Below are 56,109 nucleotides of genomic sequence, written 5' to 3' on the forward strand. Positions count from 1 at the left end.
GACGATGAGGGCGGCTACCTGAAGATGGGGGTCTACCGCAGGGCCTCGTCCGAAACCGTGGCCGTCAACTACGACAATATGCAGTTGGTAGAAGGCAAGACGGCTGCCATGCCCAGCCAGGGTTCTGTCAATGAGACCCTGGAGGCCGCGCTCGGCGGGAACGCCATCGATGTCAGCCAGTACGATGCCAACAAATATGCATCCAGAGATCAGGCCTTCGTGTTCATTGGCGATGAAGAGTTCACAAAAATTGGACAGCTGCGCTTCTATCACGACAGAGAAGACGAAGTGACCGTGATCGAAGGGAACACTGATGCGGATCTGAGGCCGGAGTTTCACCTCAAGTATCAGGGTCTGATTACCCCTCAGGGATCCGATTTCATTCTGTAAAGATCTGCAGTGGAGGTTCTGCCTCCACTGCTCACTTTTGTCCTGCGACTTGCTCGCCGTCGCTGGAGGAGCCAACGGACAACAGACTTCCTTTCGGCCTGCCATCCACACGGCAGTTCACAACCTTCAGTATCGAAGAGCTACCGGCATCTGCCCCCTTCAGGCTCCGCCTTGTTTCGCTGGGCTCGGACAAATCACGTCAGCTCGCACTGTAAACCTCTCGGCGTCGGTCCGCTCCGGGGCCGGGGCATCGTAGATGATCAGCAGAGCGCCATCGCCTGCCTCAGGCCAGAGCTCAAGCCCCTCTGGATGATCCACATGCAGCCGGTAGGGCAGTTCGGCCACCAGCTCTATGCGCTCTGATGGGATGACTCCCGGCTCATCATCATACGCTGCGTCCCGCCACCGCAAGACAAACGCCGGTCCTTCCAGGGACATCGTGGGACCCACCAGCAGAAGAAGATCATCTCCGGCAAATCGCATGTCGCGAATCCCCAGACCGCGCGTATCGAGCAGGTGCTTGCGATAGCGCCGCCTCCCATCGACCCGGCAGGCCTTGAGCCGATCTGGGGCTTTCTGCTTCAGCTCCAGATCGAGCACCACCGCATGGCCGCGCAGCACAGGGCCTCGCATCCCCAGCCAGACCCGGGTTCCCCGCACCGCCAACCCTTCAACATCGAAGCCGTTCTCCTTCGACGGAATGCTCAGAAATGGCCCAAGATGCGGATCGGCCGCAAGCCACCGCTCAAGAGCGCTCCGGTTCTTGCCCAGCTTCAGCCAGGAGGCCTGACGCTCACCTTCTGACCGAGCAGGGGCGAGGAGGCCCGACGCTTCTTCCACAAGAGGAATGCGCCCAAGAAAGTAGCGGTTCGGCTCGCGTTCGATCTCTTCCATGTTCTGAAGAGCCTCGCAGCCGCCGTTCGCCTCACGCTTGGGTTTTGAGCGCTTTCGAGAGTGAGAGCCGACAATCCAGAGATAGCCGTCGACCGCGCACAGACCCTCGATGTCCATCTCGCCGTCCGCGCCAGCAGGAAGGTCGACCAGAGCATCCAGGTCGTAGTGCTGGTGATCTCCGAAGCTGCCGTCGTTCAGGCGACGGAGGCGCTCAATGCTTGCGGTCTCGTCGCAGGCGAGAAAGAGACAATCCCCGGCCCGCGCGACGGCGGAGAGATCCTTGTGAAGCGGGTCCTCCACATGGCGGAGCGGACGCCAGTCGGAAAAGGTGAGGGGAACTTGGTTGATGGTTTCAGCAAGGCCGGTATCGGACACAAGAACTCCAGGTGAGGTGGCGCTGGATCGTCAACGCGCGAACTTCCATGGGAGCACCAGTTGAGACAGGACTTTGGTCGTTTTGCCAGGCGAAAGCGTACATCTCGCAGGAATCGGCTAAGGATCACCCCAACCTTGACAGGGTTTCTTTCATGGCAGCAGCTTCAGCACATTCCGTTGATTCATGTTCGTGCAAATTGCACAACCGTTTCGAGGCCCTTCTCAGGCTCCCGTGAGCTGCACCAGATCGGGCTCTGAAGGATCTGTTGATAGGGTAGTCAGGCTCATCAGAAAGCCCGCGAGAAGAGTCTCGAAATCGGTCCTTGTTGTAGAAGGCTGCTGCTCCAAGGCAGCAGCCAGCCTGTTCTGTATCGGATATTACAGATAGGCGGTCGAGAGCGCCGGGATCATGGCGATGAAGAGAAGTCCGACGAAGAGCGCTCCGATATAGGGCCAGATGGCCCCCATGGCTTCGTCCGGCGAGACGTTGCCGATTTTGCAGGCGATGTAGAAGCCGATGCCAATGGGCGGCGCCATCAGGCCCACGTTCATGGCCGTCACCACGACCATGGAATAGTGGATGTCGTTGATGCCCAGGGTCTTGGCGATGGGAAACATGATTGGCGCCATGAGGACGATGGCCGGCAGCCCTTCGAGCACGCAGCCGAGCACCATGAACACGGCAATCGTCACGAGCATATAGGAAATCCAGCCGCCGGGCAGATCGGTGACCATCGCGGCCATCTTGAAGGCGAAGCCGGTCTGGGTGAGCGTCCACGCCATGGCGGAGGCGGTTCCCAGGATGATCAGGATCGCGCCGCTCAGCGCCGCCGTCTCGACGAGCATTTGGTAGATCTTGCTCGGGCGGATGCCGCCATACAGGACCATGCCGATGATGAGGGCATAGAGCACCGCGATGGTGGAGACCTCCGTGGCTGTTGCCACGCCGCCGCCGACAGCGCTGCGGATCAGGAACGGCAGCACCAGGGCCGGAGCGGCCACGGCCAGGGTCTTGCCCACTACCCGAAGGGGAGCGCGGCGGATGCCGTCCATGACCTCGCCGCGGGCCTTCCAGCGTGCGAGGATGGCGAGCACGAGGAGCAGCACCATGGCGATGACGAAGCCGGAGGTGAACAGGCCGGCGATGGACACGCCGGCCACCGAGCCGAGCACGATCAGAACGATGGAGGGCGGCACCGTATCGGCCATGGCCGCGCCTGTGGCCAGCAGGGCGATCATCTCCTTGGGCTTGTGGCCGCGCCGCTTCATCTCGGGGAACAGGGCGGGGGCGACGGTGGCCATGTCCGACACCTTGGAGCCGGAGATGCCGGAGACCAGGAACAGGGAGCCGAGCAGCACATAGGACATGCCGGCCCGCACGTGCCCGAGCAGGGAGGCGAGGAACTCGACGATGGCCCGGCCCATGCCTGTGGCATCGAGGATGCAGCCGAGGAACACGAAGACCGGCACCGACAGCAGGATGAGGCTCGACATCCCCTCGTCCATCCGGCCAATCATCACCATCGTTGGCACAGAGCTGGTGAAGGTCAGGAAGGTGAGCGCGCCGATGCCGAAGCAGAATGCGATCGGCACGCCGATGGCGAGGAAGAAGGCAACGAAGCCCACGAGGAAGATGAGGATGTTGATATGGCCGAGTGGGGGCAGGGACGGGGAGGCAAGCCACAGCAACGCGCCTGTTGCCGCGATTGCAGCCGCTGCCATGGAGATCTCGGACACCTTGGCAGCACGCGCCGTTTCCCTGAGAGCCAGGAGCGCCATCAGGCCGATGCCGACCGGGAGAGCGGCCACGCGCCAGCTCATGGGAATGTTGAGGGCCGCCGAGGTGATGTACGATTCCTCGATTACGTACTCGATGGCAGGCCACAGCATGCCGATCAGAAAGACCGCAACGAGAAGCGGCCCCAGCGCGCCGAAGAAGCCGCGGATTCTTTCCGGGAACATATTGAGGAACAGCGTCAGGCGAAGATGCTCGTTGCGATCGATGGCGATAACTGCGCCGAGCATGGCTAGCCAGAGGAAGCAGAAGGCGGCGGCCTCGTCGACCCACACCACGGGGAGCGAGAGCACGTAGCGCGAGGTCACCCCCATCAGGAGCAGTCCGATGATCACCACCAGGAAGATGGAGGCGATGATCTCGATGGGCTTGAGGAGTGCCGACCCACTTCGCAGACCGGTCGGCATGTCTTCGATTTCGCCGACGCCGATGCTCTCTGTTGCCATTGTCATTGTCTCCTCCATAGTCCCTGATTGTCTCTGGTGCTTTTGTTCTTCGCTGTTGTGGATGCTCGGCGTCAGGGCAGATTTTCCCTGAAGACCACTTCGACACGCATGGGATCAGGCGGGCTGTTGAGCCTGTGCCCCTCCCGCAGGTCGCGGAACAGGGTTGCGCATTTGGCTATGGTGTCTTCGGCGCTTTGGGTGATTACTGCATCCATCGTGCCATCGAGCAGGAACTCGCGGGTGTCGCTGGTCAGCCCGTGGCCGACGAAGACCACCTCCTTCTGGCGCCGGGCATCCTTGAGCGCGCGTCCGATGCCAGAAGCGCCACCCCCGATATTGTAGATGCCATCAAGGTCTGGATGATGAGACAGCAACGTTCGCATCTGCCGATAATTGAGCGCCTCGTCGTCATGCCCTTCGCGCAGGCCGACCACGTCGATGTCCGGATACAGTTCCTGCAGAATGTCGAGGAAGCCCATCTCGCGCTCCCCATGCGCGCGGTAGCTGAGACTACCGGCGATCATGGCAACCTTGGCGGGACGCTTAGCAATAAAGCGGGCTAGAAGATAGCCTGCCATGCGCCCTGCAGCCCGGTTGTCGAGACCGAAATACGCTGTCCGCGTCGGACTGGCCAAATCGGAGATCAGCGTCACCACGGGCTTCCCAGCAGCAGTGATGCGGTTGACGGCTTCACGTACCACCGGATGCTCGATGGCCATGAAGGCAATACCATCCGCATGCTTGGCGTGGCGGTGCAGCGCCTTCGCGAGCAGGTCAGGATTGAAGCTGTCGATGTACTCGACCGTGGGCTTGATTGAGAAGCGCTCCAGCTGCGAGGTCATCTCACTGATCATGCGGCCGAGCATGGTAATGTAGCGGTTGGTCCCTTGTGGAAGTATGAACGAGATCTCCGCGAGAGGGCGCACGTCACGGATTCGCTCGTCGCTCTCGTCCACATAGCCAAGCTCCGCCGCGGCTTTCATGACCCGCTTGACCGTCGTCTCCTTCACACCCTGTCGTCCGTTCAGAACACGGTCGACCGTGGCGGTCGAGACATCGGCCAGTCGCGCGATATCCACGATAGTGGTGCGACGGCTGTAAGTAGAGATCCGGGTGAGAATGCTCATCATGTTACATCAAAAAACATCAAAATTTTGATTTGACCACATCATTAATATGACTGATTTTTTCATTCGGAAAGAGCAAAACAACTTTTCGGGAGAAAATACGCCATGACCATCAGCAGAAGGACGCTTCTCAGGGGCCTCGGAGTTGCTCCGGCCGCCGTCAGCCTCTTCTCGATCCCGCGTTACGCTCACGCTGCTGAGATTACGCTGCGCTACGGCAACAACCTGCCGCTCAGCCATCCCCTCAATATCCGCGCCAAAGAGGCGGCAGACCGGATTGCGAAGGAGACGAACGGGCGCGTCGAGATGCAAATCTTTCCCGCCAATCAGCTCGGCGGCGACACGGACATGCTTTCCCAGGTGCGCAACGGCGCTCTGACCTTTTTCACCCCGTCGGCACTGGTCATCGCAACTCTCGTTCCCGTCGCAGCGATCAACGCCGTGGGATTCGCATTCAAGGACTACAACCAGGTCTGGGCTGCCATGGACGGACCGGTCGGGGCCTTCGTGCGCAAAGCCATCGCCGATTCGCGGCTGCATGCGCTTGAAACCATGTGGGACAACGGATTCCGCCAGATGACCACGAGCGGGGCGCCCATCCAGAGTGCCGACTCGATGAAGGGGCTGAAGATCCGTGTTCCAGTCAGCCCGATCAGCATCTCGATGTTTTCTGGCCTCGGTGCTGCGCCGGCCAGCCTCCAGTTCAGCGAGGTCTATACCGCGCTCCAGACCAAGGTCGTCGATGCCCAGGAGAACCCGCTGCCGATCATCCAGGTGGCCAAGCTCTATGAGGTGCAATCCTCCTGTGCGCTCACGAACCACATTTGGGACGGCTACTGGTTCATCGCCAATGGTCGCCAGTGGGCAGGCATGCCGGCAGACGTGCAGGAGATCGTCTCCCGTGCCATCAACGAGGCGGGCCTGAAGCAGCGGCAGGACATCAAGGGCCTCAACGAGTCCGTACAGGCCGATCTTCAAAGCAAGGGGCTGTCGTTCAACCAGTGCGATACGGAAAGCTTCCGGGCGAAACTGCGAGAAGCCGGCTTCTACAAGGAATGGAAGCAGAAGTTCGGTCCAGAGGCATGGGGCCATCTCGAGAGCGTTGTCGGAACGCTCGCATAATGAATGCTGTCCGATTCGATGGCTTCCATTGGATCTTCCTCCTTCTCCTCGGTCGCGGCTCAAGAAGCCGCGTCCTCATCGAATCTGCAGGTAAGGTATGAGCCGATTTTTCGGAGAGATCAGGCAGGCTGGCTATGTTGTCGACGACATCGAGGCCGCCATGGATTACTGGTCGCGTGTTCTCGGCATCGGCCCGTTCTTCTACAAGGAACGCGTGCCGATTGAGAACTACACCTATCGTAATGAGAGCTACCATCCGCATAATTCCGTTGCTTTGGCCAATTCCGGCCCCCTCCAGATCGAGCTCATTCAGACCCGCAACGATGCACCTTCCATGTATCGGGATTTCAAGCAGGCCGGTCATCGGGGCCTGCAGCATGTCGCCTACTGGACGGAAAGCTATGATGCCGATCTTGAGCGTCTGATGAAGCAGGGTCTTTTTCCCGTAATGAGCGGCGAGGTCGGCGAGCGCGGCCGCTTCGTCTATTTCGACACTGAGTACCATCCGGGCACAGTGATCGAGCTGTCCGAGGTGGCTGGACCGAAAGGCAAGATGTTCCAGCTGATCAGGGAGGCTTCGGAGGGCTGGGATGGGCGTGATCCTGTCCGGCCGTTCCCTGATCTCTCTCGGCTCTGAGGCCCGTCATGCCGGACGCATATTACGAGGCGACATATCTCGTCGAAACACCTCTGCCGCTGGAGGCGGTGGCCGAGGTGATGGCCGGCGAGCAATCCTGCGGCACCTTCACGCGCGTCGAAGGTGAAACAGAGGAACTGCGCGAGCGAGCCCGGGCGAATGTTGTCTCTATCCGGGAAATGGGTGAGGTAGCGCAACCGGCTGTCCGCAGTTCCTGGCTCGATCGCAAGGGCATGGCAGCTCCCTCACGTCGCGGTGAGGTGGTGGTGCGGTTTCCGATCGCGAATGTCGGCGTGAATCTGTCCACGCTTGCCGCGACCGTAGCCGGCAATCTCTTTGATCTCGGCGAAGTGACAGGATTGCGGCTAGAATCTCTTAGACTGCCTAGTTCTTACAGGAGGCAATATGCGCTGCCCCGGCACGGCATTGCGGGAACGCGGCGCATGACCGGCGTGGCTCAGAGTGCGCTCGTCGGATCAATCATCAAGCCGAATGTCGGACTTCGTTCCGAGGAGATCGCATCACTGGTGGAGCGCCTTTGCGCGGCCGGGCTCGACTTCATCAAGGATGATGAGATCGCGGCCAATCCCGTCCACGCACCCCTGTCTACCCGCATTCCAGCCGTGATGGCTGCCGTGCGTCGGCATCAGGATCGAACCGGCAAGCACGTCATGATTGCCTTCAACATCACCGACGAGACGGACGCCATGCGACGCCATGCGGACCTGGTGGCAAGGGCGGGTGGAAGCTGCGTGATGGCCAGTTTGAACTGGTGCGGATTCTCGGCGATCGAGACCTTGAGACGTGACACCGACCTAGTGATCCATGGCCACCGCAACGGTTACGGCGCGTTCTCGCGCCATCCCGCACTCGGCATCGGTTTCATGGCCTATCAGACGCTCTGGCGCCTCGCTGGCGTCGACCACATGCATGTTCATGGTTTGGGTGGAAAGTTCGCGCAACCAGACGAGGAGGTGGTGGCGAGCGCCAGGGATTGCTTGACATCGCTCTGCGACGTTGATGACCGGGTTATGCCGGCGTTCTCGTCCGGTCAGTGGGCGGGAACCGTGGAGCAGACCTATCGCGCCGTGAACACGTCAGACCTGCTTTTCATGGCAGGCGGCGGGGTTATGGCCCACCCGGGCGGACCCACGGAAGGGGTCGCGAGCATTCGTGAGGCCTGGCGGGCAGTGGAGGCTGGCGAAAGCGTCGACAGCGCGCGTACGAAGCATCGCGCACTTGCGGAAGCCTTCGGCTTCTTCGCGAAGCACTAGAAGGACGGAAGCCGTGGTGAACCCGTCCTATGGCTGGTACGGAGACGATTTCACGGGAGCAACGGATACCCTCGCCACAGTCGCGCGACGCGGTCGCCGTGCCTTTCTCTTCCTGCGGGTGCCGGATCCGCAGAAGCTGGCTCAGGTCGGTCCTCTGGAGGCCGTAGGGATTGCAGGTGCCGCACGTGCGATGGAACCGAGCGAGATGCGGGCCGAACTCGCACCCGTCGGCGCGTTCTTCCGCGATCTCAGAGTTCGCATCCTGCATTACAAGTGCTGCTCAACCTTCGACAGCGCGTCCGCGCGCGGGAACATAGCAGCGGCAGCCGCAATCTTGCGTGAATACGTGGCGCACGGAACCGTTGCCATCGTCGGCGGCCAGCCCTCGCTTGGTCGATACTGCGCCTTCTCGAATCTGTTCGCGTCATTCGGCGTCGAAGGAGGTGTCTTCCGGCTCGATCGTCACCCGACCATGAGCAGGCATCCGGCAACCCCGATGACCGAAGCGGATCTGCGGAAGCATCTTGCCGCTCTCGGCATGGGGGATGTAGAGGCGATTCACTGGCCTTTGCTGGCCGGTGATCCAGAAGCCGTTGCCGGCGAATGGCAACGCCTGTCCACACTATCCTCCGCAGTGCTGCTTGATGCGCTCGACGAGCAGCATGTGGACGCCATCGGACGCTTGCTCCGAACGGAAAGCGGGCTGCACTCCTTGCTGGCCGTAGGACCTAGCAGCGTCGCCCAAGCCTTCTTCGAAGAGGAGGGAATGATGGTGAGCCATCCACCGACACAGATGGATGGGCCTGTGCTTGCTTTTGTCGGGAGCCTCTCTCCAACGACGAGAACCCAGGTGGCTGCCGCGCGATCCTACACACATATGGCCGTGGATCCCGGCAGCGTCTTATCGAGTACGGATTATCGCGAACGGATCATCGACAAAGCCGCGACTGCCTTGGCCCAGGGCAGGCATGTCATGCTCTCGACCGCCCCCGAGGCAGGGGATGCTCCTCATTCAGCGGATGCTGATCTGGCACCGATCAGCGCCTTCCTCGTCGATGAGGTTCTCAGGCGTCGTCCGGTTCGGCGGTTGGCTATAGCCGGCGGGGACACATCAAGCCGGATTGTCGGCGAACTCGGATATTGGGGTCTTGGCTATCACAGCCAGATCAGCAACGGAGTGGCCGTCAGCCTGGCGCGGAGTGATGACTCATCCCGTGATGGGATGCTCGTGATGCTCAAAGGCGGCCAGATGGGCCACGAGCAGTTGTTCGAGACATTTCTGGACAGTCGAGCTGTCGCGTGAGCAAGAACGCACAGTCGCTTGTCGCTGCAGACAGAAGAGGCAAGGTCCGCCATCGGCTCGCGCGTGACGCTGAAGGTTGATTACGCAAGCTAGTAGTCTAGGAACGAGCGATTCTGGTCATCCGTGTAAATGTCATGTGGGTCGTTCTCGACCCTGCGCGCAAGATAGAGCACACTCGCGACGTTGCCGGTTCGCGTCTCCGGGAGAACTTGACGGGTGACGAAGGGAAACACGCTGCGGATCGTTGCATCGATGCTGCGGCTGAACCGATCGGCGAAGTCGGGCGATGTGATGATGTTCATGACCACCTGACCGTCCGGTGCTACAGCCTGTCTCACCGCAGCAAACGCCTCGCGGGTGATCAGGTCCGGCGGCAGGCTGATCCGGTTGGTGAAGGCGTCGAGCACCACAACATCATAGGTTAGAGTGTTGCGGCGCAGGAAGGCGCGGGCGGATTCAGGCACGAAAGTCTTGTTCGGAGACAGACGCTGACGCAGAAAATGCTCTTCGCTCACTTCTCGCAGGGCAGGATCGATATCTACATAGGTATAGACATGGAAGCGATCCTCCAGGCCGATGGTGAACCCTCCGGCCCCGATGACGAGGATGCGGCGCGGCCGGTCGGTGTCGAGCCGCCTGAGAACCTCCTTGTCGATGAACTTAAGGTACGCAAAGCGGTGCTCCGGATGGTCAGCGATCTTTGAGGATGGGCTGTTGTTGATGACCAGGAGACGGCTGTTCTCGGCCGTATTGGGTACGATCCGCACCTCGCTGTAGAGATTGTTGCTGACGATGCCATAGGCCCTGACTGCCGCGGGACTGTTGATCGCGATGATGTAGAGGCCAAGGGCACCGGCCATGAGGACAAGCTTCCTGCGATCCTCAATCTGCCAGCCGATGACGGCTGCAAGAAGGACCAGAAGCCCAAGAGTGACAGCGACTGTGATGTGAACGCCGAAAAAGGTCATGAACACCAGGGTCGACACTACCGAGCCCAGGAATGACCCAAGGGTGGACAGGAAGAGCATCAGCCCCGTCGAGCGGGGCAGGCTGGCGCCGGTTGAGCAATAGGCGACCAGCGGGATGGACTGGCCCAGAAGGTAGACTGGATAGACCAGGAACAGGGAGGTGTGGACGGCAGTCTGGACCAGGCGATGGGTGAGACCAATGCTGTCGAGGATCTGGAAAAAGGCGGCCAGAAAGGGATGGGATAGCCCGAGGCTGAGAAGCAGGGCGGCAATCAGCAGGTTCCGGGTGAGCTGCCGGCGCACGCCCGCCTCATCGCCACTGGCAAAACTGGCCCGACCGCCAGCCTCGTAACCAAGTGCCAGGGGAAGCAGAACCGCCGCAATGACGATGGCAACGGTGTCGGTTGCGTTGCCCACATAGGGGGTGAGCTGACGGATTGCGAGGAGTTCCACCGCGAGGACAGCATAGCCCTCGATTGCAATGGCACTCAGGAGAAGTGGGGAGGGGAGCATCAGCGGTCACCAGCATTCGGTTGAGCAACGATATATGCGACGCACGCCGGACGCATTCTCACTTCGGTGTGACAAGCCCGATTGTCCAGGCTCCGGAACGATAAGCGTTGCTGTGGCATTGCCTCATACCTTCATCAACACGTACTGGGATGACAACAACCATGTTCGACAGTCTGCCGGCGGCATTGCTTGCACTCTTTCTGGCGGCATGCGTTCTCTGGCTGATCTGGCAGGCGTTCCGTCGTCTTCTGGCGCCTCGCAGGAGAAAGCTGGAGCCTTCCCTTGGCAATGAACCCGGCAATGGCCGGATGGAGCCGACCAGCCCTCGGATGGGCGCTGCGACATCGACCATTCCGGATGCCGCGGATGTTCTTGCTCTCAAGGCCGCTATCGACAACCTGGCGCGACAGGTAGCTGCTCTGGAGAAACGTCTCGCGGTCGGTCAGTTGAACCTCCCGCCCCAGCCATCCCCGGGCGATAAGCCTGTCGATCAGAGCCCCATAATTCCATCCGTCTCGCCAGACCACCGAATCTAACGCAGATTTGCCGGAAAACGACCGATCCCCTGACCCGTGAGCCGCACAGTACCTGCAGTCGGCTGCCTCCATCTGGGACCGCTGCCGACAGGTGTGGTGTGCGCATAGCAGGCTTGTTGCCTACGAGGAGACAGAGCACTGTCCCGGCCTTACATCCGATCCAGCTTGTGCAATATATGTCTCTCCCATCTGCCAAGCTGTCCAAGGGCACCTCCGGAAACGATCTTGAAGCTATGACCCTCCACACTGCCGCAGGGGCTCAGCCCACCCCGAAGCCTGGCTTTATTGCGCTGCTCATCGCCGTATCCGCCGTGAGCCCCCTCGGGATCAACATGTACCTGCCCTCCATGCCTGGCATGGCGCGGGCGCTGGGCGTCGATTTCACCACCATCCAGTTGACCCTGTCGCTCTATCTCGGCGCGATGGCCTTAGGCCAGTTGATCATCGGGCCACTCTCGGACAGGTTCGGGCGCCGGCCCGTGCTACTGATCGGACTTCTGACGTTCGTGGCGGGCTCAGCCATTTGCCTGTCGGCTCAGAGCATCGGGGTTCTTATTTCCGGTCGCATCGTGCAGGCAATCGGAGGTTGCGCCGGGATCACCCTGAGTCGCGCCATCGTACGTGACCTCTATGGGCGCAACCAAGTGGCCAGCATGATCGCCTATGTCACCATGGGCATGGCAGTCGCTCCCATGATCGCACCAACCATCGGCGGTGTGCTCGAGACGTTCTATGGATGGCGCGCATCGTTCGCATTTCTGATCGGGTTCGGTGGACTTGCGCTCTTGTTTGCCTATTGGCGGCTCAGCGAAACAAACCATAGTCGCGCTTCGGGGGAGACTGCCCGCGAACTCTTGCAGGGCTACGGGAGCCTTTTTCGCTCACGACAGTTCTGGGGCTACACACTGGTGACCAGCTTCGTGTCGGCCATGTTCTTCGCTTTTCTGGCTGGCGCCCCGTATGTGATGATTGAACTGCTGGGGCGCAGTCCAGCGGAGTATGGGTTCTATTTTGCCATGGTGCCGTGCGGCTATATCCTGGGCAACTTCGCAACAGGCCGCATTGCAGGGACAATGGGCCCCAATCGAATGATCCTGGCAGGCACGCTCCTGTCACTGGCCAGCATCGCGGCCATGGCCGCTCTGATTGCTTCAGGCTTCCTGTACCCGGTCGCCCTGTTCGGTCCGATGCTCTTCATCGGTGTGGCGAACGGGCTGGTCCTGCCGAGTGGCATCGCGGGTGCCGTGAGCGTGAGGCCGGATCTCGCAGGGGCGGCGGCGGGCTTGTCCGGAAGCTTCCAGATTGGATTCGGGGCGCTTGTCGCTCCCGTCGTTGGCGCTGCACTGAGCTCGACAGTCTGGCCGCTGATCGCCATCATGACGACCTGCTCGTTGCTGGCGATTGCTTCTCTTGCCCTTGTTTCGGGCCAGCGCCAGCCCTCCGGAGGCAGCTAGAGCCATCGATCGGGATAGCGCCTCGCTGGGAGAGTCCGGGTTCGGCATTGAGCCGGATCAGCGGTAGCGTCTGTTCAATAGCGGAAAACCGGACATCGCTGCGAGCAGGGATTCGTGGTGACCTGGAGGCTTAGGCCTCCGAACTGCCTGCCTGGCCCCTGACGCCGATCCGCGTGACAAAGCCTCGCCTGGGCGCATATCTCCACGATGGGGAACAAGCGTCCCGTGTCACTGCCCCAGAAGACCTGCGGCTGTAAATCCGCCATCGACACAGATCGTCTGTCCCGTCACGAACCCTGCTTTCTCGTCGTCCAGAAGGAAGATCGCCATGCTGGCGATCTCGGACGGCTCTCCATATCGCCGCTGAGGAACGCGTTCGATCCACTCGGCCCGGATCCGGTCGGTGTGAATCTCGCGCACGAGGGGCGTATCGATGGGACCCGGCGCAATGGCGTTGACGCGCACCCCCGAAGCTGCAAGCTCCACGGCCATGACCTGCGTCATTGTGATTACGCCTCCTTTCGAGGCGCCATAGGCGACCCTGCCGATGTTGCCGCGGATACCGGATACGGATGCGATATTGACGATTGCACCCCTGCCGCGCTCGCACATCCGCTTGGCGATCTCGCGGGAGGTCACAAAGCTGCCGACGACGTTGATGTCGAGGATCTTGCGGAACAGCTCGGCGCTGGTGTCGAGCGCGGCTACATCCTTCGCGACACCGGCGGCGTTGACCAGTCCGGTGATCGGGCCGATCTGCGCCTCGCATCGCTCCACCGCTTGCACCACTGCTGCTTCATCGGCGATATCCAACTGAAGGAATTGAACGGCTTGGCCGGATTGCGCCAGCGCTTTTCGGCTCTGATCGAGGTTCCTCTCGTCGCGATCCGCGATGATGGTGTGCCAGCCCTGAACGAGCGCCGCTTCGGCGATGGCAAAGCCGATCCCTGAAGCTCCGCCTGTGACGAATACTGTTTGCTGCACGGACATCGCGTTCTCCTGCTCTCTGGCTTCTCCTGCCAGGCCGCTCACCAGCATACGTCATTGAAGCGGGATCGCGGCGTTCATCGTTGCTGGGGAGGCACCTCAGCGCTATCGATGGGCTTGAGGCAGCCTTTTGTCTCCAGCTCCTCACGAATGGTCTTCTTGCTGATCTTGCCATAGGCCGATTTCGGCAGGGCATCCCAGAAAAATACGCGCTTCGGGAGCTTGTAGCGTGCGATCCTGCCGTCGAGCCAGGCGAGGAGTTCACCCTCGTTGAGCGTCTGATCCTGCCGCAGGGCGCAGACGGCGACGCCGGCTTCTCCCCAGGTCCTGTCAGGCACGCCCAGCACCGCGACTTCGGCAACAGCCGGGTGGGTGAGGATCTTCTCCTCGATCTCGCGCGGATAGATGTTCGAGCCGCCCGAGATGTACATGTCTGAGGCACGGCCGGTGATGTAGAGATAGCCGTCCTCATCCATGTGGCCGAGATCGCCGGTCCTGAACCAGCCGTCCCGGAAGGCTTTCGCATTGGCTTCCGGGTTGTTGTAGTAGCCGGCGAAGACAGCTGGCCCGCAGACGCAGATCTCGCCGGGCACGCCCGCCGGCACCTCAGTCCCCTGATCATCCTGGATCGAGACCTGCATGCCGGTGCGCTCATAGCCACAGGTTCCCACCTTCACATCAGGTCCGTCTTCCGAATCGTGGAGTGCGGGAGGCAGCACGGTGATGTTGCCGGTAACCTCGCCAAGTCCGAAATATTGCACCAGCACCTTTCCGAGCTTCTTCAGCGCGTGCTTCTGATCCTCCCGGTACATGGGAGCACCGGCATAGATCACATAGCGCAGGGAGGAGTGATCATGCGCATCGACCGAGGGGTGCTCCGTCAGGAGCTTCAGGATGGTAGGCACCGTGAACATGCTCGTGATGCGCCACTTCTCTACCAGGCTCCAGGCCTCGCCAACGTCGAAGCGTTCGCCTGACAGCAGCACCGTCTTGGCAGCGCGCGCGACCTGTACGAGCTGATGGACGCCGGCACCGTGGGATAGAGGTGCAACCACCAGAGATGCATCGGCGTTCGTGGTGCCCGGCATCAGGTCGCAGAGATGGTTGGTGATCACGAAGGCCATCTGGCCGTGAGTCAGGACGGCGGCCTTCGGACGACCTGTCGTCCCCGACGTGAAGAAGAACCAGCACGGATCGTCATGCTCCACGGCCTCTTCCGGCACCGGTTGCTCCAGGTGACGTTCGACGAGATCGTCGTAGTTTTCGCCGAAATCCGAATAGCCGATGGAGATGAGAAACCGAACGGCGGGCGCGGCTTCAGATATTTTCTGAGCATGGTCGGGAAAGTCGCCGTGACAGATCATGGCCGAAGCACCGCTCGCCTGTGCCAAATAGGCGACTTCGTCCGGTGTCTGTCGGAAGTTCGTCGGCACCCAGACGGCACCGAGCCGAAAGCAGGCGAACATCGACTCGAACATCTGGTTGCAGTTCTTGGACTGCACCAGCACGCGGTCGCCTTTCCTTATGCCTCTTGCGGCAAGCGCCGCCGCCATGGCGTCCACACGCCTGTCTAGTTCGGCCCAGCTCCACGTGCTCTCACCCCAGACGAAGCCGATTTCCCCGCCGTGCCGGCGTGCAGCCTGACGCAGGATGTAGGACAGATTCATGACCCGCTTGGTGGCAGGTGTGATCAGGGGAGGGCTGCTGTTCATGGGGCTCGTCTCGAATGGCGAGGGGGATGAATGGACATGATCAGGCGCTCGCAGGAAAGAACATCTTGTGGAGCTTGCTCTCGACGCGCTCGACCTCGGTTCTGAGATGCCGGACGAGTTCCGGCTGCCGTCCGGCGCTCATGCGGCTGTCGATGGCCGCGAGGCTCAGCGCACCGGCGATGCGTCCGTCCGGAAACCTGATCGCCAGTCCGATTCCCCAGGATCCGGCAACGATCCGGCCGGGATTGAGCGCATAACCCTGCCGCTGCGCTTGAGCGATATCATCACGGATCTGCTCCACCGGATAATAGGAGTAATGGGTTTCGAGAGTCTTCCTGTTCGCGGTGAGGATGGTCTCCACCTCATCGTCGTGGAGAGAGGCAAGCATGGCGAGCGAGCCGGCGCCAATGCCGAGAGGATGCTGGTTCCCTACCTGGAGAGCATGGGTGCGTACCGGATAAGTGCCTTCCTCCCGGTGCAGGCACACGGCGTAATTGCCGCGCCTCACGGACAGAAAGCTTGTATCCATCGTGACATCGGAGAGATTGCGCAGACTCTCGAGCGAAAGCTCGAGCAGACCGTGACGACGCGAGGCGAGGGTGCCGAGCACATAGGCTTCCTCGCCCAGATAATACCGGCGAGACCGCGCCTCCTGCTCCACGAGGCCGGCTCGCATGAGCGCGAGGAGCAGACGCCGAGCCGTCGGCTTGTTGAGGCCGCTCTCCTCGACGATGTCACTCAGCTGGGCACCGCGTTCCGCTTCACGCCCGACGAGGGCCAGCAGACGCAGGGCTCTGTCCACACTCTGGGACCCTGACAGATCACCGGTCGACAAGGAGGCATCATCCATTGTGCAGTTCCGTCGTCGGTCCACATGATGGACCGAAACTGCCGGTCCTCATCCTTCCGCACAGGCTAAATTGCTTCGACCCATGTTGCAATGGTTTGTAAGACGTGTATCTTTTTGCCACTCGCGGCGAAACAAAGATCCATAAAGTGGACCTAATGCGGAGATTTTATTGCGATCGCTACAAGGGCGGGAGGAAGGCAGATGAGTGTTGCGGGGACCGGCATGAAGCGCTCTCGACCTTGCCTGCACGCTGGTCCAATTCGCTTGAGCGGAGCGTGAGATGTCGCCCTGGGTTCGAGTCTGGCGCTTCCTGAGCGGCGGAACGCGCCATCTGTCGGAGCACTGTTCGTCGGCCTCGTTCTGATCGCCGCGATCCCAAGCATTTCCACCGCTTTCCTGTGACGCGGGAGCCAAAAGTCCAACGCCGCCTAAACAACAAGCATGAGGGAGAGAAACATGATCATTACACGACGTACCCTGCTGCAGGGCACTGCCTCCGCGGCATTCGCAGGTAGCTTCGGAGTTCGTGCCCAATCGGCCGAGTTCACCTATAAATATGCCAATAACCTGCCCGTCACCCACCCGATGAACCTGCGCGCGAAGGAAGCGGCCGACAGGATCAAGCAGGAGACTGGCGGGCGGGTCGAGATCCAGATCTTCCCCAACAACCAGCTCGGCTCTGACACGGATATGCTGAGCCAGGTCCGGTCAGGCGGCGTCGAGTTCTTCACCCTCTCGCCCCTGATCCTGTCCACGCTCGTGCCAAACGCCTCGATCAGCGGCATCGGCTTTGCCTTCCCGAACTACGACAGTGTCTGGAAGGCCATGGATGGTGAGCTCGGCGCCTATGTGCGTAGCCAGATCACCAAAGCTAACCTCGTTGTCATGGACAAGATCTGGGACAACGGCTTCCGGCAGATCACCAGCTCCAACAAGGCAATTCAAACCCCGGACGATCTGAAGGGCTTCAAGATCCGCGTGCCGGTGAGCCCGCTGTGGACCTCCATGTTCACGGCCTTCGGCTCGGCCCCGGCCAGCATCAACTTCGCGGAGGTCTATACGGCGCTGCAGACGAAGATTGTTGATGGGCAGGAGAACCCGCTCGCAATCATTTCCACTGCAAAGCTCTTCGAAGTTCAGAAATTCACCTCAATGACCAATCATATGTGGGATGGCTTCTGGTTCCTGGCCAATCGCCGCGCCTGGGATCGGCTGCCGGAGGATCTGCGCACCATCGTTGCCAAGCACCTCAATGCCGCCGCCGTCGAGGAGCGCGCCGATGTGGCGAAGCTGAACGCCGGTCTCAAGGACGAACTCGTCTCCAAAGGCATGCAGTTCAACGATCCGAATCCGGCCCTCTTCCGGGATGCGCTGCGGAAGGCCGGCTTCTATGCCGAATGGAAGAAGAAGTACGGCGACGAGGCCTGGGCCATCCTCGAGAAGGCGGTGGGCAGCAACCTGACCTGATCAACGGGCTGATCCCTATGTCCTCGCGCCCGGCGGTATCCGCCGGGCGCACGCTGTTTCCTGCTGAACGTGCATTGCGTTCTACAGCCACGCGCTGGAGAGCTTCATGGTCGACCGTCTGAAGGGAAAGACAGCCATCGTTTTCGGGGCTGGGTCCGCAGGGGATGGCTGGGGCAACGGCAAGGCCGCGGCCGTGGCCTATGCCCGCGAGGGAGCCCGCATTATCTGTGTCGATCTCGTCCTGGAGGCGGCGGAGGAAACGGCATCGATCATCGCGAAGGAAGGCGGCAAGGCGGTCGCGGTTGCGGCCGACGTTACAAATACGGAATCCGTCGTGATAGCGGTCGCTCAGGCAATCGAAGCCTTCGGGCGCATCGATATCCTGCACAACAACGTAGGGGTGACCCATATGGGAGGGCCCGTCGAGCTGACCGAGGAGCAGTTCGAGGCCGCGCTGAAGCTCAACATAGGACCCGTCTACCGCACGGCCAAGGCCGTGATCCCACACATGCTGAACCAGGGAGGAGGTGCCATCGTCAACATCTCGTCCCTCGCGGCGATCCGCTGGACGGGCTATCCCTATTTTGCCTACTACGCCACCAAGGCTGCGGTGAACCAGGCAACGGTGGCGCTCGCGATGCAATATGCCCGTCAGGGCATCCGCGCCAACTGCATCATGCCGGGCCTCATCGACACGCCGCTGATCTACCGCCAGATCTCCGGGCAATATGCCTCTGTCGAGGACATGGTAGCGGCGCGCAATGCGGCCGTTCCGATGGGTCGGATGGGGACGGCCTGGGATGTGGCCCATGCGGCGGTCTTTCTCGCCTCCGACGAGGCGCAGTTCATCACGGGGGTATGCCTCCCGGTGGATGGCGGGCAGAGCTGCGCTGTCGCCGAGTTTCGGTGAGGATAAGGTTCAATGGCATTCGCGACCACGAGCGACGGCATCCGGCTTTTCTATGAAGCCTCCGGAACCGGTACGCCTATCGTATTCGCCCACGAGTTCGGCGGTAACCATTGGAGCTGGGAGCCGCAGGTCGGCTATTTCTCCCGCAGGCACCAATGCGTCACCTTCTCGGCCCGCGGCTATCCGCCGTCGGACATTCCGGAAGATGTGGAGAAGTACTCTCAGGCCCGGGCAGCCGACGATATCATCGACGTCATGAATGCGGCCGGGATAGAGAGGGCTCATGTCGTCGGTCTCTCGATGGGGGCTTTTGCCTGTCTGCACGCTGCCTTGCGCCATCCAGATCGCATCCGGTCCGCAGTCGTTGCAGGAGCGGGATACGGCTCCGAAAAGGAGCAGCAGGAGTTCTTCCGCCGTAATTCAGAGCAGGTGGCGCAGGGCTTCGAGGAGCGCGGCGCGCGTGCGTTTGCACCGGTCTATGGGGAGAGCGCCTCGCGGGTCCAGTTTCAGGAGAAGGATCCTCGGGGCTGGCGACTGTTCGTGGATCGGATGGCGCAGCATTCCGACAAGGGTGCCGCCAACACCATGCGCGGCGTGCAGATGCGGCGGCCGTCCCTCTATGATCTGGAAGCCGAGTTGGCGGTCCTTGAGGTTCCGCTGCTCGTGGTGGTCGGCGACGAGGATGATCACTCGGTTCAACCAGGAGTCTTCCTGAAGCGGACGGCGCCTTGTTGCGGGCTCGCCATGCTGCCGAAATCCGGCCATACCCTGAACCTTGAGGAGCCGTCGCTGTTCAACCAACTCCTGACGGAGTTCCTCACCCGGGTGGAAGCAGGGCGCTGGGGAAGGCGTGATCCACGCGCTGATCCGAAGCAGATCATGCGGGCGGATTGAGGCAGCGGGAGAGGAGCTGATGATGAGACGCATCGATCATCCGGGTCCCGCTGCTGACGAACGCTATGTCGCGACGCCCGGCGCGGCGGTGCCGATCCGCTTCGTGCTGGAGCCCGGCCTGACCGTCGACGAAGCTGTTGCTGCGGGCATGAGGGAGGCCGGCTGCATCGGCGGCTTCGTGGAATTCCGCGGCGGGCGGTGCGAACCATTCCGATACGTAATGCCTGCCGCCTCATCAGATCCGCGCTATGTCGCCTGGTACAGTGAGACCTTCGAGCCGGCCGGGCCGGTGGATGTGAGGCGCGCCTGCGCCATCGTCGGCGTGCGAGACGGCAAGACCTTTCTTCATTGCCATGGCCGATGGGACACAGCCGAGGGACAGCGGATGGGCCACATGCTTGCTCCGTTGTCCACGATCGCAGAGCCCATCGAGGTGACAGGCATCGGCTTCAGGGATGCGACCTTCGAGGCCATGCCTGATCCGGAGACGAACTTCACCCTCTTCGAGCCCGTTCGACGTGCCGGAGCGGGCTCCTCGATGACAGGTGCTCGCGCACTGCTTGCAAAGGTCCGTCCCAATCAGGACATCAGCTTCGCCATCGAGGACATCTGTTCAAAGCGAGGCATAGCAAGAGCCAGTATCCATGGCATCGGCAGCTTGAACGGGGTGCGCTTCGTTGACGGTACGCGCGTGGATTCACATGCCACCGAGGTTCTCATCCTGGCTGGCTCCTATGGGAGCGACGGCAGGCAGGACCGGGCGCGGCTGAGTCTCGATGTTGTCGACATGGAGGGAATGATCACCTCCGGGGAGATTGCCCGTGGCGACAATCCTGTATGCGTCACGTTCGAGCTGGTGATTGAAGCTATCGGCATGGAAGCTGCGGAACCGGATCGTCTTTAGCTCATTCAGACCCAGACAAGTCGTTCGACGAAGACCCTGGAGACACGAGTGGGCAAGGCCGTCCGCCGACCACCGACGTGCTGAGGTTGCCTTCGCAGGTCGAGCTTCCCCATTCGGCTTTGCTTAGTGTTAGCGGCGTTCGTCGCTTATGAAGGCTGGATCCCTCAGCTTCTCTTCTCGAGTTCATAGGTGGCGATCTCCCGGACGACTTTGTCCGCATAGAGCTGAAGCTCGGCCTTGTCGCCTCTAGAGAAGGAGCGAGGCTTGGTGTCGATCAGGCAGAGGGCGCCGAGCCTAATGTTCTTCAGGAAGATCAAAGGGGCACCGGCGTAAAAGCGGATGAAGGGATTGCCGGTCACGAACGGGTTGTCCTTGAAGCGATCGTCCGCCAAGGCGTCGCTGACAACGAAAACCTCATCGTTCAGGATCGTATAGTTGCAGAAGGCCATATCGCGCGGCGTCTCGCCCGGCTCTATGCCCTGGGCCGCTTTGATCCGCTGCCGGGCCTTGTCCAGCAGGGTGACCGTGCAAATCGGGACCTCGAAGTGCAGCCGAGTCTCCTCGCAGATCTTATCGAGCGCCGGGTCTGCTTGGTCATCGAGGGCGCCGGTCTCGATGAGAGTCCGCAGGCGCTCCTCTTCATTGGGTGCAATAGGAAAGGACATTGCTCTGGGTTCTCGATGCTTCTTTCCCGAAACGTCTTCCGTTAAGATGCCTGCGCTGTACGGAAAGCCATGACGTTCAGGGGCAGACAATCCGTTTTAGTCCAAACTTAAGCCGCTGATCTCCCAATAACCCATTGATGTTAATCAGTCCCTATGGCGGAGCCTCACTTGGGCTCGGGGCCGATCTTCCGTTCATGCAGAAGGGCATCCTTGACGGCGTGCCAGGCTGGCTTCTTCCGGATAGCCCGATCAAAAGGGAGCGACCGCTGCATGGCGCCGTCCGGCCTAGGCCGGAAGCCGTTCAGCCACGTCCGGTCGTCCGACAGGCACCAGGTGCTCACGGCAAGAACCCTGGCCTCCTCGAGAACGAGATCGAGGTAAGCCCGGTATGTATCGGCCACGATCGCATCGCGCTGTCTGCGATCGCGTGGGCAAAGGTGGTCAGAAACATCCATTTCCGTGATCATGATGCTCAAGCCCATCGCCCGAACCTCCCGAAGGAAGGCGCGCAGTTCCGGATGCTTCCGGGGCTGTTCCAAGGCGGTCAGGTGGGACTGGATGCCCAGGCAGGCAATCGGGGTGCCTCTCGCCATTTCCCGGCCGAGCAGGGCGAGCAACTGCCGGCGCTTCCGTTCAGCCGCCGGTGAGGCGTATTCGAGCCCCATCTCGTTGAGAACCAGAACGGCTTTGGGATCGAGCAGTGATGCCTCGCGGAAGCCCAGCTCAATATAATCAGGTCCAAAAGCCGTCAGAAAGGGCGTTTCGCGAAGACCGTCTTCTCGCCCATGCGCGGGCTCCAGCGGCTCATTCACAACATCCCAGGAATGCATCTGCCCGGCATAGCGGGTCGTCATCGCTTTCAGGTGACTGAGTGCGGCTTTCCGAAACTCCTTTTCCGACCTGGGCTGGAGGGCTGGCGGGACGGACTCATGCCACCAAAGCGTGTGTCCGTGGAGGGCTAGTGTGTTCTCCGACCCGAAGGCAACGAGCCTATCGGCGGCTGAGTAGGCGGCTTGCTCCGGATGCCGGCAGATCGCATCCCATTTCATCTCGTATTCTGCTGTAACAATATTGCAATCACGCAGAATTGCCCGGGTGAGAGGTTGCGACAGGAGATCGGAGGTGCAAAGAGCGGTCCCGAAGAGCATACCGTTTTGAGCAGCGGCGCTCGACAAGCTGCCCTTTCTTGGCTCATGTTGCATTTATTCATTCCTTGAACCCCAATGATATCACAGGCAGATTTCTGCCCAATCCAGCGCTCCAGACCTCATCGATGAAGATTCGCCACACCCTGTTGATCCTGACGGCATTCCTCGGTGCTGCCCTGCTGATCGCCGTCGCGTTCCAAATCCGTGACGAACTGCTCGATTATCAGACAGCCCAAAGGATGGTGGCGTCGAACACCGTGCGGGAAAAGCTTCTGCTCGGGACGGATGCTCTCGCGAACGAGCGCAGCCAGACATATGTGCTGTTGATCGGGCTGAGGAACGAAGCCAACGGAGTCATGGAATTGCGTGACGTGCGACGGCAGGTGGATGACCTGTTGAACGCAGCAGAGCGCGAGATCACGGCTACCCAGGCATCCCTGAGCAATACCAGCGGCAGCCTGATGACTTTGTCGCGGATCCGTCGGGAAACCGTGGCCCTGCGGCAGCAGGCAGATCAGTTTATCGATCTCACCGACGTCGCCCGAGGCGAAGAGTTCGCCCCGCGCTGGTTTCAGGAGGCCACTCGCCTCGTAGAGGAACTGCAGTCTTCCCGGATGACCATTCTGCAGCGGGAGAGGCCGCTTGACCCGATCCTCCGAACCGAGGCCAATCTGAGAGCCTTTGGCGCCATTCTCAGCGAGAGCATTGCCCGAAACCAGGCGCTGCTGAGCCGAGCCCTTGGGAGTTCATCCCCAATCGGAGGGCTGGAGATCGATGCGATCAGTCAAAATGCGGGCCGGGCGGCCCTTGCCTGGGAGCTCATTGACGGTCAGATGGCGGTGCCGCTGAGCGAAAGCATCAAGGGGGCCGTGTCGAGGACCCATGAGAACTACAGCTCGACGTTCGCGCCGCTGCAAAGATCCCTGCTGGCCGCCCTCCTTGGCAGGGTGCCGACCTCCCTGGGTCCTGAGGAATGGTATGACCTGACGGGGAGGGCGCTGAGCAACATCGCGCTCATGCAGCGGGAACTCCTTCGAAGCTCGCGGGAGCGGCTCGAGGCGGGACTGAGCCATGCCCAATGGTCCTTGGTCCTGTGGTCGGTGCTTCTCCTGCTCGGGGCAACTGCCGTGATCGCCAGCATCCTGGTCGTGCGCCGAAGGGTGGTCAGGCCGTTGGAAAGTTTGAGCGAGACAATGCTCAGGCTGGCAGACAACGATCTGGACACTCCCCTGCCTCGCCTCTCCCGGGCTGACGAGATCGGCGAGATGAACGACGCGCTTCGGGTCTTCAAGGCCAATGCCATTCAGCGGCAGCGGACCCAGAACGAGAAACAGGTCCTCCATGCCCGTCTCCGCGATGCCTACAGCCAGCTCCAGACGGATCTCGAGGCCGCTGCCGTCATCCAGAGGACAATGCTGCCGCCATCCTCGAGGGTCGATGGGGTCGCGTATCACGGCCTTTTCCGCCCTTCGAGCTTGATTGCCGGGGACACCTATAACGTGGTGCGGCGCAACGATGGCGCGGTAGGGTTCTTCCAGATCGATGTCGCCGGGCACGGAGCGGCCGCTGCACTGGTGTCCGTCGCCTGCCACCATGCTCTCTCGCAGGCCATTCTCACGCGGACCCAGGGCACGCCGTTGGAGGAGATCGCGCTCCATATCAACGAGGAGTGGCCGGAGGATCTGCCGTACTTCACGATGGTTCTGGGTGAGATCGATTCCCGCACCCAGCGCGCCAGCATCATTCAGGCGGGGCATCCATCGCCGCTGGTGATCCGCTCAGATGGCGCCATTGAGGTGATCGGCGACGGAGGTTTCCCGGTCGGAATGCTTCCTGCCGCTTCTTACGAGAGGCTGGAGTTCGACTTCGGCCCAGGCGACAGGCTCTTCATCTACTCGGATGGGCTGGTCGAGGCCGAAGGCCAAGATGGCGAGCAGTTTTCCGAAGATCGATTGCGCGCGCTCGTGCGCGATACGGCTGCGCACTCGAGCCCCGACCTGCTTGACAGGCTCGATGACGCCTTGCGGAACTGGCGGGGCTCTGAGAGCTTGGACGATGACTTGAGCGTTCTCATGCTGGAGCGCTTAGCCGAAAGGATTCCTGCGCATGCTGTCCACTGATCTACGCGATAATATTCTCGTCGTCCGGGTTGAGGAGAAGCGGATCGATGCCAGCAAGGCTCCGACGTTCAAGGATGAGATGACACGGTGCATCGACGCCGGTCAGAACCAGATCATTCTTGACCTGAGCCACGTTGATTTCATCGACAGCTCCGGGCTCGGCGCGCTCGTCTCCTGCCTCAAGCGCCTCGGGCCCAGAGGGAGCTTGGCGGTTGCAGGTGCCACAGGAGCCGTGAGCCGTCTTTTCACCCTGACCCGCATGGACCGCGTCTTCGCCCTTCACCCGAATGTGGATTCCGCGGTCGAACAGCTTTCTGCTTGATCCATCACTGCCAGAGCGCAGAAAGAGCCCCGATGGTTTCCTCCATCAGCCTCTCGATAGACAGCGATCTCGACAAGGTGTCGCTCCTCGCCCGTGCCGTTCGGGCCTTGTGCGACGATCTGCTGAGTCCGGAGGATCGGGACGCGGTGGAACTCAGCCTTGTGGAGGCTATCAACAACGTCATCAAGCACGGCTATCATGGGGAGCTCGGGAAGGACGTTCAGGTGGCTGTCGGGCTTCAATCCGATCAGGTCGTGATCGAGATCATCGACCATGCTCCCCCGATGCCTCCTCAGGTGCTGGACAAGGCCTCGGAGAACACCTTTGCGTTCGACGAAACCGATCTGGCAGACATCCCGGAAGGGGGCATGGGTCTGGCGCTCATCCGCATGAACATGGACGAGGTCGAGTATCATTCAAGCGAATCCGAGAACCGCCTGCGCATGATCAAACGGATCGCTCCCCTGACGAAATGAGCTCCGGCCTACGGGGCCGACGCGAGGCCTGCGACTCTGTCCTGCAGCGAAGGGAAAGCGACCGCCACGGCTCCCAGGGCGGAGACGAGCACGGGAGTGATCTCGCCTTTCTGGCGTTCCATGTCGGCAATGAGCCTCTGGGTCCGAGCCAGACCGTCCTCCGACTTCAGAATGTTGAGCTGCACGGCGGAAGCGAGGGATGACAGCAAAGCCGCTCGCGAGGTCGCAGCAGTCGGCTCCGCTGAATAAATCTCTTCCGACTGTTGAAGATTGGCTCTCACCCTCGCATCGATCGCAGGCGAAATGCTCGGAGGAGCATTCCGCTGGCGTGAGAGTTCAGCTGCGACGCGGCCCTGAATCCGCTCCTCCGTATCGAGGGTCTCGAGATAGATGATGATACCGGTCGAGATCGCTAGCGCCGCAATGAAGGTGATCTGCCCTCGGGCCTTGAGGAGGCCTTCTCTGAAAGTCAACGTCGAGCCTCCGGTGAGCTTGGAACGCGGTACGACACGGAACTGCCGTGGGAAGAGGTCCGAAACCTAATCGCCCAGGGCCCGACAAGGCAAGAGAGATGCTGAGCGCCGGACGAGGACGTCCGAATATCCCTTCCATTATGAATCATAGTAACATTTGCGTCTGGTCACAATGCCATCATCGGCAGCTGCATCCTAGTGCGGTCCTCCTCAAATCGGGGTAATTCGTTAGGGTCGATTCGTTCGCTCGGCCGGGGTTGGCGCACTGAACTTGGCTGGACGGGGATTGATCGATTCGAGTGAAGTAGGCCTGTGGGTGTTCTCGTGTTTGGACCGTCGCTATTCATCCAGCCGCATTACGACGACGTTCCCTTGTCTTGTGGAGGGACTTTGGCCCTGCTGGCGGAGGGCGGGCATGAACAGCGCATGATCACGGTGTTTGCCGGCGAACTGGTCGATGAGATGGTCGGTGAGTTTGCCGCCTGGAAGCATGAAAGGTGGAAGGTCACCGATGCCGACCAGGTTCTGGCGGTTCGCCGTGCGGAGGATGCGCAAGCGGCCCACGCCCTCGGCGCCTCCGTCCGCTGGCTCGGGTTGCCGGATGCCATCTACCGTGGCGAACGCTACAGGTCCGATCCCGAACTCTTCTGGGTTTTGAAGGGCGAGGAACTGGAACTCGCCGTGCATCTCGCTGAGGAAGTTCGCCAACTGCCGGAATGGCGTGACGACATGCAGGTCTTCGTTCCCTTGGGCGTTGGCTCCCACGTGGACCACCAACTGGTGTTCGAGGCAGGCCGCCATCTGGCGACTGCGGGCTTCAAGGTCTACGCCTATGAGGATTGTCCCTATGCCATCCACACGCCCGCCGGTGTCGAGGCGCGCCTGGCGGTGCTCGGTGATACGGTGGGCGATCCTGTCGTCGTTCCCGTTGCGATGACGCTCCAGAAGCGCCTCGATTCGATCGCCTGCTACCAATCCCAGGTTCCCGTGATCTTCCGGTTCACGTCAGATTTCAGGGACACCGTCACGAAATTCGCGCTAGAGACCGGCGGCATTGTCGGGCCCGCCGAGCGGTTCTGGCCGGTTCATTCACACGGTGGTTAGAGGTCATGGTTGAAATCGAGCAAACGGAGCAGGGAATTGCCCTTGTCCGCCTGTCCGGGCGCTTGGACGCCGCTGCGGCACCTCAGTTCCTGGCGCGTCTGAAGGACGCGGTGGCTGAGGGAAGAAGTCGTCTTGCCGTCGATTTGTCCGAGGTCTCCTTCATCGACAGCACCGGTCTCGGCACCCTGGTGTCCGGTCTCAAGGCTGCCCGCAAGGTGGAGGGCGATCTGCGCCTGCTCGCACCGAGCCCGCAGGTGCAGCGACTGCTCCGCCTAACGACCCTCGACCGGGTGTTCGTCATCTCTGACACCCTCGAAACCGCATGGGCTTAAGGCGTCGGCGGCAGGCGTCGGCGGCAGGCGACGCCTACGAGGGCAGGGCACCTTCCACGATGGCGGCTTCGAATTCCGGGTCAGGCTGCCAATAGGCCGCCCGGATCACCGGGAGCATCGACAGGGCATTGCTGAAACCCCAGAGGGTATTGGCGATCATCGCCCCGAGCGTATAGCCCTCACGTCCCATGCCATAGGCAGCCCAGCCCCAGGCCAGACCCGCCATGGTGACGACGACCAGGGCTATCTGCCATCTGACGAGACGGCCGTAGGTTCCAACCTGACGGTCCTTGGGCGTGACGGGAAAGGAGATCTTTTTCCCGCGCACGACGGCCCAGAGCGCCTGCATATTCAGCGGGAACATGGCGAGGTACCAGGCGCGGCCCTTGGCGTTCGAGTTGCCCCACATGGCAACCAGCTGCGACAGCTCGTTGAGCAGCAGGAACGGCGCGATATGCACGAAGAAGTCGAGCGAGTAGCCCGAGACCGGCGCGATTCCTGAGAACAGGAAAACGATGGGCGAGATGAGGAAGACGATGTTCCAGATCGGCGACAGGTACGAGTAGAAGGTCGATCCGTACATGAGCTTCTGCGGCAGCGTCAGCCCGCGCCGGAACAGCGGATTGTCGTGGGCGAGGATGTCCAGGGTTCCGCCCGCATATTTGAAGCGCTGGATCGTCCAGCTGAGAAGGTCGTTGGGGGACAGCATTCGCGCCTGGACGACGGGGTGCAGAACAGACTTCCACCCGCGCTCCCGGTCGCTGTGCAGGACGATGGACGTGTAGATGTCCTCGGAGACGTGGAACTTGTAGGGCTGGAACTCCTCCTCCAGCGCACTCTGCCAGCGCATCACATCGCTGATCGAATCGGTAATGGCCTGCTCGCCGGTGAGCTGGCGGGCGGCCCTTTCATTGCGCCCGGCTGCCGCCGCGACCTGAGCGGACCATTGACGAAGAGCCGCCTCCATGACCGCCTCGCGACGGTGGATCGAACCGGCGCCGCAGCAGAAGCTCGCATTAGCCCAGTTGCGACGGCGCAGAATCACGTCGAAGAACAGCTGGGGATCGTTGGCGAATGGATCTTCCCCCACCTGAACAGGCCCGAAGAGGCGCTCGAACGCTCTACCCATACCCCGACCCAAGGCGCCTAGCCGGCGCCCGAGCACGGCCGGCAGGGGTATTCCCGGGGGGATGTCATAGAACCAGTGCGGCGTCTGGACCCACGCAACCTTTGGATCCCTGAAGTAGCCGAGGGTCTCCTCCAGGAACGTGGGGAACGGATGCATGTCTGCGTCGCAGATCAGGATGAAGTCCCCAGACGTGGACGCCATGGCATTTCTGAGGTTGCCTGCCTTGAAGCCTACATTGTCGGAGCGGGTGAGGTAATTCACCCCTTCTTCCCGTGCGACCGCTTCCATGGCCGGGCGCTTGCCATCGTCAAGGACGTGAACCTGCACATTGATTGGGTAGGGGTAGGTAAGCTTCTTGGCAGCCTTCAGACCGACCCGAACGAGTTCCGGATCCTCGCTGTATGTTGCGAAGAAAACATCGACGGAAACAGGCCTGTCGGGCGCGTCCGCGTCGTCTGTGCAATCACGGACTGTGACCGGAAGAGGAGCGCGCACCGGGGATCGTGCGGTCCACAGATTTGCCGTGAAGAGAACGAGGCCGATGAAGGACCCCGTCTCGGCGATCAGAAGGGGAATCGAGAACCAGAGCGCGTCGTAGTTGATCGAGGCAAGCCATCGCCAGCCGATATACCATGCCCCAAACACGAGACTCGCCGTGCAGAGAAGCTGCCACAGGGTCTCATGCCAGAGTGAGTACGGCAGCGGAGACCAAGGCGTCTGAGACTGGAAGCGGGAAGAGGGACGGGACAAGTAACGCGTCTCCGGAAAGAGGCTGGAGGCGGAAGGCCTCTGGTCTGGGGATAAGAATAGTCTATTTTCCAGGAAATAAAGTTGGGCAAGGCGAGGCTCTCGCCAGAGCTGATCTTTACCTGCCATAAGGGCAAAATCCAGATACTGCCCCTCCTGATTTTTGTGATTCGAGATTCTGAGACGATGCACCAGCGTAGGCTTGCCCTTCATATCCGGTTTGCAAGCCTCGTATTCCTCTGTGGGTTTGGGCTGGCTGCGTCACCGTCCTTGGCCCAGTCCACTCAGGAGCTGCTGGAGCAGGCCAGACAGGCAGCCTCCACCAACGACAATCGGGAGGCCGCTCGTCTCTTCGAGCAGGCCATCACGGCTGCTCCCGAACGCCGGAACGAACTCCTGCTCGAGTACGCGGATCAGGTGGCCTATTCCGGCCGCCCCGCGGATGCCGTACTGCTGTATCGTGAGCGTCTGAACGATCCTACCCTCGACCCTGCCAATCGTGATCGGGCGGAGCGTGGGCTGGCCTTCGCTCTCCTGTGGAGCAGCCGGTTCCAGGAGGCGGTCCCTGCCTGGGAGGCCCGCCTGAGGGCGGATCCCGGCAGCGATGAAGCCAGGAAGGCATTGTCCGACGCTCTGGTCGGAGCAGCCCGACAGGCTGGGGAGCGTTCCGAGAATGCAAACGCCAAGTCGCTTTTCGGCCGTGCCATCGAAACGGCCCCTCAGCGCCGCCAGGAGCTGCTGCCGGAATTTGCCGATCAGACGGCATATGCCGGCCAGCCCGATCAGGCCGTGCCGCTTTATCGCGAAGCCATGCGAGATGGCAGCCGCCCCGACGATCAGCAGCGCCGCCTGAGGCGGGGATTGGCCTTTGCCCTGTTGTGGAGCGGCCAGTTTCCGGCCGCCGTCGCGGCCCTCGAGGATGTGCTTCGGACAGCCCCAGACGACGCTCAGGTTCGGCAGGGGTTGGCAGAAGCCCGAGCCGGCTCTGAAAGGGGCCGTGCACAGGCGGTGCAGCCCTCTCAGACTGCTCCAGCACCGGCTCAACAAGCACCCGCCGCCGCTCCAGTCTCGCCCGCCGACGCGGCCATTGCGTCGGCCCGAGAGGCGGCAGGAAGGGGTGCAAACAAAGAAGCGGCTTCGCTTTTCGAGCGGGCGATTGCACTCGATCCGTCCAAGCGGGGGCAGGTCGGTCGCGAGTATGCGGACCAGCTCGCCTTCTCCGGAGAGCCGGGGAGGGCCGTTCCCCTCTACCGCGAAATTCTCGCCCGCCGGGATCTCCCGCCTGCGGAGCGTCAGCAGGCAACCCGCGCATTGGCTTTCGCAGTTCTATGGAGCAGCCAGTTCCAGCAGGCGATCGAGGCCTGGGGGAACATTCTGCAGGCCGACCGGGGCGATGCGGAAGCGCGCAAGACGCTTTCCGACGCCTATGTGGGTGCCGCCCGGCAGGCGGCCGGGCGTACCCGCAACGCCGATGCCGCTTCCTTCTTCCGCAGAGCCATCGAGACCGCGCCGCAGCGGCGCCAGGAACTCCTGCCCGAGTATGCCGATCAGGTCGCTTATTCAGGCAATCCGGCGGGCGCGGTGCCCCTGTACCGGGAAGCCCTCCGCGATGGCCAGCGCCCCGAGGCGGAGCGCCGGCGCGTCCGGCGCGGTCTTGCCTTTGCGCTCCTCTGGAGCAATCAGTTCCGCGAAGCCATCGCCGCCTGGCAGCCCCTGTTCCGGGAGAACCCGCGCGACGAGGAAGCCCGCAAGGCCTTCTCCGATGCGCTCGTCGGCGCGGCGCGCCAAGCCGCTGGGCAAACCCGCAATGCCGAAGCGGTGAACCTTTTCGAGCGCGCGTTGACCGTCATGCCGGGGCGACGCCGGGAGCTGCTGCGGGAATATGCCGAGCAGGTGCTTTATGCCGGCCAGCCGCTCAGAGCCATTCCCCTGTTCCAGGAGGTGCTTCAGCGGGCTGACCTGAGCACGCAGGAGAGGCGCGATGCCCGGCTCGGGCTTGCCCGCGCCCTGGCCTGGAGCAGCCAGCAGAAGCTTGCGATTCCGGTCTTCAGCGAAATTCTGGCGACGAACGCAAACGACGTCGATGCCCTCATCGGGCGGGGCAACGCCCTCAACGACATCACGGAACACAAGGATGCCCTGGTCGACTTCGAGGTGGTCCTCTCGCTCCAGCCCAACAATGGGGAAGCGATCCGCGGTGCTGCGACGGCCGAGCGGTCCATGGGGCTCCCGCGGGCAGCTCTGGCCCGGCTCGAGCCGCTTATCGCCAGCGGCGACCGGAATCCCGCCTCTCTCTTCATCGCCGCCCAAGCGCGGCGGGAGATGGGGCGCCCGGATCTGTCCGAGGATTACGCGAAAGCCGTTCTGGTACAGAAGCCGGGTGATGCCGGTGCCCTCGCGCTGCTCGATCAGCTCTATCTCGAACGCCGGCCTCTGACCCGCATCGAGAGCTGGTATGCCCGCCGCTCGGACGATCTTGCGATCTGGTCTCTGCAAGCCTCCCATGAGCTGACCTTCAACGATGGCCTGACGAAATTCGGGCCCCAGGCCCGCTTCATGCGCTATCGCGGCGGCGATTTCCCGAGCCTCGATATGTCGAGCATCGGCATCGCGGGTCAGCACAGGTTCGGCGACCACGTCGAGTTCAAGTCGTCCATCTTCCTGAATCTCGAAGACGAATCACGGCGCAGCCGCCCGGACGGAGACGGCGATCAGGATGTCACGCTCACCCATGACACGACATTGAGCCTGATCCCGTCCGATCTGCTCCGGTTCGACCTGAACCTGGTGCGGCGCTACGCGGACGAGAACACCCGTTCGATCGTGAACGATGTTCTGGCAAACGATGTCGGCTTCAAGGTTAGCGTGACGCCCGACAATGCAACCCGCTTCACCGCTCAGGCGATCTACAGCCACTACTCGGACGGCAATGAGCGGGCCTGGGGGCAGGTGGAGTTCGCCAAGCGCTTCACGGCCAATCCCTATTTCTGGCTGGGCGCACGCTACACGGCTTTCGATTTCGCCGAGGTCGTGGATAACGGATACTGGAATCCCGATCGCTACCAGTCCCTTGAGGCGAGCGTCCATTTCTACGGCCCCCTTGCCGAGGGATGGTGGTTCGATCTTCAGGGGGCTGCCGGATACGGCTGGAGCGAGCCCGGCGATGGGGGCTTCGTCTCCTATGCCTCCGCGCGCCTGAACTACGACTTCACCTCTCAGGCGACCTTCGCCCTCTATGCAAGCCACCTCGTGTCCTACGCACGCTCGTCCGAGGATGACGGCAATTTCGATGCCGGACAGGATGATGACCCTTTCAGTCGCTGGTCCGTGGGAGGGGAACTGAGGATCCGGTGGTAGTCAGGCCGTTGCGGCGGTTCAGGAGCGATCCTGAACCTCAGGCCTTGTTGCAGGAATTTTCGTGGCATCCCTCGCAGAGGGCGACGGGACCAACTATTTTCGCCCCATGACAGACTCACGCGACTGGTTCCCGTCTGACGAGGAACCCAACCCCATGCGGGCCGCCCAGGCCGGCATGAAGCCCACCCTGCCGAAGCGCTTCTACAAGGAGGCTGGGGTCGAAGAGCGGGACGGCTTGTTCCATCTCACCCTCGACGGCCGTACGGCTAAGACCCCCGGCAAGCAGGCCCTGGCCGTGCCCACTCGGGCCCTGGCCGAGGCCATGGCGGAGGAATGGCAGGGACAGGGAGGCGAGATCGATCCTTCCACCATGCCGGTCACCCGCATCGTCAACTCCGCCATCGACGGCGTTGCGCCCCGAAAGGCCGAGGTGGTCGACGATCTCGTCCGCTATGCCGGGTCGGACCTCGTCTATTACCGGGCCGGAGAGCCCGAGCGCTTGGCCAGGTCACAGGAAGCTGCCTGGAGCCCGGTGCTCGACTGGGCGAGGAATGCCCATGGCGCCCGCTTTACCTTGGGAGAGGGCGTGATGCACGTAGCCCAGCCGGAGGAGGCGGTTGCTGCCATTCGCCGGGCCATCGAGCAGATCGGATCGCCGTTTGCGCTTGCTGCCCTCCATGTCATGACGACCCTGTCCGGCTCGGTGCTGATCGCGCTCGCCCATGCGGCACGGCAGCTCGATGCGGATCAGGCTTGGGCGGCCGCACATGTGGACGAGCTTTACCAAGAGAGCGTCTGGGGCGAGGATTACGAGGCCATCGAGCGACGCCGGCGCCGTGAGGCTGATTTCATGGCCGCCTCCCTGGTTTTTCGCTTGACCCAGTCATGAAAACACCGCCGGTGCGACAGCACCGGCGGCTTTGGGCCTTCGGGCGTCAGAGCCTCAGGCGCGCTGGAAGCTGATTCCACACTTCTTGTGAACCGAGGCGCCCTCGATTGCCTGCATCTGGCCTTTCAGGCGGGCAAGTTCAGCCGTCTGGGCGTTGTTGCCGCTGACGAAGAAGGCTGCCGGCCAGAAGATGACGAGTGCCGCTGTGGTGGCGACCGCGTCCTTCGTGCGCTGCGAATCCTGGGCGCCCGAGGCTGCCGCAGCCGCCGCGCTGACGCGCTGGGCCTCAGCGCTCAGCTCCCGGCAGCTGTAGCTGCTGTACGTGGTCGGCGAGACAAGGCTGCCGCGACGTCCTCCGAGCGGCTGGCGCAGCCGGCCGCCAGGAGCGACAGGGACACGGCGAATGCCGTGATCTGGGTGGTTTTGTTCATGTTTAGCCCCGTTGTAAGGTAACAATACTGCTTTCCTAGCCCGCTCGGACGGGTCTGTGAAGTGCGTGGAGCACACACCCATAGTGGGATTTTGACACGCGCACGGCTGTGCTAAGCGGGGGATCATTTTCCCCGGGAGTCAGGGTCCAGCCATGAAAGACATGCTCGAACGGCTTGAGGAGCGGCGCGCGCAGGCCCGCCTCGGCGGCGGCGCGAAGCGCATCGAGGCGCAGCACGCCCGCGGCAAGCTGACCGCCCGCGAGCGCATCGAACTGTTGCTCGACAAAGGCTCCTTCGAGGAGTTCGACATGTTCGTCGAACACCGCTCCACCGACTTCGGCATGGACAAGGCCAAGATCCCGGGCGACGGCGTGGTGACCGGCTGGGGCACCGTCAACGGCCGCACGGTCTTCGTCTTCGCCAAGGATTTCACCGTCTTCGGCGGCTCGCTCTCCGAAGCCCATGCCCAGAAGATCACCAAGATCCAGGACATGGCGCTCAAGATGCGCGCACCCATCGTCGGCCTGTTCGATGCAGGTGGCGCCCGCATCCAGGAGGGCGTGGCGGCGCTCGGCGGCTACGGCGAGGTTTTCAAGCGCAACGTGATCGCCTCGGGGGTCATCCCGCAGATCTCCGTCATCATGGGTCCCTGCGCCGGCGGCGACGTCTATTCGCCCGCCATGACCGACTTCATCTTCATGGTGCGCGACCGCTCCTACATGTTCGTCACCGGCCCCGACGTGGTGAAGACCGTCACCAACGAGACGGTGACGTCCGAGGAACTCGGCGGCGCCAAGGTCCACACCACCAAGTCGTCGGTGGCGGACGGCGCCTACGACAACGACGTGGAGGCGCTGCTCCAGGTGCGCCGCCTCATCGACTTCCTGCCCGCCAACAACCTCGATGGCGTGCCGGAGATCCCGAGCTTCGACGATCCGGCCCGCCTGGACGACAGCCTCGACACCCTGATCCCGGACAACCCGAACAAGCCCTACGACATGAAGGAGCTGATCCTGAAGGTCGTGGACGAGGCGGATTTCTTCGAGATCCAAGAAGCCTACGCCAAGAACATCATCACCGGATTCGGGCGCATCGAGGGCCGCACGGTAGGGTTCGTGGCCAACCAGCCGATGGTACTGGCGGGCGTGCTCGACGCGGATGCCTCGCGCAAGGCAGCCCGGTTTGTCCGCTTCTGCGATGCCTTCAATATTCCGATCGTCACCTTCGAGGATGTGCCGGGCTTTCTGCCGGGCACGGCGCAGGAATACGGTGGCCTGATCAAGCACGGGGCAAAGCTGCTCTTCGCCTTTTCGGAGGCCACCGTGCCGCTGGTGACGGTGATCACGCGAAAAGCCTTCGGCGGCGCCTATGACGTGATGGCCTCAAAGCACATCGGCGGCGACGTGAACTACGCCTGGCCGACCGCCCAGATCGCCGTCATGGGCGCCAAGGGCGCAGTCGAAATCATCTTCCGCCAGGATATTGGTGATGCGGAGAAGATCGCGGCCCGCACAAAGGAATACGAGGATCGCTTCATGTCGCCCTTCGTGGCAGCCGAGCGCGGCTACATCGATGAAGTGATCATGCCGCATTCGACGCGGCGTCGAATCGCGCGGGCTCTGGCGATGCTGCGGCACAAGGAGACCGAGCGACCCTGGAAGAAGCACGACAACATTCCGCTGTGATCATGCCAGCTCCTTGCCCCCGTTCCTGGGTCTCCACCGCCATCCAGATCATCGAGGCGGATTTCAACCGCTCGTCGGACACGCATCTCTTGCAGGTGCCGCTTCCGGCGGTGCCGGGCGTCGAACTCTACCTCAAGGATGAATCGACCCACCCCTCCGGCAGCTTGAAGCACCGGCTGGCGCGGTCGCTGTTTCTCTACGGGCTGTGCAACGGCTGGATCGGGCCGGAGACCACGATCATCGAGGCATCGAGCGGCTCAACCGCCGTATCCGAGGCCTACTTCGCCCGCATGCTGGGCCTACGCTTCATCGCCGTGATGCCGCGCTCGACCTCTGCAGAGAAGATCGCGCAGATCGCCTTCTATGGTGGCGAGAGCCATTTCGTGGACAGCCCGGCCGAGATGTATGCGGAGAGCGCTCGGCTCGCCGAGGAACTCGGCGGCCATTACATGGATCAGTTCACTTATGCCGAGCGGGCGACGGACTGGCGTGGCAACAACAACATTGCCGAATCCATCTTCAGCCAGATGAGCCACGAGGAGCATCCGATCCCGAGCTGGATCGTCGTAGGGGCGGGGACCGGCGGCACCTCGGCCACGCTCGGGCGCTACATCCGCTACCGACGCCTGCCGACCCGGCTGTGCCTCGCGGATCCCGAGGCCTCCGTGTTCCACCGGCATCTGGCGGACCGGCAGGTCTGCACCGTGTCGGGGCCGCCTTCGGTGATCGAAGGCATCGGCCGCCCGCGCTGCGAGCCGTCCTTCGTGCCGGAACTGATTGATCGCGCCCATGCGGTGCCGGATGCGGCGAGCATCGCGGCCGCGCGGGTTCTCTCGCGGCGCATCGGCCGCTCCTGCGGCGGCTCCACCGGTACGAACCTTTGGGCCGTGGCGCAGATCGTCGGCGACATGGTGAAGAACGGTGAGACGGGATCCGTCGTGACGCTCCTGTGCGATTCCGGCGAGCGCTACCGCAGCACGCATTTCGACGATGCCTGGCTCGAATGCCGCGGCATCTGCATCAAGCAGGCGGAGGATGCGATGGAACGCTTCTTTGAGACCGGAACTTTGAGCGTTTCGTAGGCGGAGAGTTCTTTGCTCTGAGACGTGGAAGGCCGGGACGAGCCCGGCCATGACGAAACAAGTGTTCATCCCCGGCGCACGAAGTGCGGGAAGGGGATCCTCGTCTTAGGGCTGCTACCTAGCCTCCGAACCACCGCACCAGCAACTGCAGATCCGTCTGCGACAGGTTGTGACCTGCCGGCAGGATCTCGTGCTGGACCTCGGCGCCTGCTGCGGACAGAGACGTAGCCAAACGCCTTGAGTTGTCAGCCGGAATGATCGGGTCCATGGCGCCCGAGATCATCAGCACCCGCTTGCCTGCAAGGTCCACGGCGGGAGCCTGGGACAGCGGCACCATGGCCCGCAGCAGCGCGGCCCCAGTCAAGATGTCCGGGCGCAGCATCAGCATGGCGGCGGCGATGTTGGCGCCATTCGAGAAGCCGACCGCGATGGGTGCCTCAAGACCGTATGCCTTGCGCGCCTCGGACACGAAATCCGCAAGCTCGTTTGCCCGGAACCTGACATCCTCCTCATCGAACACGCCCTCCGCGAGCCGCCGGAAGAAGCGGGGCATGCCGTTCTCAAGGATCTTTCCGCGCGGGGAGAGCAGGGCGGAGCCGGGGGAGATCATGCGGCCGAGAGCCAGCAGGTCGTTTTCGTCGCCGCCGGTGCCGTGGAGCAGCAGGAGCGGGGGACGGTTAGCTTCTGTAGAGGGCTCGTAGCGGTGGATGAAGGACAGTTCGGTCATGAATTCTCTTTCTGTCGAAGAAAGACGTAGAGTGCTGTTTCCCTCCCCCTTGCGGGGAGGGACAGGGTGGGGGTGGTCCGAGCAACTAAGCGAGTGGACCAGTTAGGCGCTGTAGAAGCCCTGAGCATCGACTGGCCAAGTACAGAGTTCTGACATTTCGACCCCCACCCTTAATCCCTCCCCGCAAGGGGGAGGGAAGAAGGTTGGCGCTTGTTTATGCCAGCTCGGGCAACCGGGCCTCGATGTCGCCTCGGCGTGCTTCCAGGAACGCCGGGAGCTTCAGCTCGGCGCCCAGACTGTCCTGCGCTTCGTCGGCGGCGAAGCCAGGCTCGTCGGTGGCGATCTCGAACAGAATGCCGCCCGGCTCGCGGAAATAGACGGACCGGAAGTAGTTGCGGTCCTTCTGCTCCGTGGTCTGGAGGCCATGGTTCTCGGCGAGCTTTCTCACCATCTCCTCCTGGTCGGCATCGTCCTTTGCGCGGAAGGCCACGTGATGCACGGAGCCGCCACCCATCCGGCCCGGCAGGAAGCCGCCGGCGCTGCGGATATCGACCGTGCTGCCCATGAGGGCGTCCGTCCGGTAGCGGACGAGGGAACCCTCGCGTGCGGTCTCGCGGAAGCCGAACACGTCCGTCAGGATTGCTCCCGTCCGATCGCCGTTATCGACGAGAAGGGTGACGCCCTCCAGGCCTCGGATCGCATGCTCCGCCGGTATGCCGTCCACATTCCAGGCCTCCTCGGTCTCTGCATTGGGAATGCCGATGAGAGCAAGGCTGGTGCCGTGCGGGTCCTTGAAGGTCAGCACGCTCTGCCCGAAGCTCTTCTCCACGGTGCCGTGCTCGACGCCCTGCTCGATGAAGCGGTGCGCCCAGAAGCCCAGGGAGCCCTCGGGGACGCGGAAGGCCGTCTCCTGCGTTGTGCCGACCCCGTTCCGTCCCGGCGCCACATGCTCCCAGGGGAAGAAGGTCAGGATCGAGCCCGGCTGGCCGAGGCTGTCGCCGAAATAGAAGTGGTATGTGCCGGGATCGTCGAAGTTGACGGTCTTCTTGACGAGGCGCAGGCCGAGCGCGCGGGTGTAGAAATCGAGGTTGCGGCGGGCGGGGCCTGCGATGGCGGTGACGTGATGAATGCCGTGGTGCCGCATGGTTGCGTTCCTTAACGGGCAGACGCGGGTTTGCGCTGCGTTGACTGGGAAATAAGTACCATCAGGCCCTGATGAAGTGTGGAAAGGGCGACCTTGCGGGAATGCAAAGCTCGGAGGCCCCGGCTGGCAAATCCGCGCAAACGTTGGGGAATCGGATCCGTCAAGATTCCGGCAACCAAAGAGTCTCAACAAGGCTTAACCTCAACGGCGATTCAGCATGCCGCATTAACGGTTTAGCCCTGATGCCCGTGTGAATGTCATCCCGCACAAGCGATCAACCGGCGTTGAGCAAAAGATCAAGCCGGGAGGAGTCAAACGGATGTTGAAGGATCAACTTCGCGATTTCATCGACGGCGCCATCGAGAGAGGCCATGTCTCCCATGATGACCTTGCGATGCTTGAGGGCGAGATCCTCCTCAATGGGATCACGAGCCGTCTTGAGGTCGAGTCCCTGCTGGCCCTCGACCGCACGGTCACCGCTGTCGAAGGCTGGGGAGCGGTGCTGAGCAAGCTCGTGGTCGATTTCGTCATCTGGAAGCGTGCTCCCCGCGGCGTGGTCAGCAATGACGACGCCCTCTGGCTCGCGACCCTTCTGGAGGTCAGCGGACCGTCCCCGAACGCCATGAGCATCGCCTATGCCATCCTGGACGAGGCGGGGCATGTGGACGTGGCGCTCCTCGACTTCATCATGCGCGGACGCCAGCAGGCGAGGCTTTCCCAGATCGCCGCCTGACATACCTTAACGATCTAAAGCTAAATGCTGAACGAAGCCCCGCTTCCCCAAGGCACGGATGTGCAGTAACGGAGGTGGGGCTAACTGTTTCAGTGAGCGCATCGTTCGGAGCGAAAAACCGGGGCCACTTTTTCGCTAACGCGGCCCTCCGGATCGCACGATGCGCCATAGGGTGGAGCGTTCGAGGGTTCATGTTCGACAAGATCCTGATTGCCAACCGGGGCGAGATCGCGTGCCGGGTCATCAAGACGGCCCGGCGGATGGGCATCAAGACCGTGGCGGTCTATTCTGACGCCGACCGGGACGCCCTCCACGTGGAGATGGCGGACGAGGCTGTCCATATCGGCCCGGCCGCTGCAGCCCAGTCCTATCTCGTCATCGAGAAGATCATCGAAGCCTGTAAGGCCACCGGCGCCCAGGCCGTCCATCCGGGCTATGGCTTCCTGTCCGAGCGCGAGGCCTTCCCGAAGGCGCTCGCCGAGGCCGGCATCGTCTTCATCGGCCCGAACCCCGGCGCCATCGCGGCCATGGGCGACAAGATCGAATCGAAGAAGGCGGCAGCCGCCGCCAAGGTCTCCACGGTGCCGGGCTATCTCGGCGTCATCGAGGGGCCGGAGCAGGCAGTCACCATCGCCGATGAGATCGGCTATCCGGTCATGATCAAGGCCTCCGCCGGCGGCGGCGGCAAGGGCATGCGCATTGCCTACTCCTCCGATGAAGTGGCCGAGGGCTTTGCCCGCGCCACGTCGGAGGCGGCCTCATCCTTCGGCGACAGCCGCGTGTTCATCGAGAAGTTCATCACCGACCCGCGCCACATCGAAATCCAGGTGCTCGGCGACAAGCACGGCAACGTGATCTATCTCGGCGAGCGCGAATGCTCGATCCAGCGCCGCAACCAGAAGGTCATCGAGGAGGCGCCGTCGCCGCTCCTCGACGAAGAGACCCGCCGCCTCATGGGCGAGCAGGCGGTCGCGCTCGCCAAGGCCGTGGGCTACGATTCCGCCGGCACGGTGGAGTTCGTGGCCGGCCAGGACAAGTCGTTCTACTTCCTCGAGATGAACACCCGCCTCCAGGTGGAGCACCCGGTGACCGAGATGATTACAGGCATCGACCTGGTGGAGGAGATGATCCGCGTGGCCGCCGGCGAGAAGCTGCGCCTGTCTCAAGCCGAGGTGAAGCTCAACGGCTGGTCGGTGGAAAGCCGCATCTATGCGGAAGACCCGGTGCGCAACTTCCTGCCCTCCACGGGCCGGCTCGTTACCTACCGGCCGCCGAACGAGGGCGAGCAGGAGGGCGTCACGGTGCGCAATGACACCGGCGTCTACGAGGGCGGCGAGATCTCGATCTATTACGATCCGATGATCGCCAAGCTGGTGACCCATGCCCCGACCCGCCTCCAGGCCATCGAGGCCCAGGCGCGCGCGCTCGACGCCTTCGCCATCGAGGGCATCCGCCACAACATCCCGTTCCTCACGGCCCTGATGCAGCATCCGCGGTGGCAGTCGGGCAAGCTCTCCACCGGCTTCATTGCCGAGGAGTTCCCGCAAGGGTTCAAGGCGCCCGCGCCGGAAGGCGAGGTGGCTTTGCGCATGGCGGCGGTCGGTGCCGCCATCGACCACGTGCTGAACGAGCGCAAGCGGCACATCTCGGGTCAGATGCGCTCGGCCGCAAGCCTGCGCTTCGAGCGGGAGCGGGTGGTGCTTCTGGGCCAGGAGCGCCATGAGGTCGTGATCGAGGACATCGCGGATGGCTTCGCGGTCGTGATCGGCGGCCAGTCCTGGCCTATCGTGTCGAGCTGGATTCCCGGCCAGCCGGTCTGGACCGGCACCGTGGGCGGAGAAGCGATTGCCGTGCAGGTGCGCCCGATCCTCAATGGCGTCGCGCTCTCCCACGCTGGGGCCTCCGCCGACGTCAAGGTTTATACCAAGCGCGAGGCGGAACTCGCCGCCCTGATGCCGGAGCGGCTGGAGGCGGATACGGGCAAGCAGCTGCTCTGCCCCATGCCGGGTCTCGTGAAGGCGATCAGCGTCGCCCAGGGCCAGGAGGTCAAGGCGGGCGAGCCGCTGTGCATCGTGGAAGCCATGAAGATGGAGAACGTGTTGCGCGCGGAACGCGACGGCACCATCTCCAAGATTCATGCCAAGGAAGGCGACAGCCTCGCGGTCGACGCCGTGATCCTGGAATTCGCCTGAATGGCATCATCATAGCCCTCATCCTGAGGAGGATCGTCAGGTCCGTCTCGAAGGATGAGGGCGTCTCCAGTGAGCACTGGGAACTCTTTCGATCCTTCGAGACGCAGACTTCCTCTGCTCCTCAGGATGAGCTCTGCTGTGATGGCTGAGCAGGAACAGCGAGAGCCTCGATGCCCCTTTATTTCGCCTACGGTTCCAACATGGACCGGGCCGCCATGCTTGGGCGTTGCCCGGCCTCGAAGCCCGTGGGCATCGGGCGGCTCATGCGTCACCGCTTCATGATCTTCGACGAGGGCTACGCCACCGTCGTCCGTGACCCTCAGCGGGCGGTCTGGGGCATGGTGTGGGATCTGGCGCTGGCGGACGTACCGGCTCTCGACCGATATGAGAGCCTCTCGACAGGCCTCTACGCCAAGGTCGTCCAGCCGATCGTGACGGCACAGGGGCCGCGTCGGGCGATCGTCTATGTGGGGCGCAGCGCAAAGCCCGGCACCCCGCTGCCCGGCTATATGGAGGGTGTGGTCGAGGCCGCGCAGCATGCCGGCCTGCCGGAGGATTACATCCGGAACCTGGGTGTGTGGCTGCCGAAGACCCGGGCCTCCGCGCCGGTTCGTCAAGAACCCAAGGTTCGCCCGCTCTGGAGAACTCCGGGTGGATCAGCCTTGCCCATCCGGCGCCGGTGAGGCATCTCCCTTGAGGCTGGGCACGACGGAAATGGTGACGTCGTGCAGGCGCCAGTTCATCTCCTTGGCGTCGTCGATGGCATGGCCCACCCGCTCCGGAAGATTGTCCGTCTTGCTCGGCACCACATAGACCTCCCCGAGGACGATATGGCCGCTTTCGCGAAGGCGAACCTCGGCTTCCTTCACCCAATCCAAGGCTTCGATCCTGCGTTGGAGATCCTCAGGCAGCGTCTCGTAGGCCGAGCGGTCCGTCTTTTTCGGGCGCCGCTCCATGAGGTCGCCGATGACGACTCCAAGGTTGGAAACACCGTCCTTGAGAATGTCGAGAGCTATGATGCCCGCTGCCAGAGGATCGATCCACCAATAGCCGAGGCCCACCCCAAGCACGCCGATGGCCGTGGCGCTTTCCGCCATCCAGTCGGCCTTCATCATCTTGGCGTCAGCATAAAGAATCTTGTCGTGGATCTTGGGCGCCAGCTTCAGCTTCATGTGCCCCAGGATGACGCTCGGAATCCCCGTATAGGCAATGGCCGCCAGCATGGGCCAGCCGGCCCAGATCGTCTCCCCGAAGATGTGCATGCCGCCGATGGTGGTGCGCTCGCCCGAGAGGAACTTGGAGACGGATTCGAAGAGCAGGAACACCCCCATCCCGACGAGCGCGACCGACGAGATGAGATAGCCGATGGAAACCGCCCCGTGATAGCCGTAGGGAAACTTGCGGTTCGGGGGCCATAGGGCGATGCGGCTGCAGATGAGGAAGACGATAGCCGGAATGACGCTGATCACATCCTCGAAGAAGCTAGCCCGCATGGCCTGCGATGAGCCCATGGTGATGTACAGGGCCGTTGCGGCCGACGCGATGTAGAGGACCGTTATCACCTCGAGGCGCTGGGCGCGCTTGAACAGGGCTCTCTTGTCCTCGGGGAATTCGAAGTTCTCGATCGGCCTCATTGCAGAGACTCCAGGGCCTTGCCCTTAAGGGCCTCCTTGTCCTGGGCTTGCAGAAACTGGTCGAGGGAGAGGAGGAGTGCGCTCTCCCCCGGTATGACGGCCATGACCCTTCTTTCGGTCGAAAGCTCATCCTCCGTCGGCTTGAAGCCGCGCCGTTGGAGCTCGAAGTCGTACCCGGCCATGATCGGCACCGGAGGGTCGCTTCCAAGAGGCACGGGTTCGGCTTCCATTTCCCGGACCTGCGCCACAAGGGCGAGGCGCTCCGGATCCACGGCCATGCGCTGTCCCGTCCAGTCGGCCAGGGGCGTCTGCCCCGGTGCAACGCCGATATGGGTTTTGACCTCCAGATAAGGCTGAGACAGGGCGAGCTTGCCGGAATGGGGTGTCTTGTCGGTCATGCCCATGACCAGGACGTCCAAATCCCGCTTGTAGAGCGCCTCCACCAGATCGTCCGTGGGGCCGGTGATGAAACGGGCTCTTGTTCCGAGGCTTTCGGCCCATTGGGAGACGAGGCCGGGTTCCACACCTCCGATCTGTCCCTCTGCGACTGAGGCCCAGGGCGGGTTATTGGCCACCCCCACCTTCATCTCCCGGCCTGCCCGGAGCTGCTTCAGGGTCTCCGCATTGTCCTTGGGAAAATCGCTGCAGCCGCCTGCGGCGAGAAGTCCGATCAGGATCGCCGCCATCGTCATACGCATGATGCACCTGAGCCAAACACTGTTCAGCTTGAATTCTGAAGCTGAGGATTCGTTCCGTGCTCGCCTGAGAACCTTTGCCATATCGGCGCGTTGAGTCGGCGTGACGGATGGTTTGCGTAAGAGGTCGGTCATGAACACAAAGTCTCGCTCCCCTTTGAAGGCCTATGGCTATGCCTGGGTCACGTTGGGGTTCTTCCTGGTTTCCTTCGTCGGTCACTGGCTCTTTGGCTGGTTTGCTTATGTCAGCGAGCAGCAGGCCCATGCCCAGCCGATCCAGATCTCCGAATACCTGGTGGAGATGTCCCGCGACACCTTCGAGAACTGGCAGTCCGAGTTCCTGCAGCTTCTCTGGCAGGTGGGAGGGCTCGCCATCCTGCTCTATGTCGGTTCGCCTCAGTCCAAAGAGGGGGACGACCGGATGGAGGCGAAGATCGACGAGATCCTGCGCAAGGTGGACCCTCAAAATGCGGAGCGCATCATCGAGACGCTTGATGAAGATTATGCCGGGCGGGGCACCGATGCCCGCCATGCCCACCGCTGAGGCGCGATGACCGAACCACGAACCATCCATGTGCTGATCCGTGGCCGTGTCCAGGGCGTGAGCTTCCGGGCCTGGACGCAGCATCAGGCGGAGCTGCATGGCCTCAGAGGCTGGGTCAGGAACAGACAGGATGGCTCGGTGGAGGCTGTATTCTCAGGCCCTGCTGATCTGGTTCAGGTCATGCTCAAGGCCTGCCGTCACGGGCCTGCCGGCGCTATGGTCGAGGATGTGGAGACACTTGAGGGCAGCGAGGCGAGTTCCGACTTCGCCGAGCGATTCGAGGTTCGGCGAACCGTCTAGCCCTTTCTCGGCTCCACGGCCTCCACAGCACCGCCGGCATTCTTCCAGGCGGTGAAGCCGCCTTCCATATGGGCGACCGGCTGCAGACCCATGTCCTGCGCGGTTGCAGCCGAGAGGGCGGAGCGCCACCCGGCGGCGCAGAAGAACAGATAAGTCTTGTCCTGGGCGAAGACCGGCTTGTGATAGGGGCTCTCCGGATCGATCCAGAATTCAAGCATGCCGCGCGGGCAGTGCACGGCGCCTGGGATGCGTCCCTCCCGCTCCAGTTCGCGCGGGTCCCGCAGGTCCACGAACACCACGTCCTCGCGGCCATGCAAGGACACGGCCTCGGCAACCGGCACGGTCCTGATCTTCGCATTGGCCTCGTCGAGCAATGTCTTGTAGCCGCGAGTGATGGTTTGAGGCATGACAGGTCGTTCTTCCGCTTTGAGCCCTTCACCAAACTGGGCATGATGGCGGCGGAGTCAACGGGGGATTACGGGTGCTGGGTTTCACCAATCTCGACTACGCGGCGCTGGGTTTCTTCCTGATCGCCTGGTTCGGCTACCACGCCGCCCTCGAACTCACGCCAGCGGGACAGAAAAGCCTCAACAAGGTGATGAACCAGTACCGCTATCGCTGGATGGAGCAGATGGTGGTGCGCGAGAATCGGATCGTCGACACCACGATCCTCGCCTCGCTCATGAATGGCACGGCCTTCTTCGCCTCCACCTCGTTGATCGCCATAGGTGGCGTGCTGGCGCTCCTGCGCTCGACAGATGCGGTCCTGCCGCTGTTCGCCGATCTGCCCTTCGGCGAGCCGCCGACGCGAATGGCCTGGGACGTGAAGGTCGGGGGCCTCGCCGTGATCTTCGTCTATGCCTTCTTCAAGTTCGCCTGGTCATACAGGCTCTTCAACTACATGGCGATCATCGTCGGGGCCGTTCCCGTGCTGGAGGAGGGTAGCCGCGAGGAGGCGCTCGCGGTCGCCCGCCAGGCGGGTGCCATGAACGCGGTTGCGGGCAAGCACTTCAATCGCGGCCAGCGGGCCTTCTTCTTCTCGCTCGCCTATCTCGGGTGGTTCGTGAGCGGCTACCTGTTCATGGTCGCTACGGCCGGGGTGCTGATCGTGATGTGGCGACGCCAGTTCCTGTCCGACGCCCATGATGCAGCCTTGAGGCAAACCAATGTCTAGAACCGCGACACCGGAAGAGCTCGAGGCCACCATGCTCGCCCTCCTGGAGGAGCGGGGACCCGGCAAAACCATTGGACCTGCCGATGTCGCCCAGGCCCTCGGCGGCAACCAGCCGGACGGGTGGGGGCCTCTCATGCAGCCAGTCCGCAAGGTGGCCGTGCGACTCATGAGGGAGGGGCGCATCGTCATCCTGCGTAAAGGACGACCGGTCGACCCGGAGGATTTTCGCGGCACCTACCGGCTGGCGCTGCCGCTTGCGGAATCCTGAGGACCAGGAAACAGCCGCGTGGTTCGCCCGGACGCGTAATAGGCGATCAGGCCCGCCCATTCCTTGGTGCCGATATCGAGCCGCCTCAGGCCCTCCGAGATGAACGCGAAGGGGCGGTGCGTTCGCGAGCCGCCGGCGGTGCGGAAATCGACCGGGTGCGGCGTGACCGGGAATGCAACCTTCTCGAACACCCCGACGGCGCGCGGCATGTGCCAGGCCGATGTCACCAGGAGCCAGCGCTCGCCCTCGCGGGGTTTGGCGAGCTCTCGCGAATAGACGGCGTTCTCGGCGGTCGTCCGCGAGCGGTCCTCGACCAGAATGCGGGCAGGGTCGATGCCGATGCTCTTGAAGTACTCCGCGATGATCGGAGCCTCTGCGGCGCCGTCCCCGAAGACCGTGCCGCCGCCGCCCGAGATGAGAATCCGCGCGGCCGGATAGCGGTGAGCGAGTTGGAGCGTGTCGAGCACGCGCTCGGCCGATTCATTGGCCACGAGGCTGCCTCGAGCCTTGGAGTCGGATGCCTCCACCGCCCCGCCGAGCAGGATGATGCCGTCAACCGGCCTGCCGTCATCACGAAACGCGGGAAAGCGTTCTTCCAGCGGCAGCAGGATGTAGCTGGCGATGGGGAGCAGGCCCAACGCGATCGTCGCGAGCGTGAAGACGAGGCTCAGCCAGATGCCGAAGCGGCGCAGGCGGTTGAAGAAGGTGAGAGCCAGCCCAAGCAGAACCAGGCTGATCAGCAGATTGGATGGCGTTGCGAAGAACCACGCGATTTTGGAGAGGTAGTAGAACACCCGCCATCCTTATTCTTGAAGCTTTCGCTAAACATCATTTCCGCCGTCGTCACCGGCCTTGTGCCGGTGATCTCGATTGGATCAAGGACTGAGTTTCACAGGACTGGGATGGCCGGCACAAGGCCGGCCATGACGCGCAGAGGTTCTCCGTTAGGCTTCGGCGAAGCGCTGCGTAGACTTACGACTTGTTCAACTCGGCCTCGTAGCGGGCCTTGGTCTCGGCATTGGGTGGGTAAAGGCCCGGCAGGGGAACGCCCCGCTCCACCTCGCGCATGACCCACATCTCATAATGCTCCTGCGCCACCGCCGCCTTGGCGACCTCTTCCACCATGGCGGCCGGAATGACCACGACGCCGTCGCGGTCGGCGACGATCACGTCATCCGGGAAGACTGCGACGCCGCCGCAGCCGATGGGCTCCTGCCACCCCACGAAGGTCAGGCCAGCAACGGACGGAGGGGCCGCCACGCCCGCGCACCAGACCGGCAGGTTCGTTCCCTCGACGCCCACTGCATCGCGCACCATGCCATCGGTCACGAGCGCCGCCACGCCGCGCTTCTTCATGCGGGCGGTGAGGATGTCGCCGAAGACGCCCGCATCGGTGACGCCCATGGAGTCGATCACGGCGATGCAGTCCTCCGGCATGTCCTCGATGGCCGCGCGGGTGGAGATCGGGGAGGCCCAGGATTCCGGCGTCGCCAAGTCCTCACGGGCGGGCACGAAGCGGAGCGTAAACGCGCGACCCACCATCTTCTCCGACGCGTTGAAGGCCGGCATCGGCCCCTTCATCCAGCACCGGCGGATGCCCTTCTTGAGCAGCACGGTGGTGAGCGTCGCGGTGGAGGCCGCCCGCAGGGCGTCGGCAATGGCTTTGTCGAGGGTCATGGGTTCTTCCCTGTTATGGATCAGGCTTTCATAGCGGTCGAAAGCCTTGAACGCCACCACAGCGAGGCCTTTTCAGTCGCATTCCTGCCGCGTGTCAGTCGCGGTCCGGGGCACCGAGAGGGAAGAACGGACGGTAGGGTCGAGCCTCGTCCACTGCTCGTGCGAAGGAGGGCCGGGCCAGCAGTTTCAGTCGGTAGTTCCGGGTGTGCGAAAACCTCTCCCCGATCGGGTGAGCCCAGTCGGCATAGAACAAGGCCGGGGCGGCAGCGCAATCGGCAAGGCTGAAGGTAGCGCCAGCGGCCCATTCTCGACCTGCCAGCGTCCTGTCGAGCCAGTCATAAGCCTTGTCGAGCATGGCGCGCGCCTCGGTGACGCCGTACGGATCGCGATCCTGTTCCGGACGTTTCCGGTTAAGGACGATCTTCTGCATCGGCGTTGCGACGTAGCTGTCGAAAAAGCGATCCATCATCCGGACATGGAGAGCTGCCCCAGGATCCGGGGGGATCATCCGCGCCGGTCCCGGATGATGGAGGTCCAAATGCTCGATGATGATGCTGGCTTCCAAAATGGTACGGTCGCTATCCACGAGCACGGGAAACTTCTTGATGGGCCAGAGCGCCTCCAGCGCGGCACCGTTCTTCGAATCGTCGAGCGTCAGGTATTCGAATGGCGTCTCGTTCTCATAGAGCGAGATCAGAACCTTCTGGCAGTACGAGGAGAAAGGGTGAGCGTAGAGCTTCAAGGTCATCGCCGTCTCGCGGGTATGAATCCGTTCCTCACTGTAGACTGTCTTTCAGAGACTGAAAGGCCCGTTGCGTCTGCGGCGGCTCAACACAAGAACGGCCGGGGTTGAGCCCGGCCGTTCCTGTAGAGTCCTGATGCAGTCTCGGTCAGGCGGTCTTCGCGAACAGCTCGCGGCCGATCAGCATGCGGCGGATCTCGCTGGTGCCGGCGCCGATCTCGTAGAGCTTGGCGTCGCGCAGCAGGCGGCCCGTCGGGTAGTCGTTGATGTAACCGTTGCCGCCCAGGAGCTGGATGGCGTCGAGCGCCATCCGGGTGGCGTTCTCGGCGGCATAGAGGATCGCGCCGGCGGCGTCCTCCCGGGTGGTCTCGCCCCGGTCGCACGCTTTAGCGACCGCATAGACATAGGCCTTGGCCGCGTTCATGGTCACGTACATGTCGGCGACTTTGCCCTGCACGAGCTGGAACTCGCCGATGGCCTGTCCGAACTGCTTGCGCTCGTGGATATAGGGCAGCACCACGTCCATGCAGGCCTGCATGATACCGGTGGAGCCGGCCGCCAGTACGGCGCGCTCGTAGTCAAGGCCGGACATGAGCACGTTCACGCCCCGGCCGACCTGGCCCAGCACGTTCTCCTCCGGCACCTCGCAATCCTCGAACACCAGCTCGCAGGTGTCGGAGCCGCGCATGCCGAGCTTGTCGAGTTTCTGGTGTGTGGAGAAGCCCTTGAAGCCTTTCTCGATCAGGAAGGCCGTCATGCCGCGCGGGCCTGCCTCCGGATCGGTCTTGGCGTAGACGACCAGGGTCTCGGCGGTAGGGCCGTTGGTGATCCACATCTTGTTGCCGTTGAGTACGTAGCGGTCGCCGCGCTTCTCGGCGCGGGTGCGCATGGATACCACGTCGGAGCCGGAGCCCGGCTCGGACATGGCGAGCGCGCCCACATGCTCGCCGGAGATCAGCTTCGGCAGATAGCGGCGCTTCTGGTCCTCGTTGCCGTTGCGGCGGATCTGGTTCACGCACAGGTTCGAGTGGGCGCCGTAGGAGAGGCCCACCGACGCGGAGGCGCGGGAGATCTCCTCCATGGCGATCACGTGCTCGAGATAGCCGAGGCCTGCCCCGCCGTAATCCTCTTCCACCGTGATGCCGTGAAGGCCGAGCTCGCCCATCTGGGGCCAGAGGTCGCGCGGGAACTGGTTGGTGCGGTCGATCTCCTCGGCGCGCGGCGCGATCTTGTCCTGCGCGAAGTCGCGCACGGTCTCGCGGATGGCGTCGGCGGTCTCGCCGAGATCGAAATTGAAGCCCTTGGCGGCGTTCGGCAGCATTGATTCCTCCCCGTTCCATTCGTGACCCGGCAGGGTACGCGATGGATCGTTTTTGTCGCGGACCATTTTGGTCAGCAATGCTGCCCTTATCAAGGCCGGGGCGTCAAGAAAAGTGAGGCGGGGACAGGACCCGGCCCGCATTTGGCTTGGAGTGACAAAGAAAAGGCTCCCGCACGATCCGTGGGGAGCCTGAACCTCAATCCGGCTGAGGGTTTATTCGTCGATGCTCGCCGTCTGCACCGCGTCCATGTCGCGGCAGATGCCTGCCTGCCTGAGACGGCTGTGGTCGCGCGGGTCGCAGGCGCTGGCGACGAACATGCGCCATTGATTGTCCGTGCCGTAGAAGGCGTTGCGGTCCACATCGCCCTTCACGCCGGGCACGCGGCCCGTGGTGGTGAACTGCCAGAAGGTCCAGCGGCGGTTGTTGTAGCGCACGTGGGGCTCGGCTGCCGTGCTGCGGATCCAGTAGGGATGGTCGTTGAACTCGCCTTCCAGGATCTCCTTGTGGAAGGTGATGTCGGTGTAGATGATCGGCCGCTTGCCCGTATGGGCCTCCATCTCGCGCAGCATGAGATCGATCATGGCCAGGGCCTGCTCGCGCGGAACCTTCTTCGGGCAGTTCACCGACTGGCCGTTCCACTCCACGTCGAGCACCGGGGGGAGGGCATCCGGATCCGCCGGGACGTTCCGCTTGAACCATGCCGCCTGCTCGTGGGCCGGGCGGCACCAATAGACGAAGTGATAGGCGCCGCGCGGAACGCCTGCGCGCCTGGCAGCCTGCCAGTTCTCGTGAAACTTGCTGTCGATGTGATCGCCGCCCTCGGTCGCCTTGATGAAGGCGAACTTGGTGCCGGCCTGGCGCAGGGACGCCCAGTCCACGTCGCCCTGCCACTTCGAGATGTCGACGCCATGGATCGGCAGCCTGTGAGCCGTGGCGACGCCCTCATGCGGGCGGGCATCGCTCTTGGCCGGGTAGCGGCTCGACGAGGGGGCGATGGCGCAGGAGGCAAGGCCCAGGGCAATCGTGGCAAGCGCGCTGAACCGGGCGATCTGAGCGAACGTCGTCAGGCCAGAGTTCTTGGAACGGCTGGTGGAGCGGCGGCGAGTCTTCATCGGTTCAACTGTATTGGACGCAGGACTGGATCGCACCAGGGATGACGCAAGAGCGTTAACAGGCCCTTACGAGACAGGCGCGAAACAAGCTTACAGGTTAAACCATGCGGTTGCGATGCCTAAAAAGGCGAAGAATCCCACGATATCCGTGATGCTGGTGACGAACGGACCGGACGAGACGGCGGGGTCCACGCCCATCCGGTTGAGGGTGAGGGGCACGAAGATGCCGCCGAGCGCCGCGAAGAACAGAACCGTGATGAGGGCAAGGCCGATCACGAGGCCGAGTTCCGGCGACTCGAACCATAGCCCCGCCAGGACCCCCATGATGAGGGCGAAGGCCATGCCGTTGAGCAGGCCGACTGCCCCCTCGCGGCGTATGATGCGCCAGGCGTTGGAGCGTCCCAGCTCACGGGTGGCTAGCGCCCGCACGGCCACCGTCATGGTCTGCGTGCCCGCATTGCCTCCCATGGAGGCCACGATGGGCATGAGGATGGCAAGCGCAACCATCTGCTGCAGCGAGCCTTCGAAGAGCCGGATGATGCTGGAGGCGATCAGCGCCGTGCACATGTTGGCGAAAAGCCAGGGGAAACGGCTTCTCTGGATGTAGAGGATCGTGTCGGAGAGCTCCTCGTCCGACTTCACGCCGCCGAGCTGCTTGATGTCGGCATCGGCCTCTTCCTCCAGAACGTCCACGATATCGTCGACCAGGATGGTGCCCACGAGCCGGCCTCCCTCGTCGACCACGGCGGCCGAGACGAGATTGTAGCGCTCGAACAGGCGGGCCACCTCCTCCTGGTTCTGGATGGCTTCCACCCGGTCCGGCTCGTCGTTCATGATCTCCTGGATCGTGACCGGACGCTTGGAGCGCAGGAGCTTGTCCAGGGGCACCGATCCGAGCAGATGGCCCGCGGGATCGATGACGAAGATCTCGTAGAAGGTCTCCGGCAGGTCGTCGGTCTCGCGCATGAAGTCGATCGTCTGCCCCACGGTCCAGAACGGCGGCACGGCGATGAACTCTGTCTGCATGCGCCGGCCGGCGCTGTCTTCCGGGTAGTCGAGGGAGCGCTGGAGCGCCACGCGCTCGATGGCGGGAAGCTGGTCGAGGACCTCCGCCTGTTCGTCTTCCGGCAGGCTTTCGAGAATGGTGATGGCGTCGTCGGAATCGAGCTCGCGCACGCCCTCGGCCACAGCAGAGGTTTCGAGCTCCTCGAGGATTTCCTCGCGGACCGCCTCGTCCACCTCGGTCAGCGCGGCAAAATCGAAGGAGGAGCCGAGAAGCTCGATCAGGCGGTGGCGGTGCTCGGGCACCAGCGCTTCCAGGAGGTCGCCCATCTCGGATTCGTGGAAGTCCTCGACGAGGCGCTGCAGGAGATCGGCGTCCGAGGCCTCGATGGCGTCGGCGGCCGCAGCCAGGAATTCCGGGTTGAGCTCGCCTTCCTCGTCCCGGAACACAGGGGTGACCGGATGGGACCCATCGGGGTTCGGAAGCAGCGTCTTGTCTTCGACTTCCTGCATGAGCCGTCCTCGGGAATGGGTTGCCGGCCTTTTAGGAGCCCGCGCCAGCCTGCGCAATGCACCTCAAAGGCTTTCGCGGAAAATGACTTATCGGCCGTTCCAGCCAGGTCGATCCAGGCGCCCTGGCAGGGCTGCGAGCTGCCGTCGATTCTGGGCAGGTACGATCAACAAAAAAGGCCCCGTTGAGGGGGCCTTTTCGTCTTCAGCACAAGTGGTGCTGAAAGTTGGTGCGGTCAAGAGGACTCGAACCTCCACGGGTCTCCCCGCTACCACCTCAAGGTAGTGCGTCTACCAATTCCGCCATGACCGCGAACTCGGTTTCAGGAAAGGTTTTCCTGAAGAGGTGGCCGCTCTAGCAGATCGATTGGGCCGCTGCAACCCCTTCCGTGGAGCTTGCGGCGATTGAACGGCGCGAAGGCTCCCGTTGCCAGCGAAGGGATAGGCGATAAGCCCCTGGAGCGACTATATAAGCACAGTTTCCATGGGAGCGCAGGATCTTGCCCGCGCTCTCTCACGGGCCAGAGCGTCTGCCGTTCTGCATCCCGGAAAGTTTAAGGTGTATCGGTGTCGAACCTGCGAGACAGCTTGGCCGTTCAGCTTCATGCCGAAGGCGGCTCCGAACCGGTGGAATGGGCCATCACGGACAGCCTTGTCGGCTACGAGGAGGCGGTCGCCTTCATGGAGGCCAGGGCCGAGGCGATCGCAGCCGGGCAGTCACGGGAACTGGTCTGGCTGCTGGAGCATCCGCCGCTCTACACGGCCGGCACCTCGTCCAACCCGGCCGATCTCGTGGAACCCGATCGCTTTCCGGTTCATCAGACGGGGCGGGGAGGACAGTACACCTATCATGGCCCGGGCCAGCGGGTGGCCTATGTGATGCTCGATCTCAAGCGGCGGACGCCGGACCTGCGCCGCTACGTGGCTGCTCTTGAAGCCTGGATCATCGCCACTCTCGATGCCTTCAACGTCCGCGGCGAGCGGCGGGAGGATCGGGTCGGGGTCTGGGTGCGCCGGCCCGACAAGAGCGAGACCGCCGAGGACAAGATCGCCGCCATCGGCATCCGGGTGCGCCGCTGGGCGACCTTTCACGGCATCAGCCTGAACGTGGAGCCGGAACTCTCCCATTTCTCAGGCATCGTCCCTTGCGGCGTCACCGAGCACGGGGTCACGAGCCTCGTCGATCTCGGCATCCCCGTCACCCTGCCTGAGGTCGATGCGGCGATGCGTAGAACCTTCGAGGAGATATTCGGGCCGACCATGCGGGTGGAGGCACCGTTGCTTCGGAGCCACGCCGCCTAGGATTTTGACCTTCCATACGGCAAGGCTTCTCCTCAACGCGGCTTCATGCTCTAAGCTGGGGCAAACGGCTGATCATTGGCGGAACTTTCATGCAACGTGCCCTTCTTGCCTCCCTCGTCGCCCTGGCCGCTTCGGCCTGCGCCTACCGGCCTGAGCCGACGGAACTCGTGAAGATCGTCGATTCGCCGGCGGATGTGCGCGCCTGCACGCGGCTTGGCGAGGTAAGCCCGGTCACCCCGACGACGCCGGGAACCCACACGCAGGTCAATGTCGGCTTCGGCGTGACGCTCGGCAGGTCCACCTTCGGCCGCGCCACCGACGACATGCTGCAGGCAGCCGTCGCCCTTGGCGCAACCCATCTCTACCTGCAGCAGGTCTCCCAGGACTGGTCGCTCGTGCGCGGCATCGCCTATCGCTGCGGATCGGGCGTCATCCGGCGGGAAGCGGTCATTCAGGCCAAGGGTTGAGGCCTGAACTTCCCAGATCCCAGTTGCACAGGCTCCCCGGTTCCAAAGCATCGGACCCAAAAGTGGAATGCACTTTTGGGATCTATTCCGATGCTTCTTTTTCTTGGTGAGCGCATCGTGCGGAAAACCGGGGTCACTTTTCCGCACGATGCGCTAGTACTGAGCGGTGCCCTCCGGCTTGAGCCGTGAAGGAGCCAAAGCCTTAGAACCAGGGAGACCGACGCCGTGCCCGTCATCGCCACCTCTGCCGATCTGACCTCGGACGCCGCGCGGGCGAACCGCGCCGCCTGGGCCGAGCTTGCCCTGGATCTCCAGGCCAAGCGGCAGGCTGTGTCGGAGGGCGGCCCGGCCAAGGCCCGGGAACGGCACCTTGCCCGCGGCAAGCTGCTGCCGCGCGAGCGCGTGATGCGCCTGCTCGATCCCGGCGCAGCATTCCTGGAACTCGGAGCGCTTGCCGCCCACGGCATGTACGATGACGCGATCCACGGCGCCGGGATCATCACCGGCATCGGCCGGGTCGAAGGCCGCGATGTGATGATCGTCTGCAATGATTCGACCATCAAGGGCGGCACCTACTACCCGATGACGGTGAAGAAGCACCTGCGCGCCCAGGAAGTGGCGCGGGAGAATCGTCTGCCCTGCATCTATCTGGTGGATTCCGGCGGCGCGAACCTGCCGCACCAGACCGAAGTCTTCCCGGATCGCGAGCATTTCGGCCGCATCTTCTACAACCAGGCGACCCTGTCCTCGCTGGGAATCCCGCAGATCGCCTGCGTCATGGGCTCGTGCACGGCGGGCGGCGCCTATGTGCCGGCCATGTCCGACGAGACGGTCATCGTGCGCCGCCAGGGCACCATCTTCCTCGGCGGACCGCCCCTGGTGAAGGCGGCGACCGGCGAGGTGGTCTCGGCGGAGGATCTCGGCGGCGCCGACGTCCATGCCCGCCAGTCGGGCGTGGCGGATCATTATGCCACCGACGATGTCCATGCGCTCGCCATCGTGCGCCGCATCGTCGGGACGCTCAACACCCGCAAGAGCATCGACATCGACCTCGCCGATCCGGTGGAGCCGAAATACTCCATCGACGATCTCGATGCGATCGTGCCGACCGATCTCAAAAAGCAATACGACATCCGCGAGGTGATCGCCCGCCTCGTGGACGGGTCCGAGTTCGACGAGTTCAAGCGCCTCTACGGCACGACCCTGGTGACCGGCTTCGCCAGGCTATGGGGCATGCCCGTCGGCATCATCGCCAACAACGGCATCCTGTTCTCCGAGAGCGCCCAGAAGGGTGCGCACTTCATCGAGCTGTGCTGCCAGCGGCGCATTCCGCTTCTCTTCCTCCAAAACATCTCCGGCTTCATGGTCGGCCGCCAGTACGAAGCCGGCGGCATCGCCAAGGACGGCGCCAAGCTCGTGACGGCCGTAGCCTGCGCGCAGGTGCCGAAGGTTACCCTGCTCGTCGGCGGCTCCTTCGGGGCCGGCAATTACGGCATGTGCGGCCGCGCCTATTCCCCGCGCTTCCTCTTCACATGGCCGAACTCGCGCATCTCGGTCATGGGCGGCGAGCAGGCGGCGAGCGTCTTGGCCACGGTTCGGCGCGACAACATCGAGGCCGAGGGCAAGTCCTGGAGCCCGGACGAGGAAGAGGCCTTCAAGGCACCGATCCGCGACAGGTACGAGCAGGAGGGTTCGCCCTATTACGCGACGGCCCGCCTGTGGGACGACGGCATCATCCTGCCCTCGGAGACGCGCCGCGTGCTGGCACTGGCTTTTTCAGCCGCTCTGAACGCACCCGTTCCGGAGACGAAGTTCGGCGTGTTCCGGATGTAGGAGGGGAGACTGACCCGGCGGCAGCCTGCTCCGGTTCTGGCTCGGCTCGTTCGCGTTCCCATGGCCGGGACTTTGGATCTCTCTGGCTCCGCGCTTTCGCAGCCTCCTCCTCGACACTGCGATCCTTGTCATCGAGCTCCCGTATCGACCGCTTGAGCGGCGGGAGAGGGCGCTGTTGTCTGCGTGCAGGCTGCAAGGTGCGAAAGCACGGAG

At 62.8% G+C, this 56,109-nt stretch carries 51 protein-coding genes, 1 tRNA gene and 2 pseudogenes; 30 read left to right on the forward strand and 24 right to left on the reverse strand.

What is annotated here, in order from left to right:
* A pseudogene (locus AC0QTX_RS17535) lies at positions 1-390 on the forward strand (hypothetical protein); the annotation flags it as partial.
* Between the two features lie 159 nt (positions 391-549).
* Here AC0QTX_RS17535 and AC0QTX_RS17540 read toward each other — a convergent pair.
* From AC0QTX_RS17540 to AC0QTX_RS17550, 3 genes are all read right to left on the reverse strand, one after another.
* Positions 550-1,659, reverse strand: coding sequence for a DUF3616 domain-containing protein (locus AC0QTX_RS17540; protein ID WP_474605102.1), 1,110 nt, complete (start codon positions 1,657-1,659; stop codon positions 550-552).
* A gap of 378 nt (positions 1,660-2,037) precedes the next feature.
* Positions 2,038-3,900, reverse strand: coding sequence for a TRAP transporter large permease subunit (locus AC0QTX_RS17545; RefSeq protein ID WP_474605103.1), 1,863 nt, complete (start codon positions 3,898-3,900; stop codon positions 2,038-2,040).
* Positions 3,901-3,971: 71 nt separating this feature from the next.
* Positions 3,972-5,030: a LacI family DNA-binding transcriptional regulator gene (locus tag AC0QTX_RS17550; protein WP_474605104.1), complete on the reverse strand. Its 1,059-nt coding sequence runs from the start codon at positions 5,028-5,030 to the stop codon at positions 3,972-3,974.
* Between the two features lie 102 nt (positions 5,031-5,132).
* Here AC0QTX_RS17550 and AC0QTX_RS17555 point away from each other — a divergent pair, with 102 nt between their 5' ends.
* The 4 genes from AC0QTX_RS17555 to AC0QTX_RS17570 all read left to right on the forward strand — a co-directional run bounded on the left by AC0QTX_RS17555 (position 5,133) and on the right by AC0QTX_RS17570 (position 9,363).
* Entirely contained in the window at positions 5,133-6,149 is a 1,017-nt protein-coding gene (locus AC0QTX_RS17555; RefSeq protein ID WP_474605105.1) for a TRAP transporter substrate-binding protein, read from the forward strand.
* Between the two features lie 97 nt (positions 6,150-6,246).
* Positions 6,247-6,786, forward strand: coding sequence for a VOC family protein (locus AC0QTX_RS17560; protein WP_474605106.1), 540 nt, complete (start codon positions 6,247-6,249; stop codon positions 6,784-6,786).
* An 8-nt stretch (positions 6,787-6,794) separates the two neighbouring features.
* A complete protein-coding gene (locus tag AC0QTX_RS17565) occupies positions 6,795-8,060 on the forward strand; it encodes a ribulose-bisphosphate carboxylase large subunit family protein (protein ID WP_474605107.1) in 1,266 nt (421 codons plus the stop codon).
* A 13-nt stretch (positions 8,061-8,073) separates the two neighbouring features.
* Positions 8,074-9,363 carry a four-carbon acid sugar kinase family protein gene (locus AC0QTX_RS17570; RefSeq protein ID WP_474605108.1) on the forward strand — a complete coding sequence of 430 codons (1,290 nt, stop codon included), beginning with the start codon at positions 8,074-8,076 and terminating at the stop codon, positions 9,361-9,363.
* Positions 9,364-9,452: 89 nt separating this feature from the next.
* On the opposite strand, the gene AC0QTX_RS17575 is transcribed toward AC0QTX_RS17570, so the two are convergent.
* Complete coding sequence (locus tag AC0QTX_RS17575; RefSeq protein WP_474605109.1) at positions 9,453-10,844, reverse strand: fused MFS/spermidine synthase; 1,392 nt, start codon at positions 10,842-10,844, stop codon at positions 9,453-9,455.
* A 161-nt stretch (positions 10,845-11,005) separates the two neighbouring features.
* Between AC0QTX_RS17575 and AC0QTX_RS17580 the strand changes: the two genes are divergently transcribed.
* Together AC0QTX_RS17580 and AC0QTX_RS17585 are read left to right on the forward strand one after the other, a co-directional pair.
* Positions 11,006-11,380, forward strand: a complete 375-nt coding sequence (locus AC0QTX_RS17580) for a hypothetical protein (RefSeq protein WP_474605110.1) — start codon at positions 11,006-11,008, stop codon at positions 11,378-11,380.
* 176 nt (positions 11,381-11,556) lie between these two features.
* Positions 11,557-12,834, forward strand: a complete 1,278-nt coding sequence (locus AC0QTX_RS17585; protein WP_474605111.1) for a multidrug effflux MFS transporter — start codon at positions 11,557-11,559, stop codon at positions 12,832-12,834.
* Positions 12,835-13,062: 228 nt separating this feature from the next.
* On the opposite strand, the gene AC0QTX_RS17590 is transcribed toward AC0QTX_RS17585, so the two are convergent.
* From AC0QTX_RS17590 to AC0QTX_RS17600, 3 genes are all read right to left on the reverse strand, one after another.
* Positions 13,063-13,824, reverse strand: a complete 762-nt coding sequence (locus AC0QTX_RS17590; protein ID WP_474605112.1) for an SDR family NAD(P)-dependent oxidoreductase — start codon at positions 13,822-13,824, stop codon at positions 13,063-13,065.
* Positions 13,825-13,898: 74 nt separating this feature from the next.
* The gene (locus AC0QTX_RS17595) at positions 13,899-15,533 is read right to left on the reverse strand and encodes an acyl-CoA synthetase (protein ID WP_474605113.1); all 1,635 of its coding nucleotides are present in this window, start codon (positions 15,531-15,533) and stop codon (positions 13,899-13,901) included.
* A gap of 40 nt (positions 15,534-15,573) precedes the next feature.
* Positions 15,574-16,383 (reverse strand): IclR family transcriptional regulator, encoded by an 810-nt coding sequence (locus tag AC0QTX_RS17600; RefSeq protein ID WP_474605114.1) that lies wholly within the window; start codon positions 16,381-16,383, stop codon positions 15,574-15,576.
* Positions 16,384-16,839: 456 nt separating this feature from the next.
* Here AC0QTX_RS17600 and AC0QTX_RS17605 point away from each other — a divergent pair, with 456 nt between their 5' ends.
* The 4 genes from AC0QTX_RS17605 to AC0QTX_RS17620 all read left to right on the forward strand — a co-directional run bounded on the left by AC0QTX_RS17605 (position 16,840) and on the right by AC0QTX_RS17620 (position 20,558).
* Positions 16,840-17,850: a TRAP transporter substrate-binding protein gene (locus AC0QTX_RS17605; protein WP_474605115.1), complete on the forward strand. Its 1,011-nt coding sequence runs from the start codon at positions 16,840-16,842 to the stop codon at positions 17,848-17,850.
* 106 nt (positions 17,851-17,956) lie between these two features.
* Entirely contained in the window at positions 17,957-18,760 is an 804-nt protein-coding gene (locus AC0QTX_RS17610; RefSeq protein ID WP_474605116.1) for an SDR family NAD(P)-dependent oxidoreductase, read from the forward strand.
* A gap of 12 nt (positions 18,761-18,772) precedes the next feature.
* Positions 18,773-19,654: an alpha/beta fold hydrolase gene (locus AC0QTX_RS17615; protein WP_474605117.1), complete on the forward strand. Its 882-nt coding sequence runs from the start codon at positions 18,773-18,775 to the stop codon at positions 19,652-19,654.
* Between the two features lie 19 nt (positions 19,655-19,673).
* Complete coding sequence (locus tag AC0QTX_RS17620) at positions 19,674-20,558, forward strand: PCC domain-containing protein (protein ID WP_474605118.1); 885 nt, start codon at positions 19,674-19,676, stop codon at positions 20,556-20,558.
* A gap of 164 nt (positions 20,559-20,722) precedes the next feature.
* Here the strand turns inward: AC0QTX_RS17620 and AC0QTX_RS17625 are convergent, their stop codons facing one another.
* Both AC0QTX_RS17625 and AC0QTX_RS17630 read right to left on the reverse strand, forming a co-directional pair.
* Positions 20,723-21,223 carry a GAF domain-containing protein gene (locus AC0QTX_RS17625; protein WP_474605119.1) on the reverse strand — a complete coding sequence of 167 codons (501 nt, stop codon included), beginning with the start codon at positions 21,221-21,223 and terminating at the stop codon, positions 20,723-20,725.
* Between the two features lie 164 nt (positions 21,224-21,387).
* Positions 21,388-22,425 carry an endo-1,4-beta-xylanase gene (locus AC0QTX_RS17630; RefSeq protein ID WP_474605120.1) on the reverse strand — a complete coding sequence of 346 codons (1,038 nt, stop codon included), beginning with the start codon at positions 22,423-22,425 and terminating at the stop codon, positions 21,388-21,390.
* 71 nt (positions 22,426-22,496) lie between these two features.
* Between AC0QTX_RS17630 and AC0QTX_RS17635 the strand changes: the two genes are divergently transcribed.
* The 3 genes from AC0QTX_RS17635 to AC0QTX_RS17645 are packed head-to-tail and all read left to right on the forward strand — an operon-like array spanning position 22,497 to position 25,289.
* Complete coding sequence (locus AC0QTX_RS17635; RefSeq protein ID WP_474605121.1) at positions 22,497-24,491, forward strand: PP2C family protein-serine/threonine phosphatase; 1,995 nt, start codon at positions 22,497-22,499, stop codon at positions 24,489-24,491.
* Entirely contained in the window at positions 24,478-24,813 is a 336-nt protein-coding gene (locus AC0QTX_RS17640; RefSeq protein ID WP_474605122.1) for an STAS domain-containing protein, read from the forward strand. The genes AC0QTX_RS17635 and AC0QTX_RS17640 overlap by 14 nt, the downstream gene beginning before the upstream one ends.
* A gap of 32 nt (positions 24,814-24,845) precedes the next feature.
* Positions 24,846-25,289, forward strand: a complete 444-nt coding sequence (locus AC0QTX_RS17645; RefSeq protein ID WP_474605123.1) for an ATP-binding protein — start codon at positions 24,846-24,848, stop codon at positions 25,287-25,289.
* 8 nt (positions 25,290-25,297) lie between these two features.
* Here AC0QTX_RS17645 and AC0QTX_RS17650 read toward each other — a convergent pair whose 3' ends face one another.
* The gene (locus AC0QTX_RS17650) at positions 25,298-25,762 is read right to left on the reverse strand and encodes a hypothetical protein (RefSeq protein ID WP_474605124.1); all 465 of its coding nucleotides are present in this window, start codon (positions 25,760-25,762) and stop codon (positions 25,298-25,300) included.
* A gap of 324 nt (positions 25,763-26,086) precedes the next feature.
* Here AC0QTX_RS17650 and AC0QTX_RS17655 point away from each other — a divergent pair, with 324 nt between their 5' ends.
* Both AC0QTX_RS17655 and AC0QTX_RS17660 read left to right on the forward strand, forming a co-directional pair.
* On the forward strand, positions 26,087-26,866 hold the full coding sequence (locus AC0QTX_RS17655) for a PIG-L deacetylase family protein (protein WP_474605161.1): 780 nt from the start codon (positions 26,087-26,089) through the stop codon (positions 26,864-26,866).
* Positions 26,867-26,871: 5 nt separating this feature from the next.
* Positions 26,872-27,198 (forward strand): STAS domain-containing protein, encoded by a 327-nt coding sequence (locus AC0QTX_RS17660; protein ID WP_474605125.1) that lies wholly within the window; start codon positions 26,872-26,874, stop codon positions 27,196-27,198.
* A 34-nt stretch (positions 27,199-27,232) separates the two neighbouring features.
* On the opposite strand, the gene AC0QTX_RS17665 is transcribed toward AC0QTX_RS17660, so the two are convergent.
* Positions 27,233-29,077, reverse strand: a complete 1,845-nt coding sequence (locus tag AC0QTX_RS17665) for a glycosyltransferase family 2 protein (RefSeq protein ID WP_474605126.1) — start codon at positions 29,075-29,077, stop codon at positions 27,233-27,235.
* Positions 29,078-29,344: 267 nt separating this feature from the next.
* Here AC0QTX_RS17665 and AC0QTX_RS17670 point away from each other — a divergent pair, with 267 nt between their 5' ends.
* Entirely contained in the window at positions 29,345-32,431 is a 3,087-nt protein-coding gene (locus tag AC0QTX_RS17670; RefSeq protein ID WP_474605127.1) for a tetratricopeptide repeat protein, read from the forward strand.
* 154 nt (positions 32,432-32,585) lie between these two features.
* Entirely contained in the window at positions 32,586-33,320 is a 735-nt protein-coding gene (locus AC0QTX_RS17675) for an ATP12 family chaperone protein (RefSeq protein ID WP_474605162.1), read from the forward strand.
* Positions 33,321-33,374: 54 nt separating this feature from the next.
* On the opposite strand, the gene AC0QTX_RS17680 is transcribed toward AC0QTX_RS17675, so the two are convergent.
* Positions 33,375-33,776 (reverse strand): hypothetical protein, encoded by a 402-nt coding sequence (locus AC0QTX_RS17680; RefSeq protein WP_474605128.1) that lies wholly within the window; start codon positions 33,774-33,776, stop codon positions 33,375-33,377.
* 127 nt (positions 33,777-33,903) lie between these two features.
* Here AC0QTX_RS17680 and AC0QTX_RS17685 point away from each other — a divergent pair, with 127 nt between their 5' ends.
* Together AC0QTX_RS17685 and AC0QTX_RS17690 are read left to right on the forward strand one after the other, a co-directional pair.
* Positions 33,904-35,436, forward strand: a complete 1,533-nt coding sequence (locus AC0QTX_RS17685; protein WP_474605129.1) for an acyl-CoA carboxylase subunit beta — start codon at positions 33,904-33,906, stop codon at positions 35,434-35,436.
* A 2-nt stretch (positions 35,437-35,438) separates the two neighbouring features.
* The gene (locus tag AC0QTX_RS17690) at positions 35,439-36,518 is read left to right on the forward strand and encodes a PLP-dependent cysteine synthase family protein (RefSeq protein ID WP_474605130.1); all 1,080 of its coding nucleotides are present in this window, start codon (positions 35,439-35,441) and stop codon (positions 36,516-36,518) included.
* A 118-nt stretch (positions 36,519-36,636) separates the two neighbouring features.
* Here AC0QTX_RS17690 and AC0QTX_RS17695 read toward each other — a convergent pair whose 3' ends face one another.
* Both AC0QTX_RS17695 and AC0QTX_RS17700 read right to left on the reverse strand, forming a co-directional pair.
* Positions 36,637-37,245 carry an alpha/beta hydrolase gene (locus AC0QTX_RS17695; protein WP_474605131.1) on the reverse strand — a complete coding sequence of 203 codons (609 nt, stop codon included), beginning with the start codon at positions 37,243-37,245 and terminating at the stop codon, positions 36,637-36,639.
* A gap of 214 nt (positions 37,246-37,459) precedes the next feature.
* Positions 37,460-38,389: a ring-cleaving dioxygenase gene (locus AC0QTX_RS17700; RefSeq protein ID WP_474605132.1), complete on the reverse strand. Its 930-nt coding sequence runs from the start codon at positions 38,387-38,389 to the stop codon at positions 37,460-37,462.
* Positions 38,390-38,708: 319 nt separating this feature from the next.
* On the opposite strand from AC0QTX_RS17700, the gene AC0QTX_RS17705 reads away from it, so the two are divergent.
* The 3 genes and pseudogenes from AC0QTX_RS17705 to AC0QTX_RS17715 form a co-directional block, all read left to right on the forward strand.
* Positions 38,709-39,122 (forward strand): hypothetical protein, encoded by a 414-nt coding sequence (locus AC0QTX_RS17705; protein ID WP_474605133.1) that lies wholly within the window; start codon positions 38,709-38,711, stop codon positions 39,120-39,122.
* A gap of 191 nt (positions 39,123-39,313) precedes the next feature.
* Positions 39,314-41,314: an acetyl-CoA carboxylase biotin carboxylase subunit gene (locus AC0QTX_RS17710; RefSeq protein WP_474605134.1), complete on the forward strand. Its 2,001-nt coding sequence runs from the start codon at positions 39,314-39,316 to the stop codon at positions 41,312-41,314.
* A gap of 170 nt (positions 41,315-41,484) precedes the next feature.
* Positions 41,485-41,898 (forward strand): annotated as a pseudogene (locus AC0QTX_RS17715) (gamma-glutamylcyclotransferase family protein); the annotation flags it as partial.
* A 72-nt stretch (positions 41,899-41,970) separates the two neighbouring features.
* On the opposite strand, the gene AC0QTX_RS17720 reads toward AC0QTX_RS17715, so the two are convergent.
* Together AC0QTX_RS17720 and AC0QTX_RS17725 are read right to left on the reverse strand one after the other, a co-directional pair.
* Positions 41,971-42,948 carry a cation diffusion facilitator family transporter gene (locus AC0QTX_RS17720; RefSeq protein WP_474605135.1) on the reverse strand — a complete coding sequence of 326 codons (978 nt, stop codon included), beginning with the start codon at positions 42,946-42,948 and terminating at the stop codon, positions 41,971-41,973.
* Positions 42,945-43,646 (reverse strand): transporter substrate-binding domain-containing protein, encoded by a 702-nt coding sequence (locus tag AC0QTX_RS17725; RefSeq protein ID WP_474605136.1) that lies wholly within the window; start codon positions 43,644-43,646, stop codon positions 42,945-42,947. Before AC0QTX_RS17725 ends, AC0QTX_RS17720 begins: the two co-directional genes overlap by 4 nt.
* Before the next feature lie 130 nt (positions 43,647-43,776).
* Here AC0QTX_RS17725 and AC0QTX_RS17730 point away from each other — a divergent pair, with 130 nt between their 5' ends.
* Positions 43,777-44,187: a DUF6766 family protein gene (locus AC0QTX_RS17730; protein WP_474605137.1), complete on the forward strand. Its 411-nt coding sequence runs from the start codon at positions 43,777-43,779 to the stop codon at positions 44,185-44,187.
* A 6-nt stretch (positions 44,188-44,193) separates the two neighbouring features.
* Positions 44,194-44,487: an acylphosphatase gene (locus AC0QTX_RS17735; RefSeq protein WP_474605138.1), complete on the forward strand. Its 294-nt coding sequence runs from the start codon at positions 44,194-44,196 to the stop codon at positions 44,485-44,487.
* Here the strand turns inward: AC0QTX_RS17735 and AC0QTX_RS17740 are convergent.
* The gene (locus AC0QTX_RS17740; protein ID WP_474605139.1) at positions 44,484-44,894 is read right to left on the reverse strand and encodes a rhodanese-like domain-containing protein; all 411 of its coding nucleotides are present in this window, start codon (positions 44,892-44,894) and stop codon (positions 44,484-44,486) included. The genes AC0QTX_RS17735 and AC0QTX_RS17740 overlap by 4 nt on opposite strands.
* A gap of 74 nt (positions 44,895-44,968) precedes the next feature.
* Between AC0QTX_RS17740 and AC0QTX_RS17745 the strand changes: the two genes are divergently transcribed.
* Complete coding sequence (locus tag AC0QTX_RS17745; RefSeq protein WP_474605140.1) at positions 44,969-45,661, forward strand: DUF599 domain-containing protein; 693 nt, start codon at positions 44,969-44,971, stop codon at positions 45,659-45,661.
* Positions 45,654-45,929, forward strand: a complete 276-nt coding sequence (locus tag AC0QTX_RS17750; protein WP_474605141.1) for a DUF3253 domain-containing protein — start codon at positions 45,654-45,656, stop codon at positions 45,927-45,929. Before AC0QTX_RS17745 ends, AC0QTX_RS17750 begins: the two co-directional genes overlap by 8 nt.
* On the opposite strand, the gene AC0QTX_RS17755 is transcribed toward AC0QTX_RS17750, so the two are convergent.
* The 7 genes from AC0QTX_RS17755 to AC0QTX_RS17785 form a co-directional block, all read right to left on the reverse strand.
* Positions 45,896-46,723, reverse strand: a complete 828-nt coding sequence (locus tag AC0QTX_RS17755) for a YdcF family protein (RefSeq protein ID WP_474605142.1) — start codon at positions 46,721-46,723, stop codon at positions 45,896-45,898. The genes AC0QTX_RS17750 and AC0QTX_RS17755 overlap by 34 nt on opposite strands.
* 178 nt (positions 46,724-46,901) lie before the next feature.
* Positions 46,902-47,606, reverse strand: a complete 705-nt coding sequence (locus AC0QTX_RS17760) for a ribonuclease activity regulator RraA (RefSeq protein ID WP_474605143.1) — start codon at positions 47,604-47,606, stop codon at positions 46,902-46,904.
* A gap of 94 nt (positions 47,607-47,700) precedes the next feature.
* The gene (locus AC0QTX_RS17765) at positions 47,701-48,354 is read right to left on the reverse strand and encodes a glutathione S-transferase family protein (protein WP_474605144.1); all 654 of its coding nucleotides are present in this window, start codon (positions 48,352-48,354) and stop codon (positions 47,701-47,703) included.
* Between the two features lie 142 nt (positions 48,355-48,496).
* Positions 48,497-49,669, reverse strand: a complete 1,173-nt coding sequence (locus AC0QTX_RS17770) for an isovaleryl-CoA dehydrogenase (RefSeq protein ID WP_474605145.1) — start codon at positions 49,667-49,669, stop codon at positions 48,497-48,499.
* Between the two features lie 213 nt (positions 49,670-49,882).
* Positions 49,883-50,782: a glycoside hydrolase family 25 protein gene (locus AC0QTX_RS17775; protein ID WP_474605146.1), complete on the reverse strand. Its 900-nt coding sequence runs from the start codon at positions 50,780-50,782 to the stop codon at positions 49,883-49,885.
* A gap of 90 nt (positions 50,783-50,872) precedes the next feature.
* Entirely contained in the window at positions 50,873-52,297 is a 1,425-nt protein-coding gene (gene mgtE / locus AC0QTX_RS17780) for a magnesium transporter (RefSeq protein WP_474605147.1), read from the reverse strand.
* A gap of 225 nt (positions 52,298-52,522) precedes the next feature.
* A tRNA-Leu gene (locus AC0QTX_RS17785) sits at positions 52,523-52,607 on the reverse strand.
* Between the two features lie 254 nt (positions 52,608-52,861).
* Here AC0QTX_RS17785 and lipB point away from each other — a divergent pair.
* The 3 genes from lipB (at position 52,862) to AC0QTX_RS17800 (ending at position 55,896) form a co-directional block, all read left to right on the forward strand.
* The gene (lipB, locus tag AC0QTX_RS17790; protein WP_474605148.1) at positions 52,862-53,596 is read left to right on the forward strand and encodes a lipoyl(octanoyl) transferase LipB; all 735 of its coding nucleotides are present in this window, start codon (positions 52,862-52,864) and stop codon (positions 53,594-53,596) included.
* 89 nt (positions 53,597-53,685) lie between these two features.
* A complete protein-coding gene (locus tag AC0QTX_RS17795; RefSeq protein ID WP_474605149.1) occupies positions 53,686-54,063 on the forward strand; it encodes a hypothetical protein in 378 nt (125 codons plus the stop codon).
* A gap of 225 nt (positions 54,064-54,288) precedes the next feature.
* Positions 54,289-55,896, forward strand: a complete 1,608-nt coding sequence (locus tag AC0QTX_RS17800) for a carboxyl transferase domain-containing protein (RefSeq protein ID WP_474605150.1) — start codon at positions 54,289-54,291, stop codon at positions 55,894-55,896.
* Positions 55,897-56,109: the final 213 nt, after the last annotated feature.

The sequence above is a fragment of the Microvirga sp. jy35 genome (assembly GCF_056148915.1).

What these genes read in the sequence shown, in the direction of transcription:
- AC0QTX_RS17545 (WP_474605103.1), bottom strand. Translation starts at nt 3,900, where the DNA reads ATGGCAACAGAGAGCATCGGCGTCGGCGAAATCGAAGACATGCCGACC.
- AC0QTX_RS17550 (WP_474605104.1), bottom strand. Translation starts at nt 5,030, where the DNA reads ATGATGAGCATTCTCACCCGGATCTCTACTTACAGCCGTCGCACCACT.
- AC0QTX_RS17555 (WP_474605105.1), top strand. Translation starts at nt 5,133, where the DNA reads ATGACCATCAGCAGAAGGACGCTTCTCAGGGGCCTCGGAGTTGCTCCG.
- AC0QTX_RS17560 (WP_474605106.1), top strand. Translation starts at nt 6,247, where the DNA reads ATGAGCCGATTTTTCGGAGAGATCAGGCAGGCTGGCTATGTTGTCGAC.
- AC0QTX_RS17565 (WP_474605107.1), top strand. Translation starts at nt 6,795, where the DNA reads ATGCCGGACGCATATTACGAGGCGACATATCTCGTCGAAACACCTCTG.
- AC0QTX_RS17575 (WP_474605109.1), bottom strand. Translation starts at nt 10,844, where the DNA reads ATGCTCCCCTCCCCACTTCTCCTGAGTGCCATTGCAATCGAGGGCTAT.
- AC0QTX_RS17580 (WP_474605110.1), top strand. Translation starts at nt 11,006, where the DNA reads ATGTTCGACAGTCTGCCGGCGGCATTGCTTGCACTCTTTCTGGCGGCA.
- AC0QTX_RS17585 (WP_474605111.1), top strand. Translation starts at nt 11,557, where the DNA reads ATGTCTCTCCCATCTGCCAAGCTGTCCAAGGGCACCTCCGGAAACGAT.
- AC0QTX_RS17590 (WP_474605112.1), bottom strand. Translation starts at nt 13,824, where the DNA reads ATGTCCGTGCAGCAAACAGTATTCGTCACAGGCGGAGCTTCAGGGATC.
- AC0QTX_RS17595 (WP_474605113.1), bottom strand. Translation starts at nt 15,533, where the DNA reads ATGAACAGCAGCCCTCCCCTGATCACACCTGCCACCAAGCGGGTCATG.
- AC0QTX_RS17600 (WP_474605114.1), bottom strand. Translation starts at nt 16,383, where the DNA reads ATGGATGATGCCTCCTTGTCGACCGGTGATCTGTCAGGGTCCCAGAGT.
- AC0QTX_RS17605 (WP_474605115.1), top strand. Translation starts at nt 16,840, where the DNA reads ATGATCATTACACGACGTACCCTGCTGCAGGGCACTGCCTCCGCGGCA.
- AC0QTX_RS17610 (WP_474605116.1), top strand. Translation starts at nt 17,957, where the DNA reads ATGGTCGACCGTCTGAAGGGAAAGACAGCCATCGTTTTCGGGGCTGGG.
- AC0QTX_RS17615 (WP_474605117.1), top strand. Translation starts at nt 18,773, where the DNA reads ATGGCATTCGCGACCACGAGCGACGGCATCCGGCTTTTCTATGAAGCC.
- AC0QTX_RS17620 (WP_474605118.1), top strand. Translation starts at nt 19,674, where the DNA reads ATGATGAGACGCATCGATCATCCGGGTCCCGCTGCTGACGAACGCTAT.
- AC0QTX_RS17625 (WP_474605119.1), bottom strand. Translation starts at nt 21,223, where the DNA reads ATGTCCTTTCCTATTGCACCCAATGAAGAGGAGCGCCTGCGGACTCTC.
- AC0QTX_RS17630 (WP_474605120.1), bottom strand. Translation starts at nt 22,425, where the DNA reads ATGCAACATGAGCCAAGAAAGGGCAGCTTGTCGAGCGCCGCTGCTCAA.
- AC0QTX_RS17635 (WP_474605121.1), top strand. Translation starts at nt 22,497, where the DNA reads ATGAAGATTCGCCACACCCTGTTGATCCTGACGGCATTCCTCGGTGCT.
- AC0QTX_RS17640 (WP_474605122.1), top strand. Translation starts at nt 24,478, where the DNA reads ATGCTGTCCACTGATCTACGCGATAATATTCTCGTCGTCCGGGTTGAG.
- AC0QTX_RS17645 (WP_474605123.1), top strand. Translation starts at nt 24,846, where the DNA reads ATGGTTTCCTCCATCAGCCTCTCGATAGACAGCGATCTCGACAAGGTG.
- AC0QTX_RS17660 (WP_474605125.1), top strand. Translation starts at nt 26,872, where the DNA reads ATGGTTGAAATCGAGCAAACGGAGCAGGGAATTGCCCTTGTCCGCCTG.
- AC0QTX_RS17675 (WP_474605162.1), top strand. Translation starts at nt 32,586, where the DNA reads ATGCGGGCCGCCCAGGCCGGCATGAAGCCCACCCTGCCGAAGCGCTTC.
- AC0QTX_RS17685 (WP_474605129.1), top strand. Translation starts at nt 33,904, where the DNA reads ATGAAAGACATGCTCGAACGGCTTGAGGAGCGGCGCGCGCAGGCCCGC.
- AC0QTX_RS17690 (WP_474605130.1), top strand. Translation starts at nt 35,439, where the DNA reads ATGCCAGCTCCTTGCCCCCGTTCCTGGGTCTCCACCGCCATCCAGATC.
- AC0QTX_RS17695 (WP_474605131.1), bottom strand. Translation starts at nt 37,245, where the DNA reads ATGACCGAACTGTCCTTCATCCACCGCTACGAGCCCTCTACAGAAGCT.
- AC0QTX_RS17700 (WP_474605132.1), bottom strand. Translation starts at nt 38,389, where the DNA reads ATGCGGCACCACGGCATTCATCACGTCACCGCCATCGCAGGCCCCGCC.
- AC0QTX_RS17705 (WP_474605133.1), top strand. Translation starts at nt 38,709, where the DNA reads ATGTTGAAGGATCAACTTCGCGATTTCATCGACGGCGCCATCGAGAGA.
- AC0QTX_RS17710 (WP_474605134.1), top strand. Translation starts at nt 39,314, where the DNA reads ATGTTCGACAAGATCCTGATTGCCAACCGGGGCGAGATCGCGTGCCGG.
- AC0QTX_RS17720 (WP_474605135.1), bottom strand. Translation starts at nt 42,948, where the DNA reads ATGAGGCCGATCGAGAACTTCGAATTCCCCGAGGACAAGAGAGCCCTG.
- AC0QTX_RS17725 (WP_474605136.1), bottom strand. Translation starts at nt 43,646, where the DNA reads ATGCGTATGACGATGGCGGCGATCCTGATCGGACTTCTCGCCGCAGGC.
- AC0QTX_RS17730 (WP_474605137.1), top strand. Translation starts at nt 43,777, where the DNA reads ATGAACACAAAGTCTCGCTCCCCTTTGAAGGCCTATGGCTATGCCTGG.
- AC0QTX_RS17735 (WP_474605138.1), top strand. Translation starts at nt 44,194, where the DNA reads ATGACCGAACCACGAACCATCCATGTGCTGATCCGTGGCCGTGTCCAG.
- AC0QTX_RS17740 (WP_474605139.1), bottom strand. Translation starts at nt 44,894, where the DNA reads ATGCCTCAAACCATCACTCGCGGCTACAAGACATTGCTCGACGAGGCC.
- AC0QTX_RS17750 (WP_474605141.1), top strand. Translation starts at nt 45,654, where the DNA reads ATGTCTAGAACCGCGACACCGGAAGAGCTCGAGGCCACCATGCTCGCC.
- AC0QTX_RS17760 (WP_474605143.1), bottom strand. Translation starts at nt 47,606, where the DNA reads ATGACCCTCGACAAAGCCATTGCCGACGCCCTGCGGGCGGCCTCCACC.
- AC0QTX_RS17765 (WP_474605144.1), bottom strand. Translation starts at nt 48,354, where the DNA reads ATGACCTTGAAGCTCTACGCTCACCCTTTCTCCTCGTACTGCCAGAAG.
- AC0QTX_RS17770 (WP_474605145.1), bottom strand. Translation starts at nt 49,669, where the DNA reads ATGCTGCCGAACGCCGCCAAGGGCTTCAATTTCGATCTCGGCGAGACC.
- AC0QTX_RS17775 (WP_474605146.1), bottom strand. Translation starts at nt 50,782, where the DNA reads ATGAAGACTCGCCGCCGCTCCACCAGCCGTTCCAAGAACTCTGGCCTG.
- mgtE (WP_474605147.1), bottom strand. Translation starts at nt 52,297, where the DNA reads ATGCAGGAAGTCGAAGACAAGACGCTGCTTCCGAACCCCGATGGGTCC.
- AC0QTX_RS17795 (WP_474605149.1), top strand. Translation starts at nt 53,686, where the DNA reads ATGCAACGTGCCCTTCTTGCCTCCCTCGTCGCCCTGGCCGCTTCGGCC.